46 protein-coding genes (2 of these 46 cut by a window edge) are annotated in these 57,671 nt (G+C 46.4%); 26 read left to right on the forward strand and 20 right to left on the reverse strand.

The features are described from left to right. The 3 genes from menD to H8S84_RS00485 form a co-directional block, all read right to left on the reverse strand. On the reverse strand, positions 1-976 hold the 5' portion of the coding sequence (menD, locus tag H8S84_RS00475; RefSeq protein WP_187065313.1) for a 2-succinyl-5-enolpyruvyl-6-hydroxy-3-cyclohexene-1-carboxylic-acid synthase. 725 nt of this gene lie to the left of the window's left edge; only the first 976 of its 1,701 coding nucleotides appear in the window; its start codon is at positions 974-976; the stop codon falls past the left edge of the window. A gap of 195 nt (positions 977-1,171) precedes the next feature. Continuing rightward, positions 1,172-2,350: a chorismate-binding protein gene (locus H8S84_RS00480; RefSeq protein ID WP_187065314.1), complete on the reverse strand. Its 1,179-nt coding sequence runs from the start codon at positions 2,348-2,350 to the stop codon at positions 1,172-1,174. Between the two features lie 172 nt (positions 2,351-2,522). Further along, positions 2,523-2,942, reverse strand: a complete 420-nt coding sequence (locus H8S84_RS00485) for a hotdog fold thioesterase (protein WP_187065315.1) — start codon at positions 2,940-2,942, stop codon at positions 2,523-2,525. A 59-nt stretch (positions 2,943-3,001) separates the two neighbouring features. Between H8S84_RS00485 and H8S84_RS00490 the strand changes: the two genes are divergently transcribed. Continuing rightward, on the forward strand, positions 3,002-3,661 hold the full coding sequence (locus H8S84_RS00490; RefSeq protein ID WP_187065316.1) for a histidine phosphatase family protein: 660 nt from the start codon (positions 3,002-3,004) through the stop codon (positions 3,659-3,661). A gap of 86 nt (positions 3,662-3,747) precedes the next feature. After that, positions 3,748-5,460 (forward strand): pyruvate dehydrogenase complex dihydrolipoamide acetyltransferase, encoded by a 1,713-nt coding sequence (locus H8S84_RS00495; protein WP_187065317.1) that lies wholly within the window; start codon positions 3,748-3,750, stop codon positions 5,458-5,460. A 120-nt stretch (positions 5,461-5,580) separates the two neighbouring features. On the opposite strand, the gene H8S84_RS00500 is transcribed toward H8S84_RS00495, so the two are convergent. The 4 genes from H8S84_RS00500 to H8S84_RS00515 form a co-directional block, all read right to left on the reverse strand. Next, a complete protein-coding gene (locus H8S84_RS00500; protein WP_187065318.1) occupies positions 5,581-7,086 on the reverse strand; it encodes a serine hydrolase domain-containing protein in 1,506 nt (501 codons plus the stop codon). A 94-nt stretch (positions 7,087-7,180) separates the two neighbouring features. After that, a complete protein-coding gene (locus H8S84_RS00505) occupies positions 7,181-7,789 on the reverse strand; it encodes a hypothetical protein (protein WP_187065319.1) in 609 nt (202 codons plus the stop codon). Between the two features lies 1 nt (position 7,790). Next, entirely contained in the window at positions 7,791-8,606 is an 816-nt protein-coding gene (locus H8S84_RS00510) for a metallophosphoesterase family protein (RefSeq protein ID WP_187065320.1), read from the reverse strand. A 220-nt stretch (positions 8,607-8,826) separates the two neighbouring features. Then, a complete protein-coding gene (locus tag H8S84_RS00515; RefSeq protein WP_187065321.1) occupies positions 8,827-9,408 on the reverse strand; it encodes a hypothetical protein in 582 nt (193 codons plus the stop codon). A 226-nt stretch (positions 9,409-9,634) separates the two neighbouring features. Between H8S84_RS00515 and H8S84_RS00520 the strand changes: the two genes are divergently transcribed. The 6 genes from H8S84_RS00520 to H8S84_RS00545 all read left to right on the forward strand — a co-directional run bounded on the left by H8S84_RS00520 (position 9,635) and on the right by H8S84_RS00545 (position 15,317). Further along, on the forward strand, positions 9,635-10,573 hold the full coding sequence (locus tag H8S84_RS00520) for a PD40 domain-containing protein (RefSeq protein WP_187065322.1): 939 nt from the start codon (positions 9,635-9,637) through the stop codon (positions 10,571-10,573). Positions 10,574-10,620: 47 nt separating this feature from the next. Then, positions 10,621-10,761 (forward strand): hypothetical protein, encoded by a 141-nt coding sequence (locus tag H8S84_RS00525; RefSeq protein ID WP_187065323.1) that lies wholly within the window; start codon positions 10,621-10,623, stop codon positions 10,759-10,761. Continuing rightward, positions 10,754-11,296, forward strand: coding sequence for an ATP-dependent protease subunit HslV (gene hslV / locus H8S84_RS00530; protein ID WP_187065324.1), 543 nt, complete (start codon positions 10,754-10,756; stop codon positions 11,294-11,296). Before H8S84_RS00525 ends, hslV begins: the two co-directional genes overlap by 8 nt. Before the next feature lie 205 nt (positions 11,297-11,501). Then, a complete protein-coding gene (locus H8S84_RS00535; protein WP_187065325.1) occupies positions 11,502-12,473 on the forward strand; it encodes a deoxyhypusine synthase family protein in 972 nt (323 codons plus the stop codon). Positions 12,474-12,583: 110 nt separating this feature from the next. Further along, complete coding sequence (locus tag H8S84_RS00540; RefSeq protein ID WP_187065326.1) at positions 12,584-13,834, forward strand: outer membrane beta-barrel protein; 1,251 nt, start codon at positions 12,584-12,586, stop codon at positions 13,832-13,834. A 502-nt stretch (positions 13,835-14,336) separates the two neighbouring features. Continuing rightward, complete coding sequence (locus H8S84_RS00545; RefSeq protein WP_230407070.1) at positions 14,337-15,317, forward strand: outer membrane beta-barrel protein; 981 nt, start codon at positions 14,337-14,339, stop codon at positions 15,315-15,317. A gap of 55 nt (positions 15,318-15,372) precedes the next feature. Here H8S84_RS00545 and H8S84_RS00550 read toward each other — a convergent pair whose 3' ends face one another. Together H8S84_RS00550 and H8S84_RS00555 are read right to left on the reverse strand one after the other, a co-directional pair. Continuing rightward, on the reverse strand, positions 15,373-17,970 hold the full coding sequence (locus H8S84_RS00550; protein WP_187065328.1) for a M1 family metallopeptidase: 2,598 nt from the start codon (positions 17,968-17,970) through the stop codon (positions 15,373-15,375). Positions 17,971-18,222: 252 nt separating this feature from the next. Next, positions 18,223-18,774 carry a 2'-5' RNA ligase family protein gene (locus H8S84_RS00555; protein ID WP_187065329.1) on the reverse strand — a complete coding sequence of 184 codons (552 nt, stop codon included), beginning with the start codon at positions 18,772-18,774 and terminating at the stop codon, positions 18,223-18,225. Positions 18,775-19,020: 246 nt separating this feature from the next. Between H8S84_RS00555 and H8S84_RS00560 the strand changes: the two genes are divergently transcribed. Beyond that, on the forward strand, positions 19,021-20,955 hold the full coding sequence (locus H8S84_RS00560) for an ABC-F family ATP-binding cassette domain-containing protein (RefSeq protein ID WP_187065330.1): 1,935 nt from the start codon (positions 19,021-19,023) through the stop codon (positions 20,953-20,955). Between the two features lie 66 nt (positions 20,956-21,021). Here the strand turns inward: H8S84_RS00560 and H8S84_RS00565 are convergent, their stop codons facing one another. Continuing rightward, positions 21,022-21,777: a DUF2490 domain-containing protein gene (locus H8S84_RS00565; protein ID WP_187065331.1), complete on the reverse strand. Its 756-nt coding sequence runs from the start codon at positions 21,775-21,777 to the stop codon at positions 21,022-21,024. Positions 21,778-21,885: 108 nt separating this feature from the next. On the opposite strand from H8S84_RS00565, the gene H8S84_RS00570 reads away from it, so the two are divergent. After that, positions 21,886-23,547 carry an alpha-amylase family protein gene (locus H8S84_RS00570; RefSeq protein ID WP_187065332.1) on the forward strand — a complete coding sequence of 554 codons (1,662 nt, stop codon included), beginning with the start codon at positions 21,886-21,888 and terminating at the stop codon, positions 23,545-23,547. Positions 23,548-23,621: 74 nt separating this feature from the next. On the opposite strand, the gene H8S84_RS00575 is transcribed toward H8S84_RS00570, so the two are convergent. Beyond that, entirely contained in the window at positions 23,622-25,223 is a 1,602-nt protein-coding gene (locus H8S84_RS00575) for an alpha-amylase family glycosyl hydrolase (protein ID WP_187065333.1), read from the reverse strand. 343 nt (positions 25,224-25,566) lie between these two features. Here H8S84_RS00575 and H8S84_RS00580 point away from each other — a divergent pair, with 343 nt between their 5' ends. Beyond that, positions 25,567-25,725, forward strand: coding sequence for a hypothetical protein (locus H8S84_RS00580; RefSeq protein WP_187065334.1), 159 nt, complete (start codon positions 25,567-25,569; stop codon positions 25,723-25,725). Positions 25,726-25,828: 103 nt separating this feature from the next. On the opposite strand, the gene H8S84_RS00585 is transcribed toward H8S84_RS00580, so the two are convergent. Together H8S84_RS00585 and H8S84_RS00590 are read right to left on the reverse strand one after the other, a co-directional pair. Further along, positions 25,829-28,246, reverse strand: a complete 2,418-nt coding sequence (locus tag H8S84_RS00585; RefSeq protein ID WP_187065335.1) for an ABC transporter permease — start codon at positions 28,244-28,246, stop codon at positions 25,829-25,831. Positions 28,247-28,272: 26 nt separating this feature from the next. After that, the gene (locus tag H8S84_RS00590; protein WP_222621545.1) at positions 28,273-28,983 is read right to left on the reverse strand and encodes an ABC transporter ATP-binding protein; all 711 of its coding nucleotides are present in this window, start codon (positions 28,981-28,983) and stop codon (positions 28,273-28,275) included. Positions 28,984-29,261: 278 nt separating this feature from the next. Here H8S84_RS00590 and H8S84_RS00595 point away from each other — a divergent pair, with 278 nt between their 5' ends. From H8S84_RS00595 to H8S84_RS00605, 3 genes are all read left to right on the forward strand, one after another. Then, positions 29,262-30,653 (forward strand): sigma-54-dependent transcriptional regulator, encoded by a 1,392-nt coding sequence (locus tag H8S84_RS00595; RefSeq protein WP_187065336.1) that lies wholly within the window; start codon positions 29,262-29,264, stop codon positions 30,651-30,653. Next, positions 30,643-31,998: a sensor histidine kinase gene (locus tag H8S84_RS00600; RefSeq protein WP_187065337.1), complete on the forward strand. Its 1,356-nt coding sequence runs from the start codon at positions 30,643-30,645 to the stop codon at positions 31,996-31,998. The genes H8S84_RS00595 and H8S84_RS00600 overlap by 11 nt, the downstream gene beginning before the upstream one ends. Positions 31,999-32,105: 107 nt before the next feature. Then, positions 32,106-32,561: an OsmC family protein gene (locus H8S84_RS00605; protein WP_187065338.1), complete on the forward strand. Its 456-nt coding sequence runs from the start codon at positions 32,106-32,108 to the stop codon at positions 32,559-32,561. Between the two features lies 1 nt (position 32,562). Here the strand turns inward: H8S84_RS00605 and H8S84_RS00610 are convergent, their stop codons facing one another. Next, positions 32,563-33,432, reverse strand: coding sequence for an SDR family oxidoreductase (locus tag H8S84_RS00610; protein ID WP_187065339.1), 870 nt, complete (start codon positions 33,430-33,432; stop codon positions 32,563-32,565). Between the two features lie 136 nt (positions 33,433-33,568). On the opposite strand from H8S84_RS00610, the gene H8S84_RS00615 reads away from it, so the two are divergent. The 4 genes from H8S84_RS00615 to H8S84_RS00630 all read left to right on the forward strand — a co-directional run bounded on the left by H8S84_RS00615 (position 33,569) and on the right by H8S84_RS00630 (position 40,439). After that, the gene (locus H8S84_RS00615; protein ID WP_187065340.1) at positions 33,569-34,891 is read left to right on the forward strand and encodes a type IX secretion system plug protein; all 1,323 of its coding nucleotides are present in this window, start codon (positions 33,569-33,571) and stop codon (positions 34,889-34,891) included. Positions 34,892-35,071: 180 nt separating this feature from the next. Continuing rightward, the gene (locus H8S84_RS00620; protein ID WP_187065341.1) at positions 35,072-35,830 is read left to right on the forward strand and encodes an acetolactate decarboxylase; all 759 of its coding nucleotides are present in this window, start codon (positions 35,072-35,074) and stop codon (positions 35,828-35,830) included. A gap of 121 nt (positions 35,831-35,951) precedes the next feature. Then, positions 35,952-36,857 (forward strand): tetratricopeptide repeat protein, encoded by a 906-nt coding sequence (locus tag H8S84_RS00625; protein ID WP_187065342.1) that lies wholly within the window; start codon positions 35,952-35,954, stop codon positions 36,855-36,857. A 213-nt stretch (positions 36,858-37,070) separates the two neighbouring features. After that, positions 37,071-40,439, forward strand: coding sequence for a S41 family peptidase (locus tag H8S84_RS00630; protein WP_230407003.1), 3,369 nt, complete (start codon positions 37,071-37,073; stop codon positions 40,437-40,439). A 53-nt stretch (positions 40,440-40,492) separates the two neighbouring features. Here H8S84_RS00630 and H8S84_RS00635 read toward each other — a convergent pair whose 3' ends face one another. The 3 genes from H8S84_RS00635 to H8S84_RS00645 form a co-directional block, all read right to left on the reverse strand. Beyond that, positions 40,493-41,794: a M20/M25/M40 family metallo-hydrolase gene (locus H8S84_RS00635; RefSeq protein ID WP_187065343.1), complete on the reverse strand. Its 1,302-nt coding sequence runs from the start codon at positions 41,792-41,794 to the stop codon at positions 40,493-40,495. Between the two features lie 110 nt (positions 41,795-41,904). Further along, complete coding sequence (gene ychF / locus H8S84_RS00640; RefSeq protein ID WP_187065344.1) at positions 41,905-43,002, reverse strand: redox-regulated ATPase YchF; 1,098 nt, start codon at positions 43,000-43,002, stop codon at positions 41,905-41,907. Between the two features lie 288 nt (positions 43,003-43,290). Further along, positions 43,291-43,626 carry a DUF3276 family protein gene (locus H8S84_RS00645; RefSeq protein ID WP_187066626.1) on the reverse strand — a complete coding sequence of 112 codons (336 nt, stop codon included), beginning with the start codon at positions 43,624-43,626 and terminating at the stop codon, positions 43,291-43,293. 132 nt (positions 43,627-43,758) lie between these two features. Here H8S84_RS00645 and H8S84_RS00650 point away from each other — a divergent pair, with 132 nt between their 5' ends. Together H8S84_RS00650 and H8S84_RS00655 are read left to right on the forward strand one after the other, a co-directional pair. Beyond that, on the forward strand, positions 43,759-44,172 hold the full coding sequence (locus tag H8S84_RS00650; protein WP_187065345.1) for a septal ring lytic transglycosylase RlpA family protein: 414 nt from the start codon (positions 43,759-43,761) through the stop codon (positions 44,170-44,172). Between the two features lie 17 nt (positions 44,173-44,189). After that, complete coding sequence (locus tag H8S84_RS00655) at positions 44,190-45,101, forward strand: DUF58 domain-containing protein (protein WP_187065346.1); 912 nt, start codon at positions 44,190-44,192, stop codon at positions 45,099-45,101. Between the two features lie 89 nt (positions 45,102-45,190). Here H8S84_RS00655 and H8S84_RS00660 read toward each other — a convergent pair whose 3' ends face one another. Together H8S84_RS00660 and pgi are read right to left on the reverse strand one after the other, a co-directional pair. Continuing rightward, positions 45,191-46,792, reverse strand: a complete 1,602-nt coding sequence (locus H8S84_RS00660) for a hypothetical protein (protein WP_187065347.1) — start codon at positions 46,790-46,792, stop codon at positions 45,191-45,193. Between the two features lie 95 nt (positions 46,793-46,887). Beyond that, positions 46,888-48,549: a glucose-6-phosphate isomerase gene (gene pgi / locus H8S84_RS00665; RefSeq protein ID WP_187065348.1), complete on the reverse strand. Its 1,662-nt coding sequence runs from the start codon at positions 48,547-48,549 to the stop codon at positions 46,888-46,890. Positions 48,550-48,913: 364 nt separating this feature from the next. Here pgi and H8S84_RS00670 point away from each other — a divergent pair, with 364 nt between their 5' ends. From H8S84_RS00670 to H8S84_RS00695, 6 genes are all read left to right on the forward strand, one after another. Beyond that, a complete protein-coding gene (locus tag H8S84_RS00670) occupies positions 48,914-49,093 on the forward strand; it encodes a hypothetical protein (RefSeq protein WP_187065349.1) in 180 nt (59 codons plus the stop codon). Between the two features lie 58 nt (positions 49,094-49,151). Next, positions 49,152-51,944: a cation-translocating P-type ATPase gene (locus H8S84_RS00675; protein WP_187065350.1), complete on the forward strand. Its 2,793-nt coding sequence runs from the start codon at positions 49,152-49,154 to the stop codon at positions 51,942-51,944. 41 nt (positions 51,945-51,985) lie between these two features. Beyond that, complete coding sequence (locus H8S84_RS00680) at positions 51,986-52,741, forward strand: beta-phosphoglucomutase family hydrolase (RefSeq protein WP_187065351.1); 756 nt, start codon at positions 51,986-51,988, stop codon at positions 52,739-52,741. Next, entirely contained in the window at positions 52,738-53,583 is an 846-nt protein-coding gene (gene otsB, locus H8S84_RS00685; protein ID WP_187065352.1) for a trehalose-phosphatase, read from the forward strand. Before H8S84_RS00680 ends, otsB begins: the two co-directional genes overlap by 4 nt. After that, a complete protein-coding gene (locus tag H8S84_RS00690) occupies positions 53,558-55,966 on the forward strand; it encodes a glycoside hydrolase family 65 protein (RefSeq protein WP_187065353.1) in 2,409 nt (802 codons plus the stop codon). The genes otsB and H8S84_RS00690 overlap by 26 nt, the downstream gene beginning before the upstream one ends. Before the next feature lie 78 nt (positions 55,967-56,044). Then, positions 56,045-56,986: a 1-phosphofructokinase family hexose kinase gene (locus tag H8S84_RS00695; RefSeq protein ID WP_187065354.1), complete on the forward strand. Its 942-nt coding sequence runs from the start codon at positions 56,045-56,047 to the stop codon at positions 56,984-56,986. Positions 56,987-57,058: 72 nt separating this feature from the next. Here H8S84_RS00695 and H8S84_RS00700 read toward each other — a convergent pair whose 3' ends face one another. Beyond that, positions 57,059-57,671 carry the 3' end of an exonuclease domain-containing protein gene (locus tag H8S84_RS00700; protein WP_230407004.1) on the reverse strand. Its footprint extends 893 nt past the window's final position, so 613 of the gene's 1,506 nt are visible here — the last part of the coding sequence; its start codon lies beyond the right edge, outside the window; its stop codon occupies positions 57,059-57,061.

Consider the following 57,671-nt stretch of genomic DNA (forward strand, 5'->3'; position numbering starts at 1 on the left):
CTTTCGTTAATGCCTGAAAGGTATCGGCTACCTGCCCGGCTGGCTGAATGTGCCAGTGCGCCTCAGGTTTATACTTGCGGAGGAACTGCTTTAAGCTTTTAGAGATAACGGACTTTCCGAAAGTAATTAGCAGGTCTGGCTGCAGTTGCTTCAGCTTTTCTGCATCGGGGCAGGCAAGAAATACATCCTGGTAACGCACAGTGGCCTGCATTTCGTGGATGTTGCTAATGGTATCGCCCACAATTACTGCTCCCGTAGACTGCGAGAAGGCATAAAGGCTTTGCAGCTGGTGCAGGTTATACTTTTCCTGGCCGGCCACTACCACCACACGGCTATACTTTAAAATCTCCTCCTGCAGTTTAAGCGATACATTCTGAGAAAGTATAAACTCCTGTGTTTCTTCCTCAATTACTTTAACCTCTGGGCCATAGGTTACTTCTTCGCCGGGAGCAGGGTAGAAGGGCTCGCGCAACGGTACGTTTATGTGCACTGGCCCAGCGGGGTAAGCTACTGTCTCGTTCAATGCCTCCGACACCATGCGTTCGCTGTACCAGACAGCATCATGTTGCGCCACATCCAGCGGGAAAGTATAACTATGTTTGATATGCTGCCCGAATACGTTCTGCTGTCGGATTGTTTGACCGTCTAGTTGATCAATCCACTCGGTGGGCCTGTCGGCGGTAAGTACAAGCAAAGGTACCTGCTGAAAGTACGCCTCTGCCACTGCCGGAGCGTAGTTTAATGCTGCTGTGCCTGAGGTGCAAACCAATACCGCGGGCTTTCCTGTTGTGAGTGCCATGCCCAAGGCAATAAAGGCTGCCGCCCTTTCATCACTTACTGTGCGAACTTTAAAACCACCATGGCGCGCAAAGGCAATCGTAAGCGGCGCACACCTTGAGCCCGGCGACAATACCACATTCTCAACACCTTTACGGGCACAAATCTCAGCAATGTTTACAACAGGTTGAATAATCATTTTTTCAATGAGTGAATGTGTGGGTGAGCGAATTAGTGAATGTGTGAATTTAGGAAGGAATTGTTTGTTATACTAAAGCCTTTTTGTCATTTCGAACAGAGTGAGAAATCTCTATAGAATTTTATAAAGATCTCTTTCTGGCGATCGAGATGACAAAATAAGAAATTATAAACATTCACTCAATCACTCATTTACTCATTCAAAATTAACAAGTATACGTCGCATTGTCTGCATTTTATGCTGGGTTTCCTGCCACTCCTTTTCTGGGTTTGATTCTCCCGTAATACCGGCTCCGGCATAAAGTATAATCTCTTGGTCGCGCACCTGCATGCAGCGCAGGTTTACAAACACATGCGTTCCGACTGGGCTGTTTACCGGGCCCAGGTAGCCGCTGTAATAGCTGCGGTTGTAGCCTTCGTAGGCAAGTATAAATTGCAGGGCAGGCTCTTTGGGCAAGCCACAAACTGCAGAAGTCGGGTGTAGCAGCCTCAGCATGTCTGTGCCTAGCGTCGGGAAGTCAACTTCTTTCAGGTCTACTTTAAAATCGGTGCGCAGGTGCATCAGGTTGCCGGCAATCACGGTTCTAGGGCCAATCTCGGTGTACTCGCGCAGGCGCAGGCTTTTAAAGCAATTTAGGATGTAGCGCTCCACCATGCCTTGCTCTTCGATTTCCTTCTGGCGCCAGATCGCATCGCCTACTTTTTCTACGGCAGGCTGTGTTCCTGCAAGGGCCACGGTTTTAAAAATCCGGTCTTCGTTTACACTTACCAGCACCTCCGGTGAGGCACCCATCCAGGTACCCGCACCCGGCACCGACACCAGCGATACAAAGGCATTGGGATACGCCTGCAGCATGGCTTCAAAAGCAGCAACAGGGGAGAAGTTGGCAGGCAGTTTTTGGCTGTAGTTGCGCGAGAGCACTACTTTCTCCATCTCTTCGGCAGTAATGGCTGCTATTGCTTTTTCTACGGCACCCTTAAAGCCTACTTCTGTTTGATAAGAGGTTTGTGCAATTTCTGAACTATACCAGTTTACTTCAGAGGTATCCATACTTTGTAAAGCATCCATAAAGGCCTGAACAGCTTCTGCTGGTGCATCTGCGGCAGGGGCTATATGTCCGGTTGCGCCATCAAAGTATAAATCCGCCTTAATAAAAAGCTGTTGCTCCTGCTCAGTAGTATGGAAAGGGCAAAACAGAAACCCGAAAGGACTTTGCTCCAGTTCGGGCTGACCTATACTATTGCTTTGCTGCAACGATACACAAGCCAACACCTGCTCTGTAAGCGGTAATCGCCAAACAGCCACCGCCCTGTTCTGTGCGATGGCTGCCCGAAATAGATTCTCTAAAGTATATTGTCGGGTTTCTTCACCCATTTGTTAAGCTTTAATAGTATGATGCGGTACTTTATATCTTTATTCTAATGCTCCCTTCAAAGGGGGAGTTCAGCACGAGTAGTTTTGATTTAGTAAATCACATTAGCAGAAAAAGTCCCCCTTTGAAGTGGGTAGGTGGATGATGCACTTTCTGCTGAGTTTTCAATAAAAATTACTTCTTATCAATCACAGCCACCGTCATGCGGCTGATGCAAACCATATCGCCGGATTCTGTGGTAATCTTTGTTTCCCAAACCTGAGTGCTTTTGCCCATGTGCAGTGCCGTAGCCTTACCATAAACCCAGCCTTCGCGCACGCTGCGGATGTGGTTGGCGTTAATCTCTAAACCTACGCAGGCTTTCGTTGTTGCATCTACGTGTATGTTTGCACCTATACTTGCCAGTGTTTCGGCCAGGGCTACAGAAGCACCTCCGTGCAACAGGCCCATGGGCTGGTGCGTACGATGGTCTACAGGCATTTTGCCGCAGATGTAACCTTCCCCAAACTCGGTCAGCTCAATGCCCAGGTGCTCCACCATAGTGTTTTTTCGCCACTCATTCAGGGTATCTAACGTAATAGGAGTTTTGTGCATACGCAGCGATTTTTAATTTCGCACTTTGAAAAGAGTAATCAGGCAAAAGTAGAAGAATTTTGAGTATTAAGAAAGTATACATTATCCGCCACGGGCAAACAGACTTTAACCAGCAGGGCATTGTGCAGGGCAGCGGTGTTGATTCTAACCTGAACCATGTGGGGCAGCAGCAGGCGGCGATGTTCTTTCAGAAGTATAAAGACATACCTTTCGATAAAGTTTATACTTCTACGCTTAAGCGAAGCATACAATCGGTGCAGGCCTTTATTGATTTGGGTATACCGCACGAGCAGCACGAGGGCATAAATGAGATAAACTGGGGCCATCGCGAAGGCCAGCGCATTACACCCGAAGAGGATGCATACTACCACCACATTCTGCAGACCTGGTGTAACGGCGACACACATATATGCATAGAGGGAGGGGAGAGCCCCGATCTGGTTACGGCAAGGCAGCGGCCCTTTATTGACCTTATCCTGAGCCGGCCTGAAGAGAAAACTATACTTATCTGCATGCACGGCCGTGCCATGCGTATTCTTTTAAGCAATTTACTGCACTATCCGTTGCGCTGCATGGATGAGTTTTTGCACCAAAACCTGTGCCTGTACCAGCTTGATTTTACAGGTAGCATGTTTGTGGTAAAAAAGTACTGCGACATCAACCATCTCAAAGAAAATGCTCCGGAAATAGACAGCCTGCAGAAGCACCGAACAAATTAGCTACATATAGTTTGAATAAAATATTTTTCAGTCTAATTTTGGGCGGATAAGATTTTACGTAATTAGGCGACAAAAACACACGATATATGGCTGAAGTAATTAAGATGCCTAAGATGAGCGACACGATGACAGAGGGGGTGATTGCATCTTGGCTGAAAAAAGAGGGTGATAAAGTAAGTGCAGGCGATATACTTGCCGAAGTGGAAACCGACAAGGCAACCATGGAACTTGAATCATACGAAGATGGCACACTTCTTTACATCGGCCCTAAAAAAGGTGATGCTGTGCCTATAGACGCTGTGATTGCTATTATCGGTAAAGAAGGAGAGGATATCTCTGGCTTGCTTAACGAGGTGAAAGGTGGCGGTGCTCCTGCCCCTAAAGAGGAAAAGACGGAAGAGGCTAAGCCTGCCGCTAAAGAAGAGAAAAAAGAAGAAGTTAAGCCGGCTGCTGCCAAAGAAGAAGCTCCTGCTAAAACTACCGTAGATACCAGCAATATCAAGGCTTCGGTTATCCGTATGCCAAAAATGAGCGATACCATGACAGAGGGTGTGCTTGTAAGCTGGATAAAGAAAGTAGGCGATAAAGTAAAATCAGGTGATGTGCTGGCTGAAGTAGAGACAGACAAAGCCACAATGGAGTTGGAGTCTTACGAAGACGGAACGCTGCTTTACACCGGTGTTGAAGAAGGCGAATCTGTAGCGATTGATGCTATTATCGCTATTATCGGTGAAGAAGGCGCAGACTACAAAGCCCTTTTAGATGCAACTTCATCAAATAAGCAATCCAGACAAGAGAATGCCAAGACAGACGAGGCTATCGAAGCCGGTGTAGACGAAGTAACTTCTGATAAAGTAGAAACTGAGAATGTACCAGGTCCTGAGGCTGCCGAGCAAGGCGCCGCAGCAGAAGGCAACGGCCGTATAAAGGCTTCTCCGCTGGCTAAGAAAATGGCTAGTGAGAAAGGCATCAACCTGAGCCAGGTAAAAGGTACCGGCGAGGGTGGCCGAATCGTTCAGCGCGACATCGAGAACTTTAAACCATCTGCCGCTCCACAGCAGGCTGCTGCCCCTCAGGCTGCTCCGGCTGCTGCACCGGCCATACCAGGCGCTCCTGCCGACTCTTACGAAGAGGTAGCTGTATCGCAGATGCGTAAAGTAATTGCCCGCCGTTTGGCCGAAAGCAAATTCTCTGCGCCGCACTTCTACCTGACCATGGAAATTGACATGGACAAGGCCATGGAGGCGCGTGTAAGTATAAATGAAGTATCTCCGGTTAAAGTATCGTTTAACGACCTTGTTATCAAGGCTGCTGCTGCTGCATTGCGCCAGCACCCTGCGGTTAACTCATCATGGTTAGGTGATAAGATCCGTTACAACAAGCACATTAACATTGGTGTGGCTGTAGCGGTAGAAGAAGGCTTGCTGGTACCAGTTGTTCGCAACGCTGACTACAAGTCGCTATCGACTATTGCAGCTGAGGTGAAAGACCTGGGTGGCAAAGCCAAGAGCAAAAAACTACAGCCATCTGACTGGGAAGGCAACACGTTTACCATCTCTAACCTGGGCATGTTCGGCATCGAGGAATTTACCGCTATCATTAACCCGCCGGATGCTTGTATCATGGCAGTAGGTGGCATTAAGCAGACGCCTGTAGTGAAGAATGGCAACATCCAGATCGGCAACGTGATGAAGGTAACGCTTAGCTGCGACCACCGCGTGGTTGACGGCGCCGTGGGTTCTGCCTTCCTGCAAACGTTTAAGAACCTGTTGGAGAACCCGGTGAGAATACTGGTGTAACCACAGCAAAGTATAAAGTATAGAAAACGCCTCTTCGGGAACGGAGAGGCGTTTTTTAGTTTAAAGCAAAAATAAATTTAACAGGAGTTGCTGCGAACGGTTAACTGAATAATCTCTGAGCTAGTTGTTCTTGTAATTAGCTGTAAGTTCCAGAAACCTCTGAAACACTAAATAACCAGTAGCTTCGCCTGTATTGCTTGTAACAGTTAGCAGCCATTCGTTTGCCGGCAAGTACTCAATGGCCGCACTGTAACCAGGCACAACGCCGCCATGGCCTACTGTGCGAATGCCCCATAAGTCTTCGCCTTGTGCTCCTAAGCCTACCCACGATACAATGCCATACTTTGGAAATTCAGCAGTTATCCTATCCTGCGACAGAAGCCTTTCCGTCATCTCCTTGCTTAAAAGCTTTTGATTTAATATAGCCTGCATGAACTTGTGCAGGTCAGAAGCATTAGACCATATTCCTCCTGAAGGCTTTGCATATTGCGGAAGAACTTCCATGGAATTACTCAACTTGTTTTCTTCTGAGATTTCGAAACAGGCTTTTAAGCTCGTTTTGCCTACAGCATAGTTACCTTCTTTTTTAGGTATGTTAACGCGTGAATCATTCATTCCGACAGGTGAAAATATACGCTCCTCCACAAGTGTTTTCCAGCTCTTTTTAGTTACTCTTTCCGTTATTGCTCCTAATACATCAAATCCTTCGCTGGAGTAGTTATACTCACTTCCTGGAGCAACTTTAGCATCCTTGTTTTTCAGAGACTGGATTTGGGCAGCAATCAAATCATCTACATTTTCTGCTGCATTTATATCTTTAATGTAATTAATGTCATCATTTAGCTTGATCCCAGAAGTATGAGTTAGTAAGTGAATTATCGCTACTTTACTTTTATAAGGTTCTGGGTAATCTGGAAGGAAATTGCCTATAGTGTCGTTCAAACTAAGTTTGCCCTCTTCTATTAGTTGCAATGCTAGTATAGCTGTGAAAAGTTTTGTTACTGATGCCGTATGAAACAATGTTGTTGTAGTGATGGGATTCGGAGTTTCTTTTTTATCGCTTCCCCAAACCTTGTTTAACAATATTTTTCCTTTATGGCTTAGTGTAACTGTCCCATCAAATAAATTGGCTGCTGCTAATCTATTTAGATATTGCTCAAGGGAATCTACAATTTCTTGTTCAGTTTGCGGTGCAGGTGGGAAATCTACAGGCCTGGCACGCCAAGTGGATAACCTATTTGATTTGTTTGCAAGGCTATTAGTTAAATAAAACTGAAATCCTACCCAGCCCTGCGAAATTTTGCCCTTATACCAAACAATAGGTGGTGTTGAGACAGTGTCTGTAAAACTATATGCCAGAGGTCCATAAGTTCTGTATAGTTCCATGCGGTCTGTTGCATAGGCTAAGTTACCACCATTATTTTCTAGAAATTGGCTAGTGAAAATTTGAGAGACAATCGGAGCAAGAGAATCTGGCTTGCCAGTGTTAAAACCTTGCACATACTTATCTGACAACCTGCGGTATACAGATTGATCTTCTGTTGGAGTAGTTGTTTTACTGCTGGCACAAGAAAGCAGGAGTAGCAAAAGGATGGAAAGAAAATGTCCAATTTTAGTCTTTTTCATATTTTAGTGCCTTGTTACTTTTGACATTCCAGGTATTTTTAAAACACCACAGCTGTGTACTAAATATAGTAAAATGAATATCATCTACTAAATTTCACAGCCTCATCCTAACTCCCAGCGCCAGATTGAAAATCTTGCCTGGGCTCAGGTATTTTGGGTTCTGGATGTAAGAAACTAGGTACTCCATGCTGGTGCCAAACTCATAGTATGCAGCAAACTTTTTTAACCTGTCAACTCTGGTAAGATCAACCTGGCCGCCTAAAAGTATGCTTCCGTGCAAGGCAGTAGAAAAGCCGTAGTAGCTTTTGGGGTATTTGTCGCTGGGTTCTGTAGCAAAGTAATCGCTGCCAAAAGTATAGCTAACCTGGAGCCCTACACGAAGAGGCTGCCAATTCACAGTTTTTATTTGAACAGGCTTTATCGGCACATATGTAGCTTTTATAGCCGAAGTTACAATTCTATCACCGCCTATACTCTGTGGCAGGTAGCCCAGGAACAGGTCTGTTTCCAGCTTCTCATCAAACAAAGTACGTCCTACACCTACTGAAAGGAAACCAATGCCGCCTGCAAACTGCGCCTTTAGGTGAAAAGGAGAGGCAGGAGGAACTGCAGTTGTGTCTGTTTGCTCTTGCTGTGCAAATGTCGGCGGAGCAACTATAACAGTTAATACAAGTGCAAGTATGAAAGTATAAATCGGCTTCATATTAGTAATCAATGGTTTTGATGTCGAAGCCGTTAGCCCATACTTTAAGATAAGTAAAGCCTCTTTTCTTAACTGTAGTGGTGCCGTGGTAAACTATGTTATCGTTGTAGCGTGTGCTGGTTTGCCAATTGTGTATGTGGCCAAACAAACTAAGATTTACCCTCCTGCTCGACTTTAATACATCATGATAAGCCTCTTCCAGGTTTCTGTCAAAGTCACCGTCGTGCGGGGGAACATGCGATACAACAATGGCTTGAGAAAAATTTTCATTTTCGCGCTGATAAAGCTCTCCTGTTAGCCAGCTGATGTCAGGTACTTTCCCGTTAAAGCCATACTCACGGCTGTTTGTGTCTACAAACACGAATTTGGTATGGCCATAGGTAAAGGAGTAATTAAGCGGACCGTACATCTGCTGGTATACTTTGCTGCCGTTGGCTAACAGGTCGTGGTTACCTACTACCGTCAGGTAAGGCCATTTTAGATCTTTCATGATGTCGTGCACCCACTTGTGCTCCTGCGTCATGCCAAAATCGGAGATATCGCCCTGGTGTATTACGAAATCAATGTTTTCAAATGTATTGGCGTGTTTTACAAAATCAACAGCTTCGTCGTAAAAACGCTGGGTATCACCCATCACTAATATGCGGAGGGTATCGCCAGGTTGTTGCTGTTGCAAACGGGCAAGACTTTTAGCAGTAAGGTCGCGTTCGTGGCTTTCGAGCCTGATCTGGTTAGGGTGAAATTCAAAAAGATCGTCGCAGGAAGTTATACACAGGCTTAGGAGCCCGAGTAACAAAAAGTACTCAATTCTTTTCATAGTTGTGGGTAGCAGTTGCATGTTTAAAATCTACCAGACCTTAAAAAAAGCCAGGTAGCATTATTTAAATATAGCCCTACAGTATTTGGCTAATCCGTAATGGTTGGAGGCAGATAATCCGAAGGTGCTGCCACAACTAGTTTTACGGAGGTAAGTCTTTAAAGTGCTAATCGGTAAACAGGAACAGCCTGCTTTTGTTCAGTAACTAAAGGTGGCTTACTTAATTATCCAGGCTCCAGAATTGACCATCAGTAGTTTGATAGTATACCAATCCATGATGCTTAGCGTAATAAATCTCCTTTAACCTATTTGTGCCAGAGTGATCTACATTAAAAACAATGCGCAGCACTCTGTCATAAGTCTTATTGTTTAGCGTAAGGTTGTCTACAAACTCAGCTTGGATATTAAAGGCCTGTATCACTTCATCAGAAGCGTTCTTGCCAGTAGTGAGGGATACAAAATCAGTGTTAAAGTCAAGCTGACCTAAATTGGTAATATTAATGGTGTTGTGTTCAGCCATTACAACGAGTCCCAAATCATTTGACTTACCGGAGTAAGTGAGCAGATAATATTCATACTTCCTGTCGCCGTATACGTTGGCCTTGCTGTGCGTATCCTTTTTTACAGTTATAGTTACTTCGTCTTTCTCTCCGGTGTGACTGGTAAACTGAAGTTTTGCTTCTGCTTTGGTCTGCAGCCAAGCTTCGGTATGCTCGGTTATGCGCAGTGTCTCTTTTTCACAGGAGCTTAATACCAGCAGCATAAAACAGAACAGATAAGTATAAACAAGACCGAATTTCATAGTATGAAAGGTTTATTGTGTAGATACTATATACGGAGAAAAGGTTGCATGTGCTGAAGAATTAATATTATTACTATGTGATACTCGAGGTTTATATTACCTCTGGTGTTTTAAGGCTTTGGGCGGTTTAATAATGGTGTTTATAGTATAACGCAGGCTGACTATCTAATAGGTGATTGCTAAATGCTGATATTGAGTACATTTGCCCACGTCTAAATCTACAACTATGAAAAAATTATTACTTGGCACAGCTGTATGTTGTGTCTTTGGTTTCAGCGCATCTGCACAGCAAAAAAATGCAGCATCAATAGAACTTGTGGGAGAAAAGCTGATCTCTACCCCTGAAAACGAGTTTAACCCCGTCTTATCCCGTAACGGCAAAACCATGTACTTTGTAAGAGCACACGAGGGCTTCGAAGACATGAAAATTATGGTTAGCCACCTTAGCAAAGGACAGTGGTCGGAGCCAGTTGCTGTTTCTTTTTCCGATGACCTTTTCAATGATTCTGATCCGTCACTAAGCCCAGACGGAAAGACGATGTTTTTCATAACTAACCGCACAACCGACGGGCAGGTGGGCAAAAAGGATCTGGACATTTGGCAGTCGCAGTTGGTAAATGGTATCTGGGCAACACCTACTCCTGTCTTAGGAGATAAGGTAAACAGTAAAGGCGATGAACTTGGTCCTGAGCTTCGTGCTGATGAATATTTATACTTTAATTCAGGCCGGAAAAGCGGTGTGGGCAGTTCAGACATATTCAGAGCAAAGTACCAGGATGGCAGTGCAAGCCAAATGGAGCTGGCGCCGGAGGAGGTAAACACAACGGCATTTGAAGGAGACATTACTTTCTCTACAGATGGAAAGTACATGGCTTGGGCTGCATGGGAAAGAGATGGTGTGTTGGGAGAGGGCGACATCTATATCTGCTATAAATTGAAAGATAATACTTGGTCAAAACCTGTTAACCTCGGAGCCTCCCTTAATAGCTCCGCTTTCGATTTTACACCTCATTTTTCTGCTGATGGGCGCTACCTATACTTTGCCAGCTTTAGAAAAGATGCTCCAGTTAATGCTTCCGCTGAAGTACAGAACGGACAGTCAAATATTTACAGAATAAGCATGAAAGAAGTAAACCGTTTGCTAAAAAAGAAGACGCTGCTGTAGTCACTATTTAATCAACTTCTACCGTAATGTCGCGTTAGCTTTCCTCTTTGTACAGATGCAGACAATTTGGCGTAAAGTATGGCTTTGGCTTTTTGTTTGAAGAGTGCTTAGCTTTACAAGTAGCAATTGCAGCCCAAACGCAGCAGCTGCGTATGTTTAACCTGACCAAGTATAAAACTGATGACTAAAATAAGATCTACCACCGTTTGCGGTATCTTCCACAACGGCGAAGTAGCACTAGGTGCCGACGGACAGGCAACCATGGACAAGCACATCGCCAAAAGCAATGTAAAGAAGATCCGTAAACTACTCGATGGCAAAATTGTAACTGGTTTTGCCGGATCAACTGCCGATGCCTTTACGTTGCTGGAGCGTTTCGAAGAAAAACTGAATGCCTACCAGAGCAACATGAAACGCGCGGCTATTGAGCTGGCCAAAGACTGGCGCAAAGACCAGTACCTGCGCAAGCTGGAAGCGATGATGGTGGTAGCCAACAAAGATGAACTTCTAATCATATCAGGAACTGGCGACGTGCTGGAGCCGGACAACCAGATTGCTGCTATTGGCTCTGGAAGTATGTATGCGCATGCTGCCGCTTTGGCACTTAAAAAGCATGCTCCTCATTTGTCTGCCGAAGAAATGGTGCGTGAGGCCCTGAACATCGCAGCCGATATCTGTATTTATACCAACCATAACCTGATCATCGAAACGCCAGCTAAGTAGGCGTTGCTCATTATTCGTTTAGAAATTGTTAATCAGAGTCGATTAAATGTTTTAGGCTGTGGACCCACTGGTAAGGGTTTTTACTTATTGCATTTAACCTTATGTAGTCGAACAACGAATAAACGATAATCGAATAACGAAATATGTCTTACCTTTGCCGCCTCCTACTGCTATGTGTGGCAGTACTGGCTTAAAGCTAATTAGAATGGAAGTATCAAAATTCTTAAAGAAACACTACAAGCACTTTAATGCCGCATCTTTAATTGATGCCGCCGAAGGATACAAAACACACCTGAATAACGGGGGTAAAATGCTGGTAACGCTGGCTGGTGCCATGTCTACTGCAGAGATGGGAATTATACTTGCCGAAATGATTCGCCAGGATAAGATCCACGCCATTTCGTGTACAGGTGCTAACCTGGAAGAGGACATCTTTAACCTGGTAGCGCACGACTTTTATGAGCGTGTGCCACACTACCGTGAGCTTTCTGCTGCCGACGAAGAAGAGCTTCTTAGCCGCCATCTGAACCGCGTTACCGACACTTGTATTCCGGAAGAAGAGGCGATGCGCCGCCTGGAGCACACAGTATTAAAATACTGGGTAAAGGCTGATGAGGCTGGTGAATCATACTTCCCGCACGAATTTTTCTACCAGATCCTATTAAGCGGTGACCTGGAACAGTATTACCAGATCGATCCTAAGAACAGCTGGATGCTGGAAGCTGCTAAAAAGAACCTTCCGATTATCTGTCCAGGCTGGGAAGACTCAACATTGGGTAACATCTATGCAGGCCACGTGATCAGCGGCGACGTGAAGAATGTACATACTGTAAAAACCGGTATCCAGTACATGATGGAGCTGGCCGAATGGTATACACAAACGGCTAAAGAGGAGTCTACGATTGGCTTCTTCCAAATTGGTGGTGGTATTGCCGGCGACTTCCCGATTTGCGTAGTACCTATGCTGCACCAGGACCTGCAGCGTGACGGTGTTCCGCTTTGGGGATACTTTGCCCAGATATCTGACTCAACTACCAGCTACGGCTCTTACTCTGGTGCTGTGCCAAACGAGAAAATTACCTGGGGTAAGCTTGGTAAAGATACTCCAAAGTATATGATCGAGTCGGATGCGACTATTGTGGCGCCACTTATCTTTGCTCTTGTGCTGGATATGTAATAACTGCAAAGTATAAAGTATAAATCAAAGGCCCGGTAGCTTATGTTACCGGGCCTTTGATTTATATAGACAAATCCATATTTTTGACTCTAAACTCTAACCTTTTTCATATGAAAGCATGCTTTACCCTTATTCTTACCATTCTTAGTATCACCGTTTTTGCACAGCGTAACCTTGTGCCGGGCTACTACATCACCAAAAGCGGCGAAAAAGTAGAGGCCCAGGTAAACGACCTGAACTGGGATAGAAACCCAACTTTTGTAGAAGTAATGAAGGACGGTAAACTGCAGCGCCTGGGCATGGCCGACATACAAGGCTTTGGCATTTCGTCCGGTGATATGTACGATGTATTTGTAGTTGACGTAGACAAATCGCCTACCAAACTAAACGATATTAAACCTAACAGCCAGCCTCTCATAGAGCGCGATACAGTATTCCTGAGAGCTGTGGTAAAGGGTGCTGCCAGCTTGTATTACCTGAAAGACGAAAATGCTAAAGAGCACTATTACATCAGAAAAGGGGATGAGCAACCTGCCGAGCTGATCTACAGAATAACAAAGTATGAGAGCAACGGAAAGATGGGCTATACCAAGCTGCCTATCTATAGAGGTCTGCTCTCCTCTACGCTAACAGACTGTCCGGATGTAACTAACAAATTATCAAAGCTGAATTACAACAGAAAATCCCTTTCAGATTTTGTTGAGGCTTATAATCAATGCATAGGCACGAATGGCTTCGTCTACAAATCTTATGATGAAGGAACAAAATGGAATATAGCTGTTACAGGAGGTCTAACTTATTCTACACTGAAGTTCTCAGGTTCTGAATCCAGATCTCTTTACAATGGGAAGTATAACGACACAAATTTTACATTGGGTGTTACAGCACTTGTTACTTTACCTAGAGGTAGAGGTAAATGGGCAATACAAGGGGATTTACTATATAAACCTTTTAAGGCGGAAGATTCTTATTCATACAATAGTATTGGATCCATAGTTAGATATACCCATGAGACAGTTAAGTTTGACTTAGGCTATGTTGGATTAAATACATCAGTACGCTATAGATTTTTGGATAGTAAAGTAAAACCTTACCTAAATGCTGGAATTGCGAATAACCTCCTAATATATGAGTCTAATAGTCAGCAGATAACCTACCAAAGCTTTGAAGATATAGACGAGAAGAAGCCTCTTGATGAAATGCGAAAGCACGAACAGGCTTTGCTCTTAGGGGTAGGAGTAGAGTTAAAGAAATTAGCTGCAGAGGTTAAACTGGAGAGCGGCAATGGCTTTTCGCCCTATGTTGGCCTTAAATCAGCTAGGAATACGGTATCAGTAATACTAAGCTATACTTTAAAATAGTGTACTAGGTATCACTTTATATTACAAACAGCAGCGGCTGCTAGGTTTATTCTGGCAGCCGCTGCTGTTTAAAGCGGAAGAACATCAGATGTTGTTTAAACACTGTATTTACTGGATCATTAACTCAAGAAAATTAATTCAGGCGCAAAGTATAATACATTAAATTTCTTATATATTTAGAAGATTATTTAACTACAAATCATCTTCTATGAAAGCAGTTTTTACTTTTCTGTTTGCTTTGCTTGCGGTGCCTTTACTTGCTCAAAACAACTTTGTTCCGGGGCATTATATTAATCACTAGGGAGAAAGAATTGATGTTTACATCAACAACAAAAACTGGGACAAAAACCCTACGAACATTAAGATTAAGACTGATCTTAACAGCGCTGAGATTCAGACACTGACTGTTTCAGATATCAAAAGCTTTGTTCTATCTACGGGTGATGTTTTTGAATCGCATATTTTACAGGTAGAGCATTCGACTTCTAATTTATCTGAGGTGATGCTGTTTGACAGGGAATTAGTTGTAACAACCGATACTGTATTTCTGCGTGCGCTTGTAAAGGGTGCTGTCAGCCTGTTCCGGTTACAGTACGAAAAAGGAGAACCGCATTATTTCATACAGAAAGGAGACGAAGTACCAGTTGAGCTCATTTACAGAACAACCAGGTTAGAAAACAAGCAGCAGGTTGGCTTCACGAAAGTTCCGGTTTATAAAGGTATGCTAACTGTCAAGCTTGCTGACTGTGCTGAGGTGAGCAAAAAAATAAACGGGGTGGAGTTTAGTAAGAATGCCTTAACCCATATAATTCAAGACTACAATAAGTGTATTGACGGCAATGAAGGGGAGTACCTTGCAAAAGAGGAGAAATCAGGCTTTGCCCTTGCTGCGATTGGAGGTATCACTTACAATTTCCTCAAAATAAAAGGCGATGCAGATGAAACTGTGAATAGCGCAGACCTTAATGAAATAGGGTATACTGCAGGAGCTTCGTTTCAATTTACTTTTCCCCGTAACCATGGCAGATACTCATTGCTTGCAGAGGTAATGTATAAGCCCTTGAAGATAAAAGGTACCTACAAAGAAGTTAATCCTGCTGATAAGGAAGTTTATGTTTTGACAACTGCTAATTATGATATGGATTATGCGGGACTCAATATTCTGGGCAGAGTTATGTTTGGTACTCCTTCTAAAATAAGACCTTATATTAATGCAGGGCTTGGGAATAACCTAATGCTGGCCAACAACAGTCATCAGTTAAGGGAAGTGCACATTTACTCAAATGTAACCACTTATGAAAATCAGATGAGTAATGTACGCAAGTTTGAAGAGTCGCTGATACTGGGAGTTGGGGCCGAAAGTAAAAGGTTTGCGTCTGAAATCAGGTATGAAAGAGGTAGCGGGTTTTCACCTGTAGGTGAAATAAAGACGATCAGAAATGCAGTAGCTCTTAAACTTAGTTATAATTTATTCCAAGAGTAGTTTAAGCAAAAAGCGGCTGCCAAATTTAACTGGCAGCCGCTTTTCGTTTTAGTCTTTATTGTTGCTGTTGTAAGAGTTTTTCAGCGCGGTATACATTATCAGCAGCCTGCAAAATTTTACCTCTTAACTTAGGGTTATACTTCGGATGCTCCTGCAGGAACTTCCTTATAACTGCCGCTGCTTCCGGCGACTGGTAAGAGCCGAACGTTGCGTTCAACCAGTTAGTCGGGAAAAAGATATCGCCGGTTAACTGGATCTCCTCCAACAGCTCTAGGCTTTGCTGCAGGTACTTTTCAGAAGTATGGCTGCGCAGCGGGTGGTGCAGGTAACCAAGTGCCGAGGCAACCCATGCTTCTTTCTCGCGGTTCTGTTCTTCTTTAAGCGAGGCAAAAAAAGCATCTCTAACTTTCACGTCTGCAGATAGAGCCGGCATCATGAACTGCAGTCTTTTCTGACGGTCCGGATTTTTGATGCGCTTTAGTTGCTCATTTAGTATACTATTGCCATCCGGGTACTCCCTCAGGGCCAGCGACAGTGCCAGCGAAGTATAATCATCCTCCGTTAGTTTTACTCCCTCGGGTGGCTGTTGGGTCTTCCACACCTGGTACAAGCGTTTTGTGGCCTCAGGTGTAAGGGCAATGTTCTGGTAGGTTTTAAAAAGCAGCTTTTTGGAGTTCGGGTCTTTGCGTGCGGTAATGTTATCCCATACTTTCTTCTCAAATGCAGGGGCCATTTTTTCTCTGATTCCCGGCCGGATGAATCTCCAGAAAATATCGCCAGTGTAGCTTGTCAGTAACTTCAGGTTTAGCTCCTCTGGCTCTCTTTCAGATTCTATTAAAGTGAAAGCCAGTAACAGTTCAGGTGCTACTCCACGGCCACTCAACATACTTTCGTACAGGTTAATGTAAGCAGCGGCACGCATCACAGGGTCTTGTAACCGCGCAATTGCAGCCAGGTTGTTCTTGTCAACAGGAAACTGCCCGTAGCCCTGACCGGATGAGTTAAAAAGTATAAATTCTGGCTGCTGTTTTCCGATAGCGTTCTCAACCGTTAGCTGTTTCTGATCCATGTTTATGGTCAGTTCTTCTACCCGGTCTTTGTAAACCAGTGCCACTTCAAAAATCTGCGGCCAGAGCCTGTCAGATCCGTCTTCGCCCTGCTGTGAGATAGAAAAGGAGGTTATCTTGCCTTTGTCGGTTTTCAGTTCATAGGCAATCTGTGGCCTGCCGGGTTCATTTACCCACACCTGGTTCCAGGCCTGCAAATCTACAGGTGTGCGGGCATCCAGTATCTCTATCAGGTTAGGCCAGGTGGCGTTGCTGTTAGCATACTTTTTCAGGTACTCTCTCAGGCCCTCTTTAAACGCAACTTCCCCCATCAGGCGCTCAAGCTGGCGCATCATGATCGGGGCTTTGTGATAGATGATATGGCCATAAAGAGAACCGGCATCCTGCAGGTTGTCTAGTTGCTGCCGGATAGGGTTGGCACCTGCTGTGCGGTCTATACTATAAGCTGCAGGGAAATGGTCCAGCAGAAACTTCAGTTCATAGTTAGCATCAGCCATCGTAACCTGCGAGATCTTATCAGCCATAAAGTTGGCGAACACCTCCTTCATCCACACATCGTTAAACCACTGCATGGTTACCAGATCGCCAAACCACATATGGGCAGTTTCGTGTGCGATCAGGTTAGAACGCGACACACGCTGATCTTTGGTAGCTCCTTCGTCAAGGAAAAGCGTAGAGGCTTTGTAATCGATCACTCCCACGTGTTCCATGCCGCCATATTGGAAATCCGGGATGGCTACAAAGTCGAACTTCTTAAAGGGGTAGGGGATCTGGGTGTAGTCCTCCATAAAACCCAGCGCATCGGCGTGTATTTTAAAGATGGGATCTATACTTAGCTTTAGTTTACTGCTGTCTGTTTCGCGGTGGTAAAAGTTCATTGGCCTACCCACTTCCTGCCGGCTTATCAGGTCAAAGTCTCCGGCTACAAACGAGAAGAGGTAGGTGCTGATGGTATCGGAATCTTGGAAGCGGTATGTTTTCTGTTGATCTTTTGCCACAATGTCTTTAAGCGGGGCATTAGCTACTGCTTTCCACTTCTGCGGAATAGTTAGGGTAAGGGTAAAGGTAGCTTTCAGGTCGGGCTGGTCGAACACCGGGAATACGGTGCGGGCTCTGTCCGGTACCAGTAAGGTATACAGGTAGTCATCGTTCCGGTTAAGCGATAAGTTGCCGGCTATAAAATCTATAGCTACTGTATTCTCGCCCTCCTTCAGGTACTTTTTATCAATGATGACGTGCTCATTTTCGAAAGCGACAGGTATAGACTTGTTGTTTACTTTTATACTTTTCAGGTTGCTGGCCTGCTCCTTAAAATCAAGTTGGAGCGGATGCTGGTTTTTGCTAAGGTTAAAGCTGATTACCTCAGAGGCTGCGATTGGATCCTCCTTTTTTTCTGGTATGCTAAAGTGCAGGTTATAGTTGATGTTTTGCAGCACCTGTTGACGGTACTGTGCCAATTGCTGCGCTACGCCTGTTTCCACGGGAAGGGTGTTGGACTGCGTGGCTGTCTGGCTGCAGGACACAGCCGCTAGTAACGCCAGAGAAAAGGCGCCGGTTTTAAGTGCCGAAAAGGTAAATTGTTTCATGCAGAAAATTTTGTGCTAAAGTAAAGTTAAGCATTACCGGGGATAAATGGTAGGCTGAGGCTATATGGGGATTAGGAGTAGTTAGAAAAACCAGAAAACTAAAGCTGAATAAAGACAGCCCGCCAGAAGTTTTGGGAACAGCTGTTGCAGGAGGTGTGAGAAAGGGTTGGTACTTGATATTTTACTAAGTATGGCTGCTGCAAATTTTACTTCTGTATCCGATAAAAAAGCAAGCCAGGGCAGGTATGGCTATTAACCTATCAGCTCACCTCTGCCAAACCTGAACTCATCTTCTTTCAGATAATATTCGCCGCACTTCTGAAGTATGATCAGGTTATCTACGGTTATTTCCCAGTCAAAATTATACTGGCACAAGTAAGAGAGCAGTGGGCCTAAAACCTCCGGGCTAGTATCGCCAAGGGCAAGGGTAATATGAGGCAGCCACATGTTGGTGTTATAGTATAAACCCATCTCCGTGCTCATTTCTGAAATAGCTGCGTGCAAACGCTCGTGCAAACGGTTAAGAGGCGGTGTTCTAAGAACAGGAATGTATACCACAGGCTTTTCTCCTGGAAATATTCCGAGGCCAGTCGTTCTTACTGTAAACTTTTCGGTTTCGAGGCTGGTGGTTTCAAGATATTGCTTCAGCTCTTCCATGTCTACCACCTCGGCAGTAAGCAGGGTGAGGTGCGGATAAGGGGTTAGCTTAACGCCATTCAATCCGAACCGCTTTTCCAGGTATTCTGTCAGTTCATTTACCCGTTCAGAAGTTCTACTGTCTAAAAGCGAAGCAATTGCAATCATAGGGTATGGCTTTTAGTACACGTGGTTCAGTAAAAAAACGATGTACTCTTTTAAATGTTTTGAATATAGCGGCAATATAGTTTAGTAGCACTTTATTAGAAAGGCTTATACTTGTTATGAAGTATAAAGTTGTAGTACAAAGCAGAAACACCGGTTTTTAGCAGCTAGCACTTTTTCTATGCCTTTCATGTTTTTTACCTACATGCAAATTTAAGTACCTTTGCAACTTACATATTACCCTGTTACATGATCTCTATCAATAACCTGAACTTCCATTTTGGCAGCCGCCCTATGTACGAGGATGCCAACCTGCATATAAAACCCAAAGATAAGATAGGCCTGATCGGACTAAACGGTACAGGTAAATCTACACTGCTGCGTATTATTGTTGGCGAGTACAGGCCTGATGGAGGAAGTATCCAAATGAGCAAGGAAACTACCATTGGCTTCCTGAACCAGGACCTGCTAAGCTACGAGACGCACGAAAGTATACTTTCTGTGGCCATGCAGGCATTTGAAGAAGCGATGAGCCTGCAGGGGGAGATCGATAAGGTGCTGTTGGAGTTTGAAAACAACTTCCATGATGACCTGGTAGAGAAACTGGCAAAGCTGCAGGAGCGGTTTGAGGCACTGGGCGGCTATACGATGCAAGCAGAGGCCGAGGCCATACTTGAAGGTCTGGGCTTTACGACTGAAGAACTGCAGCAGCCTTTGGCCTCTTTCTCAGGCGGCTGGCGCATGCGTGTGATGCTGGCAAAGATACTGTTACAAAAACCTTCGCTGCTGCTGCTCGATGAGCCAACCAACCACCTCGACTTACCTTCCATTAAATGGCTTGAAACCTACCTGGAGCGTTTCGAGGGAGCTGTGGTGATCGTATCGCACGACCGTGAGTTCCTGGACAAAACCACCAACATGACCGTGGAAGTATCAGGGGCTAAGCTGAACGTATATGCTGGCAATTATAGTTTTTATGTTGAAGAGAAAGCGCTGCGAAACGAAATACAAAAGGGTGCTTACGAAAACCAGCAGGCTCACATACGCCAGACAGAACGCTTTATTGAGCGATTTAAGGCCAAAGCTACCAAAGCAAAGCAGGCACAAAGCCGCATGAAACAGCTGGATCGGTTGGAGCGCATTGAGGATGTAGCACCTGAGGCTGCCAAGGTGAATTTCAGCTTTAAATTTAACATACAACCGGGCCGCCATATTCTGCGCCTAGAGCACATGAGTAAAGCCTACGGCGAGAAAGTTATTTTCAGGGATACAAACGTGCATGTGGAGCGCGGCGACAAGATTGCTCTGATAGGCGGCAACGGTAAAGGTAAATCCACGCTGTTACGCATAATTGCAGGCACAGAACCAATAAAAGGAAAGCGGGAGTTGGGGCATAACGTGATCATGTCGTTCTACGCACAGCATCAGCTGGAATCGCTGAACGTGGATAACGAGATTTTGCAGGAAATGCAGCAGGCCGGCTCTAAAAAAACAGAGATGGAACTACGTACCCTTTTGGGTTCTTTCTTGTTTACCGGCGATGATGTGTTTAAGAAAATCAAGGTACTTTCGGGTGGGGAGAAATCTAGGGTAGCATTGGCTAAAACGCTTATCTCGGAGGCCAATTTCCTGATGCTCGACGAGCCTACCAACCACCTGGACATGCAGTCGGTGAACATACTTATCCAAGCGCTGGAGCAGTACGAAGGTACATTCATTATTATCTCTCACGACCGTTATTTTGTGGAGAACATGGCCACCAAGATCTGGTACATAGAAGACTACCAGCTGAAGGAGTACCCAGGTACTTACCACGAGTACGAGACTTTCCAGGAGAAGCGTGAAAAGGAGGCAAAGCAACTGGCAAATGCTGCACCGCAGGTTAGTAAGCAGAGCCAGCAAAAGCAACCCCGCGAGAAAAGCGAATACAACCAGCTAAACAACCAGCTTAAGCAGGTAAACAGACAACTGAGTGAAGTAGAGAACCAGGTACAGCAACTGGAAACCAAACTTGCCTCCCACGAAAGCGAGTTGGCTGACCCAAAAATATACGGTAATGTAGAGCTGCTACAGGAAGTAACCGCCAAGTTTGAAAAGGTAAAAGTGGAGCTGGACAAGGCACAAGAGAAATGGGAGGAGCTGATGATAGAAGTAGAGGACCTGGAGGCAAAGCTGGCAGAGTAATCTGACCGAAGTATAATTAAAAGGCCCGGGTAGCAGATGCTACCCGGGCCTTTTGCTATGCAGCAGCTACTGCTTCTGTTCCTCCTGCTTTCTCAGATCCAAAGTATAAAAAAGCCAAAGCGTAAAGTTGTGGTTGTTCGTGTACCTGTTTGGCACAGACCCCGACTGCACAAAACGGTTCATGTAACCGGTCTGCAGCCGTAGCGGGCCTCTTTCCATCCCTGCCATCAATCCTAACCGGTTTTGATCAAAGGTGTTGTGCACAATGCGCTTTCCGAAATTCAGAAATACCTCGTTGCTAAGTATAAAGTAAGGAATGATTTCCATGGTTTTCAGAAATGACAGGTTCAGTCGCAGTGTTTCCTGTAGTCTGAGGCGGTGGTTAAATTCATACCCGGAAAGAAGCCTACCCTGTTCCACTTTTTGCTTGTAGCGCATGTCGTAACGCAGCCTGGTGGATAGGCTCAGGTTGCGGCTGACAGTATGCGGAACAAAGACCTGTAGCCATGGGCGGTGCTCGTGTCGTTTAAGCGCTTCGGAGTCTGTACCAGGTACAGTAAGCCAAGCAAAAGAGTAACCCGCCGTTGCGTTAATGTGGTGCGGGAGGTGATGCGTTAAGCCCAAACGGGCAACAGTAAATGCTCCGTTAATGTGGTGCATATCCGTGTATAACGAGAATTTATCCGAAACCCGGAAGTTAACAAAGGCTGCTTCCCAGGCGGCATGTTCTATACTTACCTGCTTTTGTTGCGCAACTGTTTTGCCTTGGGGCAACAGGCAAAGTATTAGCCAGGCGAAGTATGGGAGCAGCTTTGATTTCATTCGTTTATACTTGAGCAGCAGCAGCTTTACAATGCAGGCAGCTTATTACATTTAACCTGTTTTGGCTCGTCTGCGTTGTCATGCTATATAGGCTAAACATTAAGCAGCATGCAGAGCGATAAGGTACAGAAAGACGAAGAACTATGGTATAAAGATGCCATCTTCTATGCAATTGATGTGGAAAGTTTTCAGGACTCAGATGAGGACGGTATAGGCGATTTCCAGGGACTGATAAAGCGCATCGATTACATCAAAGACCTGGGAGTAGACTGTCTGTGGATACTGCCCTTTTACGCTACCCCCAACCGTGACAATGGATATGATGTAAAGGATTATTACTCCATCGATCCGAGGATGGGCCGGCTAAGCGATTTTACAGAACTTGTAAAGGTTGCCAAAGAGCATAACATCCGCATCCTCGTAGACCTGATCGTGCACCACACTTCAGATGAGCACCCTTGGTTTCAGGCTGCCACTGCCGACCCTAAATCTAAATTTTTCGAGTATTACGTGTGGCGGTCAGAGAAGCCGGAAAATGAAACAAAAGAGAACATCTTTCCCGGGCAAGAGGACAGTATCTGGTCGTATAACAAAACTGCAGGTGCCTATTACCACCACATGTTCTACAACTTTCAGCCAGACCTTAATATCGCTAACAAGCATGTGCAGGACGAAATAAAATCCATCATAGAGTTCTGGCTTTCTTTTGGTGTGGATGGGTTTCGAGTTGATGCTGCTACGCACATACTGGAGAGTAAAGGAGTAAACGGCACACGGCTTAAAAGGCCCGTAGGTTTTCTGAAAGAGCTTAGGAAATCGGTTACGAAAAAAAGCAACGAGACAATTCTACTTGCAGAGGCAGATGTAGAGCCAGATAAGTTAGGTTTATACTTTGGAAAAGGAGAGCGGCTGAACATGCTCTTCAACTTTATACTTGATAATTATATTTTTCTTGCCCTAGCCCGCGAAGAAGCCAAGCCTATTGCAGACTGGCTGCAGAACCCTTTGCCACCAAAGAAATGCCAGTGGGCAAATTTCCTGCGTAACCTCGATGAGTTGGACTTGGAACGACTTAGCGAGGAGGAGCGGCAGGATGTGTTCAAGCGTTTTGCACCGAAAGAGGATATGCGCATCTTTAACCGAGGCATACGCAGGCGGCTGGCGCCCATGCTGGAGGGGAATCGGCAGCACCTGGAGATGGTATACAGCTTACTTTTTGCCCTGCCAGGCTCACCAATGCTGGTGTATGGGGATGAAATAGGAATGGGCGAAGACTTAACACAAGAAGGTAGAGGAAGTGTGCGCCTGCCCATGCAGTGGAGTGACAAAAAGAACGGGGGGTTCTCTAAGGTGCAGCGTGATAAAGTAGTTTGGCCGCCCCTGGAAAAAGGTCCTTTCAGCTATAAAAAGATAAACGTGCAAAGCCAGCATCAGCAGCAGCACTCCTTACTGGAGTGGATGAAAAAGCTGATTCGTATCCGAAAACACTGCCGCGAGATAGGCTGGGGCAAGGCCACGTTAATCAAAACAGACAAACCTCAGATACTGGCCCACACCATGGAATGGAGAGACAGCATACTTGTGTTTGTGCACAATCTCTCGGGCAAGCCTTGCAGTTTTAAGTTAGCTATGCGCAAGCTTCATCCACGCCAGTTTATGGTCATCTTCCAGGACAGTGATTATGAACCTACAAAAGAAGACACCACCACACTGGAACTGAACGGCTATGGATACCGATGGTTCCGAGTAAGAAGGGTAGAGGAGGTTTAGCCTCGTGTGCCTTTATACTATCATACCTTATAGACTGCCCGTGCAGAGCTTTATCTGACTAAGGCCATAAGCTTTTAATCCAGAAGTATAAGCAGGCCTTCGTCTCCGGCTAAACTAATGTTACCCTTCACTTTTTGGTTCTCACGTTCCGGATCGGTGGCAAGTACAACAGTGCCTGTGTAGCTTTCGTGCTCTGGCCTGAACACACAAGGCTTATGACCAAGGTTCAATACGATCAGGTAGCTTTGGCCATTGTTCTTCCTGATGTAAGCCAGCAAAGGAGAGCGAGCCATAACCGGTTGGTAATCGCCGATATGAAGTGCAAGCTCTTTCTGGCGTAGCTCGAGCAGGCGGCGGTAAAAAGTAAGCATAGAGTATGGATCGTCGCGCTGCACCTCCACGTTTATCCTTTTAAAGTTATCTGGTAGAGGCAGCCACGGCTCTCCATCTTCTGTAAACCCTGCATTCTTGCTGTTGTCCCATTGCATCGGGGTGCGGGCTGGGTCGCGGCTCAGGTCTTTGTCCGGCATGTTCAGGCCTTGTGGGTCCTGAATTTTATCCGGTGGAATAGGAACATCGCGCATGCCTATTTCATCGCCATAATACATGGTTGGCGTGCCCCGAAGCGTTAGTAAAAGCATGCCTGCTACCTTTGCCTGAGAAGTGCCAACACGGCTGGTGATGCGCGGTTTATCGTGGTTACCGATTACCCAGTTGGGCCAGCCACCCTCTGGTAAGGCACCCTCATACTCATCAATATGTGATTTAAGTACAGTAGCGTTCCAATCCAGTGTGATCAGCATAAAGTTAAAAGGGAGGTGGGTGCCCTCATTGTCGGCGCCGTAGTAGGTAACCAGCCGGTGGATGGGTAGGTAAATCTCCCCGATCATTACGCGGTTATCATACTCATCCATTACATCGCGCATCATGGCTACAATGTCGTGCACCTCTGGCTGGTCTGTAGAGAAAGCCGGCACCACCTGCTGGTACGTAGACTGGCTCTGCTTATAATCCGGGTTTGGTGGGTTGTCGCGCAGCTTTTCGTCTTTAATCATGTGCCACATCACATCCACCCGGAAACCATCTACTCCTTTATCTAACCAGAAGCGCATCACATCGAACATAGCTTTTTGCACTTCCGGGTTTCGCCAGTTCAGGTCAGGTTGCTCTTTCAGGAAGGCATGGTAATAATACTGCTGCGTTTTATCGTCCCATTCCCAGCCACTTCCGCCAAATACTGCCAACCAGTTATTAGGTTCGCTGCCGTCTTCTTTGGCATCGCGCCAGATGTACCAGTCGCGTTTTGGGTTATCTCTGGATGAACGGGACTCCAGGAACCACGGGTGCTCGTTGGAAGTATGGTTAGGTACCAAGTCAAGTATAAGCTTCATGTCGCGCTGGTGCACCTCCTGTAGCAGCTGGTCAAAATCTTCCATGGTACCAAACAGGGGGTGTATACCACAGTAATCAGAGATATCATACCCAAAATCGGCCATGGGAGAAGGGTAGATAGGAGACACCCATACAGCTGTAATTCCAAGCCATTTGAGGTAATCAAGCCTGCTGATAATTCCTTTCAGATCGCCTACGCCATCTCCGTCACTGTCCTGGAAAGAACGTGGGTATACCTGATAAACTGTACCTGATTGCCACCATAGATACTCCTGCTGCGCCATAGTTTTTGTGGTTTTATACTTAATTCAAATTACTGCTTTGTGTGTACGGTGCGAGGCTTTTGAGGATACGCAAGGCTGGTAATATCAACAGCTCAGCCTGTTTTAGCATTAACCTATGGCAGAGGAGGAGAAGTATAATTGAGAAAGAATTGTTGGACGAAAATTATTTTAAATATACAGTTGTTGTTATATATCTATGTTTTAATATATTTGCAGCCTTCCATTTATACTTGTTGGTTTTACCTATGGGGGCAAGTATAGTATCTGAAACAGATTTCGCTTTTGGGCAAATGAATGGGCAGATAAGTGGTACAGTAAAAGTTAAACAACTAACAAAAACTATATGAAAGCAACTCTACTTAAACTTTTTGCCTTTGTAATTATACTTACAGCCACAGTATCCTGCCAAAAGACGTCTTGCCCAGCCTACAGCAAAATTGTAAGCAAGCCAATGCAGAAAACAACATTCCTGTCAGACTCAGCGCCAAAGGGAAGGTACTAAGAAGGATTTTATACTTGTGTAAAAATGAAAAGCGCCTTACAGCAACGTAAGGCGCTTTTCATTTTTAGTTGTGTGTGAAACTTAAAAAGATCTCATCTAAAACCTACTCACTTTTAAGAGATACCACCGGATTTGTAAGTGAGGCTTTGATTGCCTGTGAACTCATAGTGATGATGGCAATAATAAGAGTAACCACACCGGCAAGTATAAATGGCCAGTAGTCCAAGGTTATGCGGTAAGTGAAGTCCTGTAGCCACTTGTTCATAAGGTAATAGGCAATAGGCACTGCAAGTATAAAAGCGATTAGCACTAGCTTCACAAACTCTTTCGAGAACAGCACCGTGATGTTAAACATCGTAGCACCTAACACTTTGCGAATGCCTACTTCTTTTGTGCGCTGCGCGGCCATGAAAGCCACCAAACCATACAGACCCAGGCAGCCAATAAAGATGGCGATGATAGAGAATATCTTGAAGAGTTTGTTCTGGCGTGCTTCGTCTTGGTAAAAACGTGCAATAGATTCGTCCAGGAACTCATAATCGAATACATCGTCCGGGTAAGCTTTGTTGTAAACTTTCTCCAGGTGCTGCAGCGCCTCCTGTTTGTTGTTCATGTCTATCTTAGCAGACAGGAACCAGTAGTTGTTTGGGTTAGCAAGTAAGATGGACGGGTCGATCGGGTCGCGCAGCGGATTCTGGTGGAAATCTTCTACTACACCAATGATGTAGCCTTTTACTTCGCCGTTACCCAAGGCAATGGTTTTGTTAATAGCTTCTGACGGGCTTTCAATGCCTAGTTTGCGACGCATGGTCTCGTTGATAACGTAAGCAACAGAATCACTTTCTTTATAGTTGCGACCCGCCAGCAGCTTCATGTCGTATAGGTCGATATAGTTTTCATCAGCAATTTTATAGTTGGCATGGAACGGCACGTCTTCGCTGGAATTATCAAACTTAAAGTTGCCGGTAAAGGTGATGTTTGCAGAAGGCGGCGCAGAAGAAAGACTTACCTTTCTAACCGCAGGATGATTGGCTAGTTCTTGGCGCAGCGGCATCAGCTTCTTGCCCTCACCGGTTGGTAGCAGCACCGTTACTACAGCATCTTTGTTAAAGCCAAGCGATTTGCTTTTGAAGAATTCCATCTGCTCGTTTACCAGTATGGTACAGATAATAAGCACCTGGCAAATCGTAAACTGCAGCACCACCAGCGCACTCCGCATCGACAGGCCAGCTACTTTTTGTGTGTTTATACGGCTCTTCAGCGCAGCAATCGGCTGGAAACGTGCCATGATAAGAGCTGGATAAAGACCAGCAAAAAGCGTTACCAGCAGCACCTGTGCCACCATAAAAAACAGCAGTGCAGGGTCCTGCAGTATAGAGAATGCTATCTCCAGTTCCAGTAATTCGTTCAGGTAAGGCAACACAAGCTCGGTTAGAACAACAGAAAGAAGCGTGGCGGTTAAAGTGATCAGGAATGTTTCGCCCAGGAACTGCAGCATTAGCTGTAGTTGGCTGCTACCCATTACTTTACGCACGCCTACCTCGCGGGCACGCTTAATGGCCTGTGCCGTAGCCAGGTTAACGAAGTTGATACAAGCTACTATTACCAGGAACAAACCCACAAACGCCATCGACCAGATTACTTCACGGGCAACGGTTCTGTTGCTATAATTGCCAAGCACGGCATCAAAGTGTAAGTCGCTAAGCGGTTGAAGGGCATAAGTTTCTTGTGGTAAATTTGCTCCTTTATCAGGTATATGATTTTTAATGAGAGCGTTTAGATCTGCGGTAGCTCTTTTATCAGTCATGCCTTCAGGTAATACAAGGTACAGATGATGCGTACTGGATAAAGAGCTCCACGACTTAGCATCGCCGTATGGTGAGTAGTCTACAAACGACTTGTAGGAAACAAACAGGCTAAACGGCAAATCTGTATTACTTGGCAGATCAGGAATCACGCCTGTTACTTTTAAGGTTAGCTTGTTATTGAATTTTATCAGGCGGCCAACCGGGTTTTCACCTTCAAAGTATTTTTGAGCGATACTTTCTGTAAGTATAACATTATTCGGCTCCGATAAGCTTTGAGCAGGATCGTTGGCACCCGTCTCAAAATCGAAAATATCGAAGAACTCCGGCTCAACAAACCCGATATGGGCATCCTCTTTAAAGCGCTTAATTGCATTGCCATCGTTTCCGAGTATGTTTACCTGGCCACCTTCTTCACCATGTACTTGGGTTAAGTTGGCAAAGCCAAGGTTATTATTGCTGCGTAGCAACTCGGCCAGCGGATAGTGAGCGGCAGAACTTCTTGCTTCTCCTTCACGGTAATTAGATACTGTAGTGGCTCTGTATATTTTATCGGCTTTGCTATGGAAGGTGTCGTAACTAAGCTCATACTTGATCACCAAGAAGAGCAGGATGCTGCAGGTTATCCCCAGCGTAAGGCCAGCCACGTTAAGTATACTGTAGCTTTTGTTTCTGAGGAGTGAGCGCCAGGCTGTCAGGAAATATATCTTAAACATAGTTCAGTAGCTTTTGGTGTGAGACATTAAAGCGCTATGGCTGCGCTGGTGGCATGTATGCGTTCTGTAATTACTTGGCCATCCAGCAAGTTAATGGTGCGGTGTGCGTATTCTGCATCAGAAGGAGAGTGCGTAACCATTACAATGGTGGCTCCGTCTTCGTTTAGTTCCGAAAGCAGGGTCATTACCTCACGGCCATGCACCGAGTCAAGGTTACCAGTCGGCTCATCGGCAAGTATAAGTCCTGGGCGGCCTACCACGGCTCTGGCAATGGCCACACGCTGCTGCTGGCCACCAGAAAGTTGTTGAGGAAAATGGCTGCGGCGGTGCGCTATGCCCACTCTTTCTAAAGCAGCATCTACGCGCTTCTTTATCTCTGCTTTAGGTAACCCCTGGTAAAAAAGTGGCAGCTCTACGTTCTCCTGCACCGTTAGCTCATCAATCAAATTAAAACTCTGGAAAATGAAGCCCAGGTTCTCTTTGCGCAGGTTGGCTCGCTGGTGTTCTGTAGCGCTGGCAATCTCGGTGCCCATAAACTTCAGGCTTCCGGCAGTGGGAGTGTCAAGCATGCCAAGTATGTTTAGCAGAGTAGATTTACCGCAGCCCGATGGGCCCATAATAGCTACAAATTCGCCGCTGCAGATCTGTATATCTACCCCTGCCAAGGCAGTTGTTTCCACGGTGTCGGTGACATACTTCTTCTGCAGCCTGATGGTTTCGATAATTCGTTCTTTCATAGTTTTAGATTGTACTAGTGGTCAGTTTAAGTTTGGGTATGCTGTTATTTTCAAAGCTTGGATGCTTTTATACTTGCCAAGTGCTGTGCCAAAAGTATAAATGCTCAATTCTGCTAAGTATGAGCATCCTTTTATACTTGCACCTGTCCATGTGCGGACAAAAAGTGTCCATGCATGGACAGGTGCGTGAACACTTTTGTCCTAAAAAAGCTATATTTAACCAAATAAACAGCTGGCACAGTATTTTCAATTCGCACAGTCATTAATAACTCTAATCTATGGAAGAAAAAAACCTTGGCCGTATCCTGGTAATCGATGATAATGAGGACGTGCTTTTCTCAGCCAAGATGCTGCTGAAGAACTATGCCAGAGAAGTGGTGATGGAGAAGAACCCGAAGAAGATTCCTTTCCTGATGAACAACGAGGACTTCGACCTGATCTTGCTGGACATGAACTTTAGCCACGACATTACAAGCGGACAGGAGGGATTTTACTGGCTAAAGGAAATCCTGAACTACGACCCGTCGGCTGTGGTGATCATGATAACCGCGTATGGGGATGTGGAGATGGCTGTGAGAGCGTTGAAAGAAGGTGCCACTGATTTTGTACTGAAGCCCTGGCAAAACGAGAAATTGATTGCCACCTTGTCTGCCGCTTCCAAACTTCGCAATTCCTACAAGGAAGTAAGCCATCTAAAAGAAGTTAATCGTGCTCTGTCAAATCAAGTAAACAGTCCCGACATTGATATCATACAGGGGCAAAGCGCTTCCATGCGTCAGCTATTCTCTATTATTGATAAAGTGGCTAAAACCGATGCCGATGTGTTGCTGTTGGGCGAGAACGGTACCGGTAAAGAAGTAATTGCCCGCACCATACACCAACGCTCCAGCCGTGCCGATAAGGTATTTGTAACTGTGGATATGGGGGCCATTACAGAGTCGCTTTTCGAGAGTGAGTTGTTTGGTCATAAGAAAGGCGCCTTTACAGATGCCAAAGAAGACAGGATAGGTAGAATTGAGGCTGCCAACGGCGGTACGCTTTTCCTGGATGAAATCGGTAACCTGTCGCTGGCGATGCAGGCAAAGCTGCTGACAGTGCTGCAGCGCCGCGAAGTAATCCGGGTAGGAACAAACAAACCCATACCTGTAAACGTGCGGTTAATCTGCGCCACCAACATGCCCCTAAAAGAGATGGTGCAGCGCAACGAATTCCGGCAGGACTTACTCTATCGTATTAACACCGTTGAGTTGAACCTGCCACCACTGCGAAATAGGCTGGATGATATCCCGGTGTTTGCAGAGCATTTTCTGGCCACCTATGCGCGCAAGTATAAACAACCGGTCAAACGACTGGGTGCATCTGCCCTGGAGCGTTTAAAGCGCTACAACTGGCCCGGCAACATACGCGAACTGCAGCATGCCCTGGAGCGCGCCTCCATCATGAGTGAGAACCGGGAGCTGGAGGCAGATGATTTCTTTTTCCTGGCAGAAACAGAGCCTGCCGACGCACCGGCGCAACTGCAGGCGCAGAGTCTGGACCTCGACGAGATAGAGCGGGAAGCCGTGCAGCGTGCCCTCCAGAAGCATGAGGGTAATATATCAAAAGCAGCAAAAGAGCTGGGCCTCTCAAGGGGTGCCCTCTACCGCAGACTGGAAAAATATGAACTTTAGTAACTATAGGCTTCAGCTGTTGCTTCGGGTGGTGCTGCTATGCGTTACCATCTACTTTTTTGCACGCATCAATTTTGATCCGCTTTATCGGGGAACTACCATTGCCTTAGGCCTGGCCATACTTGTTCAGGTATGGCTGCTGGTGCTTTACCAGGACCGTACCAATAAGCAGTTTATGCGGTTTCTCAACTCCATTAAATACGATGACTTTTCGGAGCTTTTTAAGGTGAGCAAAGAGGGGAAACAACAGGAGGAACTGGCAACAAAATTAAATGAGGTGATGCACAAGTTCCGGGAGCTGCGTGCCGAGAAGGAAGCACACTTGCAGTATTTCGAATTGATCGTGCAGCACATCGGCATTGGTATTATCAGTTACAAACCAGACGGTACCATTATGTTGCTGAACCACGCTGCTAAAAAACTGCTAAAGGTGGGCCAGTTGCAGCAGGTACAGGAACTGGAAAATGAAAGTCCTGATTTGGCGCAGGGGCTGCAACTACTGGAGCACAACGATAAAATACTGGTGCCGCTAAAACACGGTGCAGAGCAGGTAAACCTGGCAGTACATGTTATGGAGCTTTCTATACTAGGCGAAAGGATCAGGTTGGCATCGTTGCAGAACATCCAGAAAGAGCTGGAGGAGAAAGAGATGGAGGCCTGGCACAACCTGATAAAAGTGCTCACTCACGAGATCATGAACTCGGTAACGCCCATCGCCTCGTTGTCGGCTAGTGCCTACGAAGAGCTTAGCAGCTACACCGATACTGTGGCCGAAGAAGTAACCATGCTGCGCGACGAGCTGGAGGACGTGGGACAATGCCTGCACACAATCAGTCGCCGCTCCGACGGACTTATAAAGTTTGTGAGTGACTTCCGGAACCTTACGGCTGTGTCTGTTCCTAAAATAAGCAGGTTTAGCGTGAACGAGATGCTGATGGAAATGAAGACACTGATGCGGGAGCAACTGGCACAAAAGCATGTGCGGATAAAGGTGGATGTGCCGCAAGACAGGTTGTTACTGTCAGCAGACAGGAGCATGGTAGAGCAGGTACTGATCAACCTGATCAAAAATGCCATAGAAGCAGTACACGAGCAGCACGAGCCCCGAATTATACTTAGAGCGTACCTGGATGAGCGCAGCCGCATCAGTATAGAAGTAGAAGATAATGGATCGGGTATGACACAGGAAGCTCAAACCAAAATTTTTATTCCTTTTTATTCGACCAAAAAAACAGGCTCTGGTATTGGGTTGAGTTTGTCGCGCCAGATCATGCGCCTGCACAAAGGCTCCATAGCAGTGCAGTCAGAGCTAGGGAAAGGCACCAAATTTATACTTCGGTTCTAGTCTTGATTTTAGTTGATGGTTGTTTGTTGTGCCTCTTTACAGTTCTTGTCTTAAAACCTTTACCTGCCTTTCTGCTTATACTTTAGCATCAAACTAAAAAACGAATTATGAGTGTTTTAGAAGCAGAAGGTTTTGTAAGAGTTACCGCAGACAGCAGCAACCCAATGGTAGCCAACATAACAGCCGGATCTGATAAGATGGTGATAGACGAATCTGGCGTTGCCCAGAATGTAAAGCCCGGTGCCGACCCATATGATTTTATACTTAGCGCACTAGGAGCCTGTACCGTTATCACGCTGCACATGTATGCACAACGCAAAGGCTGGCCCCTTGAAAAAGCAGAGGTTAGGCTGCGCCACGAACGCGTACACGCCACCGATTGTGAACAGTGCGAAGACGAAAATGCTAAACTGAACCAGGTAACAAAACACTTGCGTTTGTATGGAGATCTGACCGAAGAGCAGCGCAAACGTCTCGAAGATATCTCGGCAAGGTGCCCCGTGCAAAAAACGCTGGTGGCAGGAATGAAAGTAAAGACTGTGCTTGAGAAAGAGGAAGTATAATTTATACTTGTGTTGCCTTCCGGTGCGGTAAATTGAAGTATTCTTCCAGCGTGTGCTCTCCGATTCTTGGAGCAACACAGTCGATCTCTGAAACAGCCACCAGGAAAGCTACCTTATCATACATGTTCCTGCTAACCAGCTTAACAACAGGCAGGATAGCTTTTACCACGCCAAACGGAACCGAAGGAATTTTGCCTCTGTGCCCAGCTGCCTCGCATGCAATTTTTATAAGCTCTAACCTGGAGTACAGTTGCTGTCCGCCGACAGGTATAACCTGGGAGGGTTTACCTATACTTTGCACTGCCACCTGTGCCAAGTCGCCTTCAAATACAGGGTTGGTTAATTTATCGCCGGCACCCAAAGAACCGATCTGTCCCTTTTGCGCCATACTTACCACTTCATCAAAAGCAGAGAATAGGGCCGTGGGCTCCAGAATGGTATAAGCTACACCCGAGGACTTTAGTGCCTCAGCAAAATCATGGTGTGCTTTAATGTAAGCCAATTCAGGGTGCTTTGCTGCACCGAAGGCTGAAGTATAAATAAACTGCTTTACTTCGCTACGCCTGGCTTCTTGCAGCAGGTTGTTGTTAGCAGTAAAATCAACATCAAAAAAAGAGGCTTTGCTCTTGTCGGTAAGGCTGATGCTTTTACCTAATGCAGATACAACTACATCTATGCCTTCGCAGCAGCCAGCCAGGGCTTGTGGTTGGGTGGCATCTGCTATAAAAATTTCGTCGGGAGCAGGGGAGAGCGCTTTGGCTTTTGCGGCAGAACGGGCTAAAACTCTTACAGTATAACCTTGTTGCTTAAGTGCTTGCAGGTAATGCCTGCCCAGGTTTCCGGTGGCTCCGGCCAATAATACTTTTTTCATAGGTAGTTTTAAGTGCTGAGCTGTAAAGATAATTGCCGGAAAATTATTTTCTTTATAAAACCGATGCATTTTATATGGATAGACTTCAAAGCGAAGCTTTTCTATTGCCATCCGGTATAAAACTCAAGTATAAAAAATGAAGCTGATAAAGTATAAGCTAAAATACCTGGTAGCCCTTTCGTTAAGTTGTAGCCTCACCGCCTGCGTGCCCTTAGAGGAACAGGCACAGAGCAGCAGCACCGGCACAACAGCCCAGGCTGCTCTGCGCTACGAAGATTACGTGTACCACGAGAGCATCAAATCAGTGCAGGTATATCTGGCCACCGGTGATATAGAGCAGGTGCTTAATCCTCCTGTTACCTCTATTTCGCAGGAGTTTCCGTTGGTGCTGGAGTTTGACAGAATAAAGGCAGGGCCGCAACGACTGCTGGCAAAACTTGTGCACTGCAATGCCAACTGGACTCCCTCGAACCTAAACGAAACGCAGTACCTCAACGATTTTAATGAGTTTTTTATAACCGATGTGCAGAATTCTGTTAACACGCGCATCCCGTATGTGCATTACCGGTTCCGGGTACCACGTGTTAAGCTGAGCGGAAACTACTTACTGGTGGTGCAGGAGGAGGGTGGCAACCTGTTGCTGACACGGCGCCTGCTTGTTTTCCAGAACAGTGTGGTGGTAACGGCCAAGTTAGGTGCTCCGCTTGGGCCCGGAGGACGTGAGGCCAGGCAGCCTGTTGAGTTTAACGTCTTTTATAAAGATTACCCAATCGTGAACCCAGCTATGGAAGTGAAGGCCGTGCTACGCCAGAACTACCGCTGGGATAATGCCAAGACCATTGCCAGGCCTACCTTTGTGCAGGACGCGCAGCGCAGGCTGGAATACGTGTTCTTCGAGCCAAAAGACCTGTTTAAGGGACTCAGTGAGTTCAGGGCATTTGATACACGAAGTCTGAACTTTAACGGCATTGGCGTGCAAAACATAAATCTGCAGGCCAATCCAATAACCGTATTTTTAGAACCGGACAAAAACAGGCAGTCTATCGTGTATAGCCAGGACCCTGACATTAACGGCATGCGTATTTTTGGTAACAAACAGTACGGAAGCGGCGAGGTGAACGGAGATTATACGTTAGTGAACTTCGTTTTGGCAGCCCCTGCAGAGGCACCAGGTGCCGTTTATATTACCGGTGAGCTAACCAACTGGCAGGAGAAGGAAGAAGCACGGCTACAGTACAACGCCGAAGAAGGCATGTACATGGGGCAGATGCTCCTGAAGCAGGGCTACTACAACTACTACTATACTTTGAAATCAGGTGGACAGGCAGACGAAAGCTACTTTGAAGGCAGCCATTTTGCCACCGAGAACATCTATGATATCCTGATCTATTACCGCCCACCCGGATCACGTGCCGATTTGTTGATTGGGTATGAGGAACTGTTCTTTAACAGGAGGTAGAGGTGTATACTCCACTTGAAGAATGGTTGAAAATTGCAGTATTATGTAATTAGCGTCCTCTTTGCATTTTAGCTCTACCGCAAAGGAGTGCGCAAGGAACACAAAGACACACCTAACTATGGTATAGACGTTCAGTTATCAGCCTTGCTAGATGTTTAATCTACTCCATATTCCAAAAAGATGATCAACAGATACACAACCCTTTTAATAATTCTTGCGAGCACCCTCTCATTTACAAGCTGCTCCACATCAGACAATCAAAATGAAGCCACAATTGCAACGGCATCTCCTGTAGAGGTGTCTGGTGCTATGCGCAATGTGATGTGGAAAGGCGAACTGCACGGCACTATAGCCTTGGACACCATTGCTAATAAAGAACACCTTTATGGTTTGGGTCCGGTAGAAAACCTGGCAGGCGAACTCTTGATAATGGATGGTAAGATCTTCAAGTCCACAGTAGTTTCTGATGCTACCATGAAGGTAGATGAAGTGCAACAAGCGAAGGCCCCTTTCTTTGTGTATGGAAACGTGCCGGCATGGCAGGAGCAGGCATTGCCTGATAGTATCCAAAGTATAAAGCAACTGGAAACGTACCTCGACCAGGTAAGTAAAAACAGCCAGCGCCCCTTTGCGTTCAGGCTAAAAGGTGAAGTTGAAAACGCTACCATACATGTGTTGAATCTACCTGCCGGCACCCAGGTAAGTTCACCAGATGAGGCACACCAGGGACTGCAGAATTACAATCTGGTAAACGAACAAGTGGAGATCGTCGGGTTCTTTTCTACTGAGCACAAGGCCGTTTTCACGCACCACGATACCTATCTGCACATGCACCTGGTCACAGCGGATGAAACTCAGATGGGGCACCTGGATAAGGTGAAACTGAAAAGCCGAGCTGTAAAGCTTTACCTTCCTGCATCTAACGTGCATGCTGAGTAGTAGCGTTATGGCAGTTGGTGTTTAGGGAGTGGAGTTGCCAATCCTGTAGGTCTTGAACTTTGTACATAGTGCGGATAAACGTATGTTGTCGTTTATCCGATAGTTGTGATAAATAAGCTTTATGAAAAAACTTCTCCTAATCATTTCTGCTTTCTACATGTTAGGTTGTGATGGTTCTTACAAGGATGCTAATTCAGTAAGTTGGATTGACAGAAGCTCGGAGTTTCAATCTTTCATAAACGATGAAGAATATCAGAAGGCTTTTCAAATAGCAGGTGAACAAGTTAAAATTGCTGAAGATGTCTTTCCTAATAGCAGAAGGTTAGCCGACTGGTGTAACAACTTGGGACTTGCCTACTACCACTTACACCAATACGAAGAAGCAATTAAGCTTTTAGAAAAGAGCTATATGCTAAACACAAGGTTAGGCCTCTCTAACGCAACAACTTATAGAAACTTAGCATTAGTGTATAGTAACTTAAAAGATTTGGTGTCGGCAGAGGCCTACATCAGGCGTGCATTAGAAGGGTATGCACGAGATAGTGTGACTGATAGCACATCAATTTTTCATTCTAAAACTATTCTTGCATTAATACAGATTGAACAAGGAGATATAGGAAATTCTGTGAAACTGGTTAACGAGGTATTAGCTTATGGAAATCGACATGAAGATTCTACATTCATCACAGACGCTATTTCAGCTCAAGTAACTCTTTATATCTATAAAGGACAATATGATGTCGCTCTAGAAGGCTTGAACAAACTACTGAAATATTATAAGCGGGAACAGCACCATGAAAAATTCTCAAAAGCCCTAAACAGTGTTGGCTCCTTGTATTACATGAACCGCAACTTCAGCAAGGCAATAGAATATTTTGACAGCGCAGCATCCTATAACTATAACATGTTTGGAGACTCTGCTATGATCGGGTTATATGTGAAAAACATTTCCCACACTTACAAAGTTAGCGGAGATAGTGTAATGGCGAAGAAATACTCGGACATGTATAATAGCATCAAAAAATAACTTACCACAGCCACGTGTATACTTTATGCTTCGGCTAATGCCTCGCACATCGTCTACACCAGCACGTTGACATACTTAGCCACCCCAAATACTACTAAGAGGCAACTTAAAGCTATACCAATCACCCATTCTTCTCCAACTACTTAATATACTACCCCCTCGGATCATATCCGATTTTTTGTATATTTAGATAACGCAAAAAATCACCCAGATATGAGAATAAAAAACTTAGTACAACTTGCTGCTTTCGGGGCTTTGGTGGCTATGCCGGAAATGGCGAAGGCACAGGGCACACGTTTGCTTCGGCAACCAGCCCTTAGCGAGAAGCACATTGCCTTTGTGTATGCCAATGATCTCTGGATAGTAGAACGTAAAAATGGCAGCACAGACCTAGGCCTTGCCCGCCGCCTTACTACAAACGAGGGCGCCGAAACAAATCCGCATTTTTCTCCGGATGGAAAATGGATAGCTTTTACGGCACAGTACGACGGCAATACCGATGCATACCTGATGCCGGCAGAGGGCGGTCAGCCGCAAAGGCTTACTTGGCACCCGGGCAACGACGAAGTTTCCGGCTGGACACCGGACGGGCAGTCAGTTCTTTTTGTATCGAGCCGTGAGGGACACCCAACTGCCAACTCCAGGTTCTACAAAGTATCTGTAAAAGGAGGCATGCCGGAGGCGCTGAAAATACCACAGGCAAACAAAGGAAGCATTTCTCAGGATGGGGCTTTTGTGGCCTACCAGCCTATCAGTTTCTGGGACGCAGAGTGGCGTAATTACCGTGGCGGTCAGGCATTGCCTATCTGGATCGTGAACACTAAAGACTACTCTCTGAAGCTTACCCCGCAGGCGAACCAGGAGCGGCACACAAATCCTGTGTGGCTGGATGGTGTGGTATACTTCCTGTCGGAGCGCGACTTCACCAACAACATCTGGTCTTACAACCCGAAAACAGAAGAGCTGAAGCAGCATACATTCCATAAGCAGTTCGATTGCAAGAACCTTTCTGCAGCAGCCGGTACGATCGTGTATGAGCAGGGCGGTTACCTGCACCAGCTTAACCCGAAAACAAACGATACAAAGCAATTAGCCATTGAGGTGAGAGGCGACTTCCATTGGGCGCGTGAGCGTTGGGAGGATGTTTCTGCCTCGAGGCTGGCGAACGCCTCATTAAGTCCTACTGGTAAGCGAGCCATGTTTGAGTATAGAGGCGAGATATTTACCGTACCGAAAGAAGAGGGTGACTGGCGCAACATTACCCGCACCTCTGGAGCCGCAGACCGTTATCCTGCATGGTCTCCGGACGGAAGAAAAATTGCCTGGTTCTCTGATGCCAGCGGCGAGTATAAACTCATGATTGGTGATCAGGACGGACTTGCCAAACCTCGTACCATAGATATCCCTAACCCAACTTTCTTCTTCAGGCCCGAGTGGTCGCCTAACAGCAAGTATGTAGCCTTAACCGATACCGACTATAACCTGTGGTATGTAGAGGTGGCAAGCGGCAAGATCAGGAAAGCGGATACAGAGGGCTATGCACACCCGAATAGAACCATGACGCCGGTTTGGTCGCCGGACAGCAAATGGATCGCTTACACCCGACTGCTGGAGAACCAGTTCAAAGCAGTGAAGGTGCACAACGTAGAAACAAACCAGACACTGCAACTCACCGACAGGATGGCCGATGCGGTGTCGCCGGTTTGGGACGAAAGTGGCAAATATTTATACTTCCTGGCCAGTACAAACTTTGGCCTGAATACCGGTTGGCTGGACATGAGCAGCTATGATCGTCCCGTTACACGCAGCCTTTACATGATGGTGCTTTCCAAGGATACTCCTTCGCCGTTACTACCACGCAGCGACGAAGAGTTGGCAAAGAATGATGAGGAAAAAGACCAGCTGAACACCAAAGCACAAAACGGCAAGCAAACTCCAAAGAAGAACGGAAAGCAGAAGCAGGCGGATGAGAAGGTGGTGAAACCAGCTGTGCAGGTTCGCATTGATATGGAAGGCCTTGACCAGCGCATCATCCCGATCGATGTACCGGCACGCAATTATACGGCCCTGGTTACTGGCCCTGAAGGAAATGTGTTTTACCTCGAAAGTATACCTAACCAGTCCGGTGAAACGCTGCACCGTTACAGCCTGAAAGAACAGAAGGCTACGGAATTCCTGACAAAAGTAAACGAAGCCACCGTTTCGTTTGACCGTAAAAACATGCTGTACAGAAGCGGAAGCAACTGGCATATTGTTAGTGCCACAGGTGGTGCGCCAAAAGCCGGCGATGGCAAACTAAAAGTTGCTGACATCAAGGTGAAGGTAGACCCGATGGCAGAGTGGAAGCAGATCTTCAGGGAAGGATGGCGCTACCAGCGCGATTTCCTGTACGTGGACAACGTGCACGGTGCGCCGTGGGATAAGATCTATGACTGGTACAGCCCGTGGGTAGACCATGTGCGCCACCGTTCGGAGCTGCACTACATCGTGGATATACTTGGTGGTGAGGTATCGGTTGGGCACTCTTATACTTCAGGCGGTGATTTCCCGGATGTGAAGCGGGTGTCGATCGGTTTACTTGGCGCTGACTACGAGGTGGATAAAGGCTACTACCGCATCAGCCGCATATACGATGGCGAAGCCTGGAACCCTGACCTGCGCGCACCACTTCGTGCCCCAAGCATCAATGTAAAGCCCGGTGACTACATACTTGCTGTAAATGGTATGGAAGTAAAAGCACCGGAAAACATTTACCAGTTCTTCGAGGCTACCGCCGACAAGCAGACCATACTGCGTATCAACAGCAAACCGACAATGGAGGGATCGCGCTTAGTTACGGTAGTGCCTGTAAGCAATGAGAGCAGCTTGCGTCGTATCGCCTGGGTAGAGGATAACCGCAGAAAAGTAGATAAGCTGTCTGGTGGTAAACTGGCCTATGTGTATGTACCTAACACAAGCCAGGCTGGTTATACTTCATTTAACCGTTACTACTTTGGCCAGCAAGATAAAAAAGGCGCTGTGATTGATGAGCGTAACAATGGCGGTGGCTCTGCTGCTGACTACATGGTAGACATCATGAACCGCGATCTGCACGGCTATTTCAACAGTAAGGTAGGGGATCACCGTCCGTTCACTACACCTATGTCGGGTATCTGGGGACCAAAGGTAATGATCGTGAACGAAATGGCTGGCTCTGGTGGTGACCTGTTGCCGTACCTGTTCCGCAAGATGGAGATAGGCCCGCTAGTAGGTACCAGAACCTGGGGTGGCTTAGTTGGTACCTGGGACACACCAGCTTTTATAGACGGTGGCCGCATGGTGGCGCCACGTGGCGGCTTTGTGGATGCTCAGGGAGAGTGGGCTGTAGAAGGAGAGGGTGTAGCCCCTGATATTGAGGTGCTAAACAAGCCTGCCGATGTAATAGCCGGCCGTGATCCGCAGCTGGAGCGTGCTGTAGAAGAAGCTATGAAGTTGCTGAAGACCGAAGAAGTGCAGTTGAAAGGAGAGCCGGCACCACCGGTTCGTTGGAAACGTCCGGAAGGATGGGAGAAAGAAGCAGCAGGTAATAAGAAAGTGCAGTAAAACTAAAGCGGCCTCTTCTGATTTCAGGAGAGGCCGCTTCGTTTTAAGGTTAATTATTTACTACTCGACAGGCGATAAATTAGTAGTGCTGTTCGCTTCTCGATATCCTGTAGGGTCTTCAGGTCAATGTATTCCTCCGGGGCATGGGCACCTCCACCTAAAGCACCTAATCCATCCAGACCATCTATGTACTGCGCTACAAAGGAAATATCGCCTGCGCCTCGTTTACCGGGGTCGTATGGCTTTACTTCGCCATGGCCTAAGTCCTGGCTTACTTTGTTTAGCACCTGTAGTAGGGCCATGTTGCCTTCTGTGGGCGGCATGGGAGGGTAGCCTTCATCAAAGGTAATCTCAGCTGAAGTCTGTGGCAGGCTTTCAGCAACAATGGCCTTCATCTTCTGGCGTGTCTCTTCCAGTTGCTCATTTGTCAAGAAGCGAAGATCACCTTTCACTACCACCATATTAGCCACTAAATTAGTTTTGCCGGATGCGCTTCCTTGTGTACCGTTTTCAGCTATACTTACCTCCGTTCCACCAAGTACAAGCCCCGGGTTATAAGTTAAATATTCATCCTGCAACTCCTCATAAAACTTGTACAAAATGCGTGAAGCCTCATAAACAGCACCGGCACCCACTCTCTCAGAAAATACCCCGGAAGAATGTGCCTGCTTACCTTTTACTTTTAACGTCCAGCTGCTGCTGCCGCGCCTTGCTACAGTAGCATAGTTAAAACCTGTTCCTGTCTCAAAACCAAGGGCAATGTCGCTGCGTTTGGCTATGTCCACGATATCTTTGCGGCTGGTTTCGTATGGGCGGCCTGGGTTCTCTTCATCTCCATGGAAAATAACTGTGATCTGCCTGCCCTTTAGCTGCCCTTCTTCGTGCAGCGCCTTTAGAGCATACAGCAGCACCATGTTGCCGCCTTTCATGTCGTTAGCTCCGGGTCCAGTGGCAACGTCACCTTTTTGTTCCCATTTCTGAAAGGGCATGCCCGGCTCAAACACTGTATCCAGGTGCCCAATAAGCAGTAGCTTTTTACCTTTCTTGCCTTTTATCTCACCAATCAAGTGGCCACCTCGGTTCATGCTGCCCGGCATATCTACCCATTTGGTTTTGAAGCCCATTTCTTCCAGCATTTCCTGGTAAACGGCACCCACTTTTTTTACGCCCTCAGGATTAAAAGTACCACTGTTTATGTTCACCGATTTTTCCAGGAACTGCACAGAGGCAGGATAGTTCTCTTCTACCTCCTCCAGAATTTTCTTTTCTGTTTTAGTTAATTTCTGTCCAGCTGCTGAGAGGTGCAGCAGGCAACCTGAAAGAAGTAAAGTATAAAAAGTTGTTCTTGATCTCATAAATAGCAAAATCAGTTTTAGAATGATACTGGAGTGGCTAAATATAGTATAAAAAACAAAAGGAGACTGATTATCACCAGTCTCCTTTTAAAATTCAAGTATATCTTGTACTACACGTTAAAGCGGAAGTGCATAATGTCGCCGTCCTGCACCACGTAGTCTTTTCCTTCTACAGCCATTTTTCCGGCTTCTTTAATTTTGGCTTCCGTCTTATACTCCTGGTAATCCTTTAGTTTGATAACCTCAGCACGGATAAAGCCTTTTTCAAAGTCGGAGTGGATCACGCCCGCAGCAGCAGGAGCTTTCCAGCCTTTGCCAACTGTCCAGGCGCGAACTTCTTTTACACCGGCTGTAAAGTATGTAATCAGGTTAAGCAGGCTATAAGATGCTTTGATCAGCTTGCTCAAACCAGACTCCTTCAAGCCATACTCCGCCAGGAACATTTCTTTCTCCTCCGGGTCAGTAAGCTCAGCGATCTGTGCTTCGATAGAGGCAGAGATCAATACCACCTGTGCATTTTCATTCTTCACGTTCTCCTCAAGTGCCTTCGAGAATTCGTTGCCTGTGTTAACAGAATCTTCGTCTACGTTAGCTGCATAAATTACTGGCTTTGCTGTAAGAAGTTTTAAGTCTTCTACTGCCTCCAAGTCGTCCTCTGTTACATCCAGGCTGCGGGCATTTAATCCAGCCTCCAGGTGTGCTTTATACTTCTCCAAGCTGGCCAGTTCTTTCTTCGCTTTCGCGTCGCCAGATTTAGCAGAACGAATAACTTTAAGTATTTTCTTGTCAACCGACTCCAGGTCTTTCAGCTGAAGCTCTGTGTCGATGATTTCTTTATCAGAAACGGGATCTACTTTACCGGCAACGTGAACGATGTTCGGGTCTTCGAAGCAACGCACCACGTGAATAATGGCATCTACCTCACGGATGTTTGCCAGGAACTTGTTGCCCAGACCTTCACCTTTACTCGCACCTTTCACAAGGCCGGCAATGTCCACAAACTCAATTACAGTTGGCAGCACGCGCTCAGGGTGCACCAGTTCTTCTAATATCTGCAGGCGCTCGTCGGGTACGGTAATAACCCCCACGTTAGGCTCTATGGTACAGAAAGGATAGTTGGCAGATTCTGCCTTGGCGTTAGAAATAGCGTTAAACAGCGTTGACTTACCTACGTTCGGAAGTCCCACAATACCGCATCTTAGTCCCATGTATACTTAGTTATAATTTTCAGGGTGCAAAGATAAGATAATTTGGGGAGTTATGCTGCAGGTTGAAAGGTTTAATGGCTTAATTATTAATCAGGTGACTGTTAATGGAGTATAGCCGGTAAGATAGCTTAAACCGGTGCTGCTGAAAGCGAGCCTGATGCCTCACTCGACATCCATACTTTTTATAAACAGCATTAGCTTAATGCAGGATAAAAAAACAAAAGCTCATAGCGAAGCCACGAGCTTTGTATATCTCTAAAAGAAATGTCTAGTACAGAAAGGGGAAAGTTATTCCCACTTCAGCTCACCATCGTAAGCAGGAGCTTCGTTTTCCTCAGCTACAGGTGCTTCAAGAGCAGCCAATGCTTCTTCAGTAAGCAGTTCAGATTTAACGTGATCAATTGTTCCCTGCAACGCTTCCATAAACTTTACAAAGTCTTCTTTGTAAAGGAAAATCTTGTGTTTCTCATAAGAGAAAGTCTCGTCCTTGAATTTTCTTTTGCTCTCCGTAATGGTCACATAGAAATCATTTGAGCGAGTTGACTTCACATCAAAGAAGTACGTTCTCTTCCCGGCTCTTACTCTTTGGGAATAAATCTCAGCTTTTTCGTTGTTCTCTTCCACCGTCTTAAATAACGTTAAATTCAACTTAATGAATCTAAAAGTAACATATACTTCTGATATATAAAAATTTTCGAATTTAAATTTCTTAATTTTTAAATATTATATTTGCAACCGGACCAACTATAGTATATTATGAATATATGTTCAATTATACTAATACTGCTGCTTTCGTTCTTTTCTAAAACGCCGTCCTATACGGCAGAAGGCAAGGCAACTTATTATGCCGACCGCATGCAAGGACACCGCACTGCCAGCGGCGATAAGTATGACAAGAAGTTATTGACAGCCGCCCACGCTACTCTTCCATTTAACACGCTGGTGCAGGTAACCAATGTTAAGAACGGCAAATCTGTTGTGGTAAAAATTAACGACAGAAAAGCGAGAAACCGACAGGTAATCATCGATCTTTCCAGAGCCGCCGCCGAAGAAATCGATCTCATACGTGCCGGTATAGCCACTGTTAAAATCAAACAGGTGGAAAAAGAAGAGGAAAAGCAACAAGACACGCCTTTAGCCGTTTCAGAAGCAGGTAACAGCTCTAAATAACCACAGCACCTGCACCTATGAAAAAGCCCTTAACGCTAGCCGATGTACAGAAATTCGAGAATATGGAGTTTCTGGCAAAGCAACTGGTAGAGGGTTTTATCACCGGGCTTCATCAATCGCCTTACCACGGTTTCTCAGTAGAGTTTTCGGAGCACCGCCTTTACAACAGCGGCGAAAGTACCCGCCACATAGACTGGAAAGTTTTTGCCCGCACCGATAAGCTTTTTGTAAAGCGCTATGAAGAGGAAACCAACCTGCGCTGCCACATCTTGCTGGATGTGTCGCCGTCGATGTACTATCCTACCGAGAACAATGGCAAACTAACGTTTTCTATACTTTGTGCGGGTGCGCTGGCAACCCTTTTGCGCAAGCAGCGCGACGCCATCGGTTTGGTAACTTTCTCTGATAAGATAGAGCTGCAAACGCCTGTTCGCTCTACGGCATCTCACCTGCATACTTTGTTGCTGTTGCTGCAAAAACAACTGGAGCAACAGCCAACTGCCAAAGACACCAACGTATCGGAGGTAGTGCACCAGATAGCGCAGCAAATTCAAAAACGCTCCCTGGTTATCATTTTCAGTGATATGCTCAGCAAGCTGGATGACAGTGAAGCCATATTTTCTGCGTTGCAGCATTTAAAGCACCAAAAGCACGAGGTGTTGATATTTCATGTGATGGATAAGAAAACGGAGGAGGAATTTTCTTTTGCCGAACGGCCATACATTTTTGTTGATTCTGAAACTGGCCAGGAGCTTAAACTGCAACCATCACAGGTGCGCGACCATTATCGAAATGCAGTAGAGAGCTACAAAAAAGAACTATCCCTAAAGTGCGGGCAATACAAAATTGATTTCGTGCCTGTGGATATCAGCGAACCATTCGATAGAGTGCTTTACTCTTACCTTATTAAACGCGCGAAAGTGCGTTGATCGTTGCTAGGCTTCAGTTGTTGGCGATATTGGCAAATGTACACTTCGCACAGCGGAAGACTTATCTAAAATAACCCCTAAATAGCAAGCTAGTTCCCTTCCCGGTCAAAGGCATGAACGCGTACATCTCGGGTAGTTTTGTCTTTGGCTTCTGTGCCGAAAACAATTTCGTTCCCGCGTTCTGTATCGTATACTTCGGTATACTTTTTCCAGCCCTGCACACTGGAGTTATCTGTTATTTCATCAGAGCCCAGACCCCCGTAAATCTTTACAAGTATACCCTCCTGCACGTTTCCGGTAAGTATAAATTTGTCGTTCTCGCCTAAGCCATAAAGTATAATTTTGTTTGTGTCTTTCCGGTTGAAAATACGGTGATAGATTTTTTTTGCAGATGCGTTGATGGTGGCGGGGCGAGTAACAATTACTTCGGTGCGGTTATCATCCAGTCGCTTTACTAGGAAATGTTCTTCTGCATCCGAGCCGGGAATGATCACTTCCTTTGCAAATTTTTCATACATTTTCTCCGCTACTTCAGGAAGAAGGTTTCTCCTGCTCTTCAGGTTGCGGATGATCTCTTCGCCTTTTAAAGTATAAACTGGTGGCAGCAACTGTCGAACAGCTTTCTCAATTACATTATCTGTCAGATCGCTTTGCATGCGGTTAGCAATTTTTATCCAATCCTGTTTGCTTAGCTCATTTAGCAGCCTCTCATCAATAAATCTTGCGTTGATCATGTAACCTTTTACATCATCAAAGTCATCTTCAAACGATTGAAACTTACGGGCCATTATTTTGCTGGTGGCAATCCTGGGAATAAGGCCGTCCTGCATCTTAAAAAATACCTGGTCGCGGTCTTTGGGGATGGGTATAAAAATGGTGTCCTGCCCCTGCGGTTTTACAGCCCAGTCCCACTGGCCTTTGTGCCTGTCCCAGTCGCCAAGCAGCAAATCGAAAAGCCGTGCGCGAGCAAAGGCCTTCTGGTCAAAGTGGTGATGGTTGTTTTCGAAGCGGCTGCGCAGCGCGTCATCGGATTCCTCAAAATCAACAGCACCTTTAAAGTATGAGGTAAGGTCTGCGGTGCTCTCATACTTTTGCTCTAGCAGAAAAACCTTGCCTTGCACCAGCTTATTGTATTCGCCAAAGGTAGTGTCGGAGGAGCTAATGTAATAAAGTTTGGGAGAGGAGTGCGGCACCCCGATGGCCTCAGCTAATACTGGCACGACTAAAGCACCATAAGGATTGGCGGCAGAGGTTTGATCGCGGAGTACATTGCTGACGAAAGTGGGTTGCCAGAATTTGCTCACTACATGTATAGGGTCTTTATCGATGGAGCGCAGGGCATACACACGTCCTGTACTGTCCATTAACTCGAAACTGGTAGACTGGAAGCCGCCGCCTTTTTTTACCACCTGCAGGCCACCATGCAGCGAGTCGAGGTGGAAAACAGGAAGTTTGACTGGTGTTACCCAGATTTCGCGGTTATGGTCTCCCCAGAAAAAACGATGAAAGCCGCTGCGGTCATAATGCCTGCCTGGTATAACCCAAACGCTATCGCCTCCTGCAGGCCCTAATTTCTCCAACTCCTCTGCAGTAGCCAATGCATCCTTCTGAAAGAAATCATCATCGGCGCAACTGCTTAAGGCAAGTGCCAGAAACAAGAAAGCAAGCAAGCGGTATCTGATGAACTGCACAGGTAGTCGGTTAAGTAAATTTAAAGTATAAAGCTTCATTTGGTACTATTTCCGTCATACGGAGTTTTAGAAGGAAGCTTCATACTTTTTTCTATTTACTTGTTCTTCTGGTGTTGCCTGTAGTAAGTGATCAGGCCGTTGGTAGAGCTATCGTGATTGCCTTTTACAGAAGTATCCATAAGCTCTTCCTCAATCTTGCCAGCCAGTTGCTTGCCTAGTTCTACTCCCCATTGATCGAAGCTGTAGATGTTCCAGACTATGCCCTGCACAAAGGTCTTATGCTCGTACATGGCCAGTAAGGCACCCAACGTATAAGGGTTTAACTGGTGGAACATGATTGAAGTGGACGGGCGGTTGCCTTCGAATACTTTGTGCGGAACCAGTTCTTCTATTTCCTCTTGGTTGATGTTGCCCTTTGCTTCCAGTTCAGCACGTACTTCTTCAGCAGTTTTACCTTTCATCAATGCCTCTGTTTGGGCAAAGAAGTTAGAGAGCAGCATGGTGTGGTGCTGGCCAATTGGGTTGTTGCTGTTTACTGGGGCAATAAAATCGCATGGGATCAGGAATGTGCCCTGGTGAATAAGCTGGAAGAATGAGTGCTGGCTGTTGGTGCCGGCTGCTCCCCAAATTACAGGCTGCGTCTGGTAATTTACATCACTGCCATCTCGGCTGGCGCTTTTGCCGTTGCTCTCCATCAACAGCTGCTGCAGGAACTCTGGAAGCAGGCGCAGGTATTGGTCGTATGGGAGTATGGCGTGGGTCTGGCAGCCGAAAAAGTTGGTGTACCAAATACTCAGCAAGCCCATCAGCACCGGTATATTTTGGCGTAGTTCTGTTTTCCGGAAATGCTTATCCATGGCTTCGGCGCCTCGCAACATTTCCTCAAACTTATCATAGCCTAATGCGCAGGCAATAGATAAACCAATGGCAGACCAAAGTGAAAAGCGGCCACCTACCCAGTCCCAGAAGCGGAAAGTGTTTTCAGGGGCTATACCAAAAGCTTCTACAGCATTGGTGTTGGTAGAGAGGGCTACAAAATGCTTTTTGATATGCTCTCTGTCGTTAGCAGCTTTCAGGAACCAATCACGTGCCGTCTCGGCATTGGCAATAGTTTCTTTGGTGGTAAAGGTTTTAGAGGCGATGATGAACAGGGTTGTCTCCGGGTCCAGTTTCTTCAGCACCTCGGCTGCATCAGTGCCATCTACGTTGGATATAAAGTATACTTCTATTCTTTCTTTCTGATAGCTTTTCAGGGCCTCTACAACCATCTGCGGCCCCAGATGTGAGCCTCCAATGCCTATATTCACTACACTGTTAATGCGTTTGCCGGAATAGCCTTTCCATTCGCCGCTGTGCAGCTTATTGCAAAAGGTTTTCATCTGCTGCTGCACATCACGCACTTCGGTAAGGGCATCTTCTCCATCTATTTGGAGGTTGCTATCGGAAAAGTTGCGAAGTGCAGTATGCAACACTGCTCGGTTTTCTGTGGCATTTATACTTTGCCCGCCAAACATACTTTCAATGGCAGTTGGCAGCTCCATCTCCTGTGCCAGCTCTACCAAAAGATCCAGTGTTTCTTCCGTCACACGGTTTTTAGAAAGGTCGAACATCATCTCCTCAAACTGCAGCGAAAGTTTCCTGAATCGCTCAGGGTCCTGTGAAAATAACTCGCGGAGGTGTTTGGGCTGTAGTGCATTGAAATGATCTTCGAGTTTTTTCCAGGCTATTGTCTGCGTAGGAGGGTAGTTCTTTAGCATAATTGTGTCGGATGAAATTGGTTTACTGTTCGGGCTCAACTACTCCATTTCTATGTTACAGGTTGCGAAGAAGTATAGCTATACTTGATGACAGTCGTCAAATTAACAGCATAAATAAAGTATATGCAAAAACTAATATACTTGAAAGTTAAGCTGTGGTTCTGGCTTCTTTAAAAGAAAGTACCAACACCTACTCCAAATTTTGCAACCTGAGCCGCCTAAACTGAAGATATAACAGATTGATACTTTGTATCGAACGCTTTTTTATACCGTACAAGCATAAGGCATGCTTCAGTGGGCGTTTATACCGCTATATGGTTAGCATAGCCTCATCATACTTAGAATTATTTGGAGGAAAAGAAAGATGAAAGACGATAAGAAGTTTACTTCCAGAAAAGAAAAGAAAGGAATATTGCGCGAAGACGATGGTAAACGCACATCTCCCGGACCAACAGGTTACATTACCGGCGGTAAAACCAGGTCTACGAGACCAGAACAAGGGCCTGACATACCGCCGCACGAACGTACCCAGGGAATTCCATAAAAGTTAATTAACACATCCACCACTGTCTTTAAACTGTCGGCTGCAACCAGCTTAATGTATGGCGTTAGATCAGAAGTATCCCTACCACAGCATATCAGTTGATGAAACACTGGAAAAGCTGCAGGTAACAAAAGAAGGGCTTACCGATGAAGAGGCTAAAAAGCGGCTGCATGATGTTGGGCCTAATGAACTGACCGGAACAGAGGGTATCAACCCGGTGCTGCTTTTCCTGAAGCAGTTTAAAGACTTCCTTATACTTATCCTGTTTTTAGCGGCTGGGGTAGCCTGGTATGCCGATCAGCGGGTGGATGTTTATGTGATACTGGGGGTTATCCTTTTTAATGCCATACTTGGGTTCCTGCAGGAGTACCGGGCCGAGAAGGCTATACTTGCCCTCAAGCGCATGATAAAGCAGGAAACCACAGTCGTGCGCAATAACAAGGCTAGAACGGTAGAGGCAAAAGAGCTGGTTCCCGGCGATATCATCAGGCTGGAAGAAGGCGATAGCATACCTGCCGATGCGCGGCTACTGACATCTAAAAACCTGCAAACGGTGGAGGCTTCACTTACAGGAGAGTCGTTGCCAATTGAAAAGAAAACGGAACCGCTGCCAGAAAAGAGCAACTTAGGCGACCGGCTTAACATGCTTTTTAAAGGCACTCACGTAGCACGAGGTACAGCCACAGCTGCGGTTACGGGCACCGGAAACAACACCGAGCTCGGCAAAATATCCAAGTCGCTGAGCGATATAAAAACAACATCTACCAACTTCAGGAAAAAGACGGAACGGCTAGCCAAGCAGATGGCTGTTATCGCCATTGCCACCTCTGTTGTTGTTTTTATACTTGGCTACTATGTACGGGATTACGCCTTTGAAGAAGTGCTACTAATTACCGTGGCTACGTTGGTGTCTTCTATTCCGGAAGGCTTGCCGGCTGTTATCTCCATTGTGCTGGCGATTGGTGCCAAGCGCATGGCTAACCAGAATGCCATTATCCGGGAGTTTACCGCTACTGAAATGCTAGGCTCCGTTTCTGTTATACTAACCGATAAAACCGGCACACTTACCAAAAGTATACTTACTGTAAAACGCATCTTCCTGGGCAATGGAAAAGAGCTGGAAGTATCAGGTACAGGTTATGCTGTGGAAGGCGACATTACACTTGATGAGGAGCCCGTGCATGTTGCAGATGACCCTGTACTGGCAAAGCTTTTATTCGTTGCCGAAGCCTGTAATAATGCGCGCCTGCTGGACGGGGAAGAGCAAAAGGAAAATAACAACAGCGGCGATGCTGATAAGGCCACTGGTGATCCAACCGAAATAGCATTGCTGGTACTTGCCAAAAAAGCAGAGGCCAGAAACGAAGATATTTTTCCGGAAGCCAACAGGCTCGACGACCTTCCCTTTAGCTCCGAGCAGAAGTATAGAGCCACTTTGGTTGATGGAGAAAACGGAAAGGAATTACTGGCAGTTGGGGCTCCGGAGAAGATTCTGGAGCTGAGCTCTGGTATACTTAATGCAGAGGGGCCACAGCAACTTACCGATGAGTTACGGCAGCAAATAAAAGACAAACTGGACGATTGGGCAGACCATGCCATGCGGGTCTTGGCGCTGGCTTATAAAGATGTTGAAACCGGGACAAATACGATTAACGCAGACCAGGTAAAAGATTTGACCTGGGTAGGTATAACCGGTATCGTAGATCCGCCGCGCAGGGGAGTACAAGAGGCAGTAGGTGCCTGTAAATCTGCCGGTATCCGGGTGATGATGCTTACCGGTGACCACAAGAAAACAGGTGCTGCCATTGCCCGGGAGGTGGGCATTTTAGAGGGTGAGCATGTAAACGGAAATTATCCTGATGCGCTGCAGGAAGACGAACTGGAAGAAGAGGAAAGCAGGTTCGACGAACTGGTGGATAATGTGTCTGTGTTCACCCGTGTCAGCCCTAACACCAAGCTTCGCATTGCCGAGCATTTGCAGGATAAAGGATACCTGATAGCTATGACCGGTGATGGCGTAAACGATGCTCCAGCTTTAAAACGAGCCGATGTGGGAATAGCCATGGGCATTAGAGGCACCGATGTAGCCAAAGACGCTTCACATATCGTGCTGTCGGATGATAATTTTGCTACGATTGTGCGTGCCATACGCGAAGGCAGAATTGTGTTCCAGAATGTACGGCAGACGAGCTTTTTTCTGCTCACAACCAACTTTGCTTTTGTATTTGTGTTTATAGTAGCCATTGCTTTAGGCTGGCCGTTCCCTCTTACAGCTACACAAATACTTTGGGTAAACCTGGTTACAGACGGTGTGATGGAACTGGGGCTGGCGGCAGAACGCGGACATGGTGAGATCATGAAGCAGAAGCCTGTAGCCCGCGATGCCAATATCCTCGACAAATCCGTGGTGCCCTACTTGTTGCTGATGGGAACTGTGATGCTTGGTTTATCGCTGGCTGTTTTTTCCTATTACTTGCCTACAGGAGAGGAAATGGCACGCACAGCAGTCTTCATCGTTATTGCCATGACTCAGGTGTTTAACACTTACAACATGCGCTCCATCGACAGGTCACTGTTTACTATTGGGGTGCTCAGTAACAAGTATGTGAATATCGCCTTTGTCGTGTCGCTTGCTTTGCAGTTGCTGGTAGTATACACGCCATTCCTCAATAATATCTTCAGGTTTGATGCCCTGCCGTTGCCTGATCTGCTCATTATTTTGCTCCTGTCGTCGTCTGTGATCTGGTTTGCAGAAGCCTACAAAAAGCTACGCTTTGGCAGCCAGCCAGCCGATGCTGAAGAGGAGGAAGAGTGGATGAAAGATAAACCGCAGGAAAATGAAAAAGTATAGTCAAAACTCAAGTATGAACTGCAATAATAACTTTTAAATTCATGCAAGAAAGTATAGACCAGCTGTTAGCTGAGAGAGGCATACAAGCACTTATACTTGATCTGGACGGTGTTATTACACAAACGGCGCAAGTGCACGCGCAAGCCTGGAAAAAGATGTTTGATGCTTACCTGGCCAAACGTGCAGCGAAGGATGGCAAGACTTTTCAGCCCCTCGAAATTGAAACGGATTACCGGCAATACATTGACGGTATTCCGAGGTACGACGGCGTGCGCAACTTCCTGGCTTCGCGTGGCATCATAATACCTGAGGGGAAGCCAGATGATGAAGCTGGCAAAGAGACGGTGGCTGGCCTGGGTAACCTGAAAAATGCGTACTTTCAAGAGCTGTTGCAGCAGGGCGGGGTTAAGGTTTACGCTGATACCGTGGCATGGCTGGAGCAGCAGCGGAAACGGGGGCTGAGAACGGCGGTGATCTCTGCCAGCAAAAACTGCAAAGCCATACTTGAAGCAGCCAGAATTGAACACCTTTTTGATGTGCGCGTAGATGGAGTGGAGGCGATAAAACTGCACCTGAAAGGCAAGCCTGCACCGGATATTTTTCTGAAAGCCGCCGAACTGTTAACCGTTACTCCCGGCAAGGCAGCTATTTTTGAAGATGCCCTGGCAGGTGTGGAGGCAGGCAAGGCCGGTAACTTTGCATTGGTAGTAGGAGTAGACCGCACTGGCGATGCCTCTGAACTTATTAAACACGGTGCCGAAGTGATACTGCAAAAATTCCCTATAAACAACCTATGAAAAAAGAAGCAACTGCTCTTAAACACGACCCACAGACGCTGCCATCTGCCCTGCAGGAAATTCCAGGACTATTACAAGGCAAAAAACCTGCTGTATTTCTGGATTATGACGGTTGCTTAACCCACATAGTAAAAGACCCCGACAAAGCTATACTTAGCGAGGAGATGAAGAAGACGCTGCAGCAATTGGCAGAGGTCTGTCCGGTTGCCGTTGTGAGCGGCCGCGACAGGGCAAATGTTGCCAAGCTGGTGCAGCTGGATAATTTATACTTTGCCGGCTCACATGGTTTTGATATCTCCGGGCCTGGTAACATGCACACAGAGCCAGGCGGCGCAAAGGCAGCGTTACCAGCACTCGAGGCAGCAGATAAAACATTAAAGCAGAAGCTCAGCCACATAGATGGAGCTATGGTAGAACGAAAGCGGTATGCCATTGCTGTTCATTACCGAAATGTGGCAGACAATCATGTAGAGGAGGTGAAAAAGGTAACTGCAGACGTACTGCAGCAGCACCCGGAGCTAAAGGAAGGGTTGGGTAAAAAGATCATCGAGCTTAAGCCAAATCTGGACTGGCACAAAGGGAAAGCAGTGCTTTGGCTAATGGAGGAACTTGATCTGAACAAACCTGATATCATCCCTCTGTACATTGGTGATGATATTACTGATGAAGACGCCTTTGCAGAGTTGCAGGGAAAGGGAATAGGTATTTTAGTGGGCGAGCACGATGATCAGACGGCTGCCGGGCACAGGCTGGAAAGTGTAGAAGAAGTACAGGAGTTTCTGCAAAAGTTAACCCAACACCTCACAACACCAGCCCATGCAGGAATGGAAAATAACCTATGACACTTGGGAGCCGGAAGCGCAACCATTACGTGAGTCACTTTGCACGTTGGGCAACGGTTATATTGCCACACGAGGTGCCTTTGAAGAGGAAAGTGCCGACGAAAAAATTCACTACCCTGGCACTTATCTTGCTGGCGGATACAACCGGCGGACTTCCACTATAGCCGGCGAGGAAATAGAAAACGAAGACCTGGTAAACTGGCCAAACTGGTTGCCTTTGACCTTTAGGGTTAAAGGCGAGGAAGTGTGGTTTAGTTTAAGCAACGTGCAGGTGCTGGAGTTTGTACAGGAACTGGACCTGAAACTTGGGCTGCTTACCCGGAGTCTGCTTTTCAAAGACACTGCCAACCGTGAGACCAAACTTGTAAGCAGCCGTTTTGTAAGTATGGCCAATCCGCACGCAGCAGCGCAGGCGTGGGAACTTACGCCACTTAACTGGTCTGGTGAGATTGAGGTAAAAGTTACCCTTGACGGAAGAATAAAGAATAGCGGAGTGGCACGATACCGCTCCCTGGAAAGCCAGCACCTCGAGCCCATTGAAGCAGACCAGTACGATGAAGACACGCTGTATCTGGTTGTGCAGACCAACCAATCCAAAGTTAGGATGGCGCAGGCAGCCCGCACAACAGTAGTTTACGATGGCAAAAGGCAGGCGGTGAGCAGGCAAAGTATGGCAACTCCCAACTATGTAGAACAGGTGCTTCACATCAGCTGTAAGCAGGGCCAAAGTATAGCTGTTGAGAAAGTTGTCTTGATTTATACTTCCAGGGACTTTGCTATCTCAGAGCCTTTGCAGGAGGCCCTTAAAAACATTGAACGGCTGGGAAATTTTAAACAGCTTTTAGAAGTGAGCAGCCGTGCCTGGCTACGTTTCTGGAACCGCTGCGATCTGGAGCTAACCTGTAACGAAGAGGCGCAATCGGTGCTGCGCTTGCATATCTTTCACCTGCTGCAAACGGTATCAGCTCATTCTGTAGGGCGTGATGTGGGAGTGCCGGCTCGGGGCTGGCACGGTGAAGCCTACCGGGGACACATTTTCTGGGATGAGCTATTCATCTTCCCGTTTCTGAACCTGCGCCTCCCGGACCTCACCCGGGCCTTGCTCATGTACCGTTACCGCCGCCTGCCCGAAGCCAGGTATGCAGCCCTGGAGGCAGGATATCGTGGAGCTATGTTTCCCTGGCAAAGCGGCAGCAATGGTCGCGAAGAAAGCCAGATCATCCACTTAAATCCAAAGTCTGGCAGGTGGCTACCTGATAATACGTTCCTGCAGCGACACATCAATGCAGCAGTTGCCTATAATGTCTGGCAATACTACCAGGCCACGCACGACAAAGAGTTTCTTACTTTTTATGGGGCTGAGCTTATTTTTGAGATCGCACAATTCTGGTCTACCATCGCCATTTTCAGCAACGAGAAGGGCCGCTATGAAATACGGAATGTAGTAGGTCCCGACGAGTACCATACCGAATATCTCGGCTCTTCCAGCCCTGGCTTAAATAACAATGCCTATACCAATGTGATGGCAGTTTGGGTAATACAATGCGCGCTGCAGGTTATGGATCTGATTGATGATTCGCGGGTAAGTGAGCTAAAAGACAAATGCGCTATCTCGACAGAGGATGTAGAACGCTGGCAGCACATCAGCCAGCGCATGTATGTTCCTTTTATCGGGGAGAGCAATATTATTGCCCAGTTCGAAGGGTATGAGCAGCTGAAGGAATTTCCGTGGGAAGAGTATAAAGCGAACTACGGCGAGGCTATGCGACTTGACCGTATCCTGGAAAGCGAGAACGACAGTGTGAATAAGTATAAAGCCAGCAAACAGGCAGATGTGCTCATGTTGTTCTACCTTTTCTCATCGGAAGAACTGCTTCAGATCTTTCAGCAACTGGACTATAAGTTCGATCCTGAAAGTATACCAGATAACATTGCCTACTATGCACAAAGAACATCGCATGGGTCTACGCTAAGTAAAATTGTGCACTCTTGGGTATTAGCACGCTCAGACCGCAAACGCTCCTGGTTTAATTTCGAGATTGCTCTGATGAGCGATGTGGAGGATGTGCAGGGCGGCACCACCCCAGAAGGCATACATCTTGGCGCAATGGCCGGCACCGTGGATCTGATTCAGCGCTGCTACACCGGCCTGGAGATACGTGACGGTGTACTCTGGCTCAATCCTGTTTTACCAGACGAGCTTGGGTGTCTGAGCTTCCAGTTACGCTACCGCAGCCACTGGCTTTCGCTTGAGTTTACACAAAGTAAACTGATTATTACCATCGATAAGGGGTGGTCTAAAGAAGTTAAAATTGGAGTGCTCGGAGAAGTTTATACTTTTACAACAGGAGAGAAGCGTGAGTTTGATTTAAAACACAAGTGAGGCAGGGTGTTAAATCTCTGTTTTGAAAGATTTAGTAAGTTCAACAAACCAGATTAGCTGAGTTTATATAGAAATACAATGCATAAAATCATCACGATCACACTTAATCCGGCATTAGACAAAAGCACAAAAGTAGACCAGGTTCTGCCTGAGAAAAAGCTGCGTTGCGAAGAGCCTGTTTTTGAGCCCGGCGGGGGAGGAATCAATGTATCCAGAGCCATCAAGAAGTTAGGGGGAGAGTCGTGTGCGTGGTTTTTATCTGGTGGCCCAACCGGTGATATGCTAAGCAAATTATTGGAAGCAGAAGGAATAACAACTTGGACGGTCAGAACTAAAAACTGGTCGCGGGAGAACCTGATGGTGATGGAAACTACAACAGGTAATCAGTATAGGTTTGGTATGCCGGGCCCTGAAACCTACGAAGATGAATGGATGCAGTGCCTGCAAAAGCTGAAGCACCTGCCTCAGGGTGAGGTGCCACAATTTGTGGTAGCCAGTGGCAGCCTTCCCCCCGGAGTGCCCAATGACTTTTGCCTGCGCCTGGCAGAGATAGCCCATGAAAAAGATTTTAGACTGATCATTGATACTTCTGGCGAGGCACTGGTAAAAGCAGCAGGAGAGGGAGTATACTTACTAAAGCCAAACTTAGGAGAACTAGCTGCGCTGGCAGGGAAAGATCAGATATCTGCATTGGAACAGGAAGAGATTGCAATGCAGGTAATAAACGAAGGTAAGAGCAAAGTGCTGGTTGTGTCGCTGGGTCCACGTGGGGCTATGCTTGCCTCTAAAGAGGGTATAAGTTACATGGTGCCTCCAACGGTGCCGCTGAAAAGTGCTGTTGGCGCAGGCGATAGTATGGTGGCTGGTATTGTGATGAGCCTGCTGAAGGGCTGCCCTTTGGACGAGGTGGTGCGCTATGGCGTAGCAGCCGGCACTGCCGCTACCATGACACCGGGTTCAGAGCTTTGCCGAAAAGAAGACACGGAAGAAATCTACAAGTGGCTGCAGGAGCACAAGTAACTAATGATTAATTCCGAATTGAGAATTATCAAATATGATTGAGATAAGTATTATCCAGTCGAAATTTATACTTTACTCAAACACGATTACTTTGTCTTTGTGCTTGCCGCGCATGTGGCCGCGGATAATCTGCTGCACATCCTTGTTGTCGTTGTAGCGGGTAATGGCACCTTTAAAATCATCTAACGAAGAAGCGGAGAAGGTCTGGTCTACAAAACCGAAGCCAAGGTAAGTGCCGTGCTCTATCACCACTACTGATTTTTCGCCGGGCTCACGGCCTTTGCCAATAATTACAAAGCTGTTATGCTCATAGGTAAAGGAATCGAGGGCGGCATCTACACGCTGGTTATACTCTTCCGGGCTCTCCTTGCCAATACACGCTCCCTGGCACTGGTGCACCTGGTAATCAAAGCAGGCACCGGTAGTTTTATACAGGTCGCAGAGCTTCTGGCACAGGTTATACTTACCTACTTTATGAAACAGAAAACCCTTTGCCTTGTAATGGTTCGATAAGGCTATGATAGGTGTCATGCTCACATCGTCGGCCTTGTTTATACTTCCGAAGGTGAGTCTTTTGTATCCTTTGTCGTCTATGTAAGTAAAGATGCCGGTGTTGAACACACTACGGCGTTGCTGCCGGTTGTAGTGCGGTTTCATACGCTTTATCTCCGCCGACTCAAACAGC

The sequence above is a fragment of the Pontibacter cellulosilyticus genome (assembly GCF_014306105.1).
In the GTDB taxonomy this organism is placed as follows: Bacteria; Bacteroidota; Bacteroidia; order Cytophagales; family Hymenobacteraceae; genus Pontibacter; species Pontibacter cellulosilyticus.

Coding starts and splice junctions, on each gene's coding strand:
- H8S84_RS00480 (WP_187065314.1), bottom strand. CDS start 2,350: ATGGGTGAAGAAACCCGACAATATACTTTAGAGAATCTATTTCGGGCA.
- H8S84_RS00485 (WP_187065315.1), bottom strand. CDS start 2,942: ATGCACAAAACTCCTATTACGTTAGATACCCTGAATGAGTGGCGAAAA.
- H8S84_RS00495 (WP_187065317.1), top strand. CDS start 3,748: ATGGCTGAAGTAATTAAGATGCCTAAGATGAGCGACACGATGACAGAG.
- H8S84_RS00500 (WP_187065318.1), bottom strand. CDS start 7,086: ATGAAAAAGACTAAAATTGGACATTTTCTTTCCATCCTTTTGCTACTC.
- H8S84_RS00505 (WP_187065319.1), bottom strand. CDS start 7,789: ATGAAGCCGATTTATACTTTCATACTTGCACTTGTATTAACTGTTATA.
- H8S84_RS00510 (WP_187065320.1), bottom strand. CDS start 8,606: ATGAAAAGAATTGAGTACTTTTTGTTACTCGGGCTCCTAAGCCTGTGT.
- H8S84_RS00515 (WP_187065321.1), bottom strand. CDS start 9,408: ATGAAATTCGGTCTTGTTTATACTTATCTGTTCTGTTTTATGCTGCTG.
- H8S84_RS00520 (WP_187065322.1), top strand. CDS start 9,635: ATGAAAAAATTATTACTTGGCACAGCTGTATGTTGTGTCTTTGGTTTC.
- hslV (WP_187065324.1), top strand. CDS start 10,754: ATGACTAAAATAAGATCTACCACCGTTTGCGGTATCTTCCACAACGGC.
- H8S84_RS00535 (WP_187065325.1), top strand. CDS start 11,502: ATGGAAGTATCAAAATTCTTAAAGAAACACTACAAGCACTTTAATGCC.
- H8S84_RS00540 (WP_187065326.1), top strand. CDS start 12,584: ATGAAAGCATGCTTTACCCTTATTCTTACCATTCTTAGTATCACCGTT.
- H8S84_RS00545 (WP_230407070.1), top strand. CDS start 14,337: ATGCTGTTTGACAGGGAATTAGTTGTAACAACCGATACTGTATTTCTG.
- H8S84_RS00550 (WP_187065328.1), bottom strand. CDS start 17,970: ATGAAACAATTTACCTTTTCGGCACTTAAAACCGGCGCCTTTTCTCTG.
- H8S84_RS00555 (WP_187065329.1), bottom strand. CDS start 18,774: ATGATTGCAATTGCTTCGCTTTTAGACAGTAGAACTTCTGAACGGGTA.
- H8S84_RS00560 (WP_187065330.1), top strand. CDS start 19,021: ATGATCTCTATCAATAACCTGAACTTCCATTTTGGCAGCCGCCCTATG.
- H8S84_RS00565 (WP_187065331.1), bottom strand. CDS start 21,777: ATGAAATCAAAGCTGCTCCCATACTTCGCCTGGCTAATACTTTGCCTG.
- H8S84_RS00570 (WP_187065332.1), top strand. CDS start 21,886: ATGCAGAGCGATAAGGTACAGAAAGACGAAGAACTATGGTATAAAGAT.
- H8S84_RS00575 (WP_187065333.1), bottom strand. CDS start 25,223: ATGGCGCAGCAGGAGTATCTATGGTGGCAATCAGGTACAGTTTATCAG.
- H8S84_RS00580 (WP_187065334.1), top strand. CDS start 25,567: ATGAAAGCAACTCTACTTAAACTTTTTGCCTTTGTAATTATACTTACA.
- H8S84_RS00585 (WP_187065335.1), bottom strand. CDS start 28,246: ATGTTTAAGATATATTTCCTGACAGCCTGGCGCTCACTCCTCAGAAAC.
- H8S84_RS00590 (WP_222621545.1), bottom strand. CDS start 28,983: ATGAAAGAACGAATTATCGAAACCATCAGGCTGCAGAAGAAGTATGTC.
- H8S84_RS00595 (WP_187065336.1), top strand. CDS start 29,262: ATGGAAGAAAAAAACCTTGGCCGTATCCTGGTAATCGATGATAATGAG.
- H8S84_RS00600 (WP_187065337.1), top strand. CDS start 30,643: ATGAACTTTAGTAACTATAGGCTTCAGCTGTTGCTTCGGGTGGTGCTG.
- H8S84_RS00605 (WP_187065338.1), top strand. CDS start 32,106: ATGAGTGTTTTAGAAGCAGAAGGTTTTGTAAGAGTTACCGCAGACAGC.
- H8S84_RS00610 (WP_187065339.1), bottom strand. CDS start 33,432: ATGAAAAAAGTATTATTGGCCGGAGCCACCGGAAACCTGGGCAGGCAT.
- H8S84_RS00615 (WP_187065340.1), top strand. CDS start 33,569: ATGAAGCTGATAAAGTATAAGCTAAAATACCTGGTAGCCCTTTCGTTA.
- H8S84_RS00620 (WP_187065341.1), top strand. CDS start 35,072: ATGATCAACAGATACACAACCCTTTTAATAATTCTTGCGAGCACCCTC.
- H8S84_RS00625 (WP_187065342.1), top strand. CDS start 35,952: ATGAAAAAACTTCTCCTAATCATTTCTGCTTTCTACATGTTAGGTTGT.
- H8S84_RS00630 (WP_230407003.1), top strand. CDS start 37,071: ATGAGAATAAAAAACTTAGTACAACTTGCTGCTTTCGGGGCTTTGGTG.
- H8S84_RS00635 (WP_187065343.1), bottom strand. CDS start 41,794: ATGAGATCAAGAACAACTTTTTATACTTTACTTCTTTCAGGTTGCCTG.
- ychF (WP_187065344.1), bottom strand. CDS start 43,002: ATGGGACTAAGATGCGGTATTGTGGGACTTCCGAACGTAGGTAAGTCA.
- H8S84_RS00650 (WP_187065345.1), top strand. CDS start 43,759: ATGAATATATGTTCAATTATACTAATACTGCTGCTTTCGTTCTTTTCT.
- H8S84_RS00655 (WP_187065346.1), top strand. CDS start 44,190: ATGAAAAAGCCCTTAACGCTAGCCGATGTACAGAAATTCGAGAATATG.
- pgi (WP_187065348.1), bottom strand. CDS start 48,549: ATGCTAAAGAACTACCCTCCTACGCAGACAATAGCCTGGAAAAAACTC.
- H8S84_RS00670 (WP_187065349.1), top strand. CDS start 48,914: ATGAAAGACGATAAGAAGTTTACTTCCAGAAAAGAAAAGAAAGGAATA.
- H8S84_RS00675 (WP_187065350.1), top strand. CDS start 49,152: ATGGCGTTAGATCAGAAGTATCCCTACCACAGCATATCAGTTGATGAA.
- H8S84_RS00680 (WP_187065351.1), top strand. CDS start 51,986: ATGCAAGAAAGTATAGACCAGCTGTTAGCTGAGAGAGGCATACAAGCA.
- otsB (WP_187065352.1), top strand. CDS start 52,738: ATGAAAAAAGAAGCAACTGCTCTTAAACACGACCCACAGACGCTGCCA.
- H8S84_RS00690 (WP_187065353.1), top strand. CDS start 53,558: ATGCAGGAATGGAAAATAACCTATGACACTTGGGAGCCGGAAGCGCAA.
- H8S84_RS00695 (WP_187065354.1), top strand. CDS start 56,045: ATGCATAAAATCATCACGATCACACTTAATCCGGCATTAGACAAAAGC.